61 protein-coding genes and 1 pseudogene (2 of these 62 only partly in view) are annotated in these 57,671 nt (G+C 42.8%); 23 read left to right on the forward strand and 39 right to left on the reverse strand.

Going from position 1 to position 57,671, the window contains the following annotated elements; translation table 11 throughout:
- The 16 genes from hslO to RUMAL_RS12575 form a co-directional block, all read right to left on the reverse strand.
- On the reverse strand, positions 1–266 hold the 5' end (the start) of the coding sequence (gene hslO, locus RUMAL_RS12500) for an Hsp33 family molecular chaperone HslO (RefSeq protein ID WP_013499079.1). The gene continues 613 nt to the left of window position 1, outside the view; 266 of the gene's 879 nt are visible here — the first part of the coding sequence; the start codon lies at positions 264–266; its stop codon lies beyond the left edge, outside the window.
- Between the two features lie 24 nt (positions 267–290).
- The gene (locus RUMAL_RS12505) at positions 291–665 is read right to left on the reverse strand and encodes a hypothetical protein (RefSeq protein ID WP_013499080.1); all 375 of its coding nucleotides are present in this window, start codon (positions 663–665) and stop codon (positions 291–293) included.
- Between the two features lie 29 nt (positions 666–694).
- On the reverse strand, positions 695–1,447 hold the full coding sequence (locus tag RUMAL_RS12510) for a class I SAM-dependent DNA methyltransferase (RefSeq protein WP_013499081.1): 753 nt from the start codon (positions 1,445–1,447) through the stop codon (positions 695–697).
- Positions 1,444–1,752: a YerC/YecD family TrpR-related protein gene (locus tag RUMAL_RS12515; RefSeq protein ID WP_013499082.1), complete on the reverse strand. Its 309-nt coding sequence runs from the start codon at positions 1,750–1,752 to the stop codon at positions 1,444–1,446. Before RUMAL_RS12515 ends, RUMAL_RS12510 begins: the two co-directional genes overlap by 4 nt.
- Before the next feature lie 268 nt (positions 1,753–2,020).
- Entirely contained in the window at positions 2,021–3,208 is a 1,188-nt protein-coding gene (locus tag RUMAL_RS12520; protein WP_013499083.1) for a site-specific integrase, read from the reverse strand.
- A gap of 109 nt (positions 3,209–3,317) precedes the next feature.
- Positions 3,318–3,632, reverse strand: coding sequence for a helix-turn-helix domain-containing protein (locus tag RUMAL_RS12525; protein WP_013499084.1), 315 nt, complete (start codon positions 3,630–3,632; stop codon positions 3,318–3,320).
- Positions 3,633–3,967: 335 nt separating this feature from the next.
- Positions 3,968–5,038 carry a hypothetical protein gene (locus tag RUMAL_RS12530; protein ID WP_013499085.1) on the reverse strand — a complete coding sequence of 357 codons (1,071 nt, stop codon included), beginning with the start codon at positions 5,036–5,038 and terminating at the stop codon, positions 3,968–3,970.
- A gap of 668 nt (positions 5,039–5,706) precedes the next feature.
- Positions 5,707–6,453 carry a recombinase family protein gene (locus tag RUMAL_RS12535; RefSeq protein ID WP_013499086.1) on the reverse strand — a complete coding sequence of 249 codons (747 nt, stop codon included), beginning with the start codon at positions 6,451–6,453 and terminating at the stop codon, positions 5,707–5,709.
- Positions 6,454–6,629: 176 nt separating this feature from the next.
- Positions 6,630–7,055, reverse strand: coding sequence for a hypothetical protein (locus RUMAL_RS12540; RefSeq protein ID WP_013499087.1), 426 nt, complete (start codon positions 7,053–7,055; stop codon positions 6,630–6,632).
- Between the two features lie 166 nt (positions 7,056–7,221).
- Positions 7,222–7,929: a ribosome biogenesis GTP-binding protein YihA/YsxC gene (gene yihA, locus RUMAL_RS12545; RefSeq protein ID WP_050793287.1), complete on the reverse strand. Its 708-nt coding sequence runs from the start codon at positions 7,927–7,929 to the stop codon at positions 7,222–7,224.
- Positions 7,930–8,014: 85 nt separating this feature from the next.
- The gene (locus tag RUMAL_RS12550; RefSeq protein WP_013499089.1) at positions 8,015–8,410 is read right to left on the reverse strand and encodes a cytidine deaminase family protein; all 396 of its coding nucleotides are present in this window, start codon (positions 8,408–8,410) and stop codon (positions 8,015–8,017) included.
- Between the two features lie 69 nt (positions 8,411–8,479).
- Positions 8,480–10,906, reverse strand: coding sequence for an endopeptidase La (gene lon, locus RUMAL_RS12555; RefSeq protein WP_013499090.1), 2,427 nt, complete (start codon positions 10,904–10,906; stop codon positions 8,480–8,482).
- Positions 10,907–11,127: 221 nt separating this feature from the next.
- Positions 11,128–11,373 carry a 30S ribosomal protein S18 gene (gene rpsR, locus RUMAL_RS12560; protein ID WP_013499091.1) on the reverse strand — a complete coding sequence of 82 codons (246 nt, stop codon included), beginning with the start codon at positions 11,371–11,373 and terminating at the stop codon, positions 11,128–11,130.
- A 54-nt stretch (positions 11,374–11,427) separates the two neighbouring features.
- A complete protein-coding gene (locus RUMAL_RS12565; RefSeq protein WP_013499092.1) occupies positions 11,428–12,030 on the reverse strand; it encodes a single-stranded DNA-binding protein in 603 nt (200 codons plus the stop codon).
- A 72-nt stretch (positions 12,031–12,102) separates the two neighbouring features.
- A complete protein-coding gene (rpsF, locus tag RUMAL_RS12570) occupies positions 12,103–12,393 on the reverse strand; it encodes a 30S ribosomal protein S6 (RefSeq protein ID WP_013499093.1) in 291 nt (96 codons plus the stop codon).
- 128 nt (positions 12,394–12,521) lie between these two features.
- Positions 12,522–13,487, reverse strand: coding sequence for an RING finger protein (locus RUMAL_RS12575; protein ID WP_013499094.1), 966 nt, complete (start codon positions 13,485–13,487; stop codon positions 12,522–12,524).
- Between the two features lie 396 nt (positions 13,488–13,883).
- On the opposite strand from RUMAL_RS12575, the gene RUMAL_RS12580 reads away from it, so the two are divergent.
- The 5 genes from RUMAL_RS12580 (at position 13,884) to prfB (ending at position 21,819) form a co-directional block, all read left to right on the forward strand.
- Entirely contained in the window at positions 13,884–15,380 is a 1,497-nt protein-coding gene (locus tag RUMAL_RS12580) for an LCP family protein (RefSeq protein WP_013499095.1), read from the forward strand.
- A 645-nt stretch (positions 15,381–16,025) separates the two neighbouring features.
- The gene (locus RUMAL_RS12585; protein WP_013499097.1) at positions 16,026–16,859 is read left to right on the forward strand and encodes a glycosyltransferase; all 834 of its coding nucleotides are present in this window, start codon (positions 16,026–16,028) and stop codon (positions 16,857–16,859) included.
- Between the two features lie 200 nt (positions 16,860–17,059).
- Complete coding sequence (locus tag RUMAL_RS12590; RefSeq protein ID WP_013499098.1) at positions 17,060–19,003, forward strand: protein kinase domain-containing protein; 1,944 nt, start codon at positions 17,060–17,062, stop codon at positions 19,001–19,003.
- A 184-nt stretch (positions 19,004–19,187) separates the two neighbouring features.
- Positions 19,188–20,150, forward strand: coding sequence for a 6-phosphofructokinase (gene pfkA, locus RUMAL_RS12595; RefSeq protein ID WP_013499099.1), 963 nt, complete (start codon positions 19,188–19,190; stop codon positions 20,148–20,150).
- Between the two features lie 532 nt (positions 20,151–20,682).
- A complete protein-coding gene (gene prfB, locus RUMAL_RS12600) occupies positions 20,683–21,819 on the forward strand; it encodes a peptide chain release factor 2 (protein ID WP_013499100.1) in 1,137 nt (378 codons plus the stop codon).
- Positions 21,820–22,176: 357 nt separating this feature from the next.
- On the opposite strand, the gene RUMAL_RS12605 is transcribed toward prfB, so the two are convergent.
- The 4 genes from RUMAL_RS12605 to RUMAL_RS12620 form a co-directional block, all read right to left on the reverse strand.
- The gene (locus tag RUMAL_RS12605) at positions 22,177–23,070 is read right to left on the reverse strand and encodes a YesL family protein (protein WP_013499101.1); all 894 of its coding nucleotides are present in this window, start codon (positions 23,068–23,070) and stop codon (positions 22,177–22,179) included.
- Positions 23,071–23,109: 39 nt separating this feature from the next.
- A complete protein-coding gene (locus RUMAL_RS12610; RefSeq protein ID WP_013499102.1) occupies positions 23,110–23,724 on the reverse strand; it encodes a hypothetical protein in 615 nt (204 codons plus the stop codon).
- Between the two features lie 60 nt (positions 23,725–23,784).
- On the reverse strand, positions 23,785–24,588 hold the full coding sequence (proC, locus tag RUMAL_RS12615) for a pyrroline-5-carboxylate reductase (RefSeq protein WP_013499103.1): 804 nt from the start codon (positions 24,586–24,588) through the stop codon (positions 23,785–23,787).
- A gap of 181 nt (positions 24,589–24,769) precedes the next feature.
- Entirely contained in the window at positions 24,770–25,978 is a 1,209-nt protein-coding gene (locus RUMAL_RS12620) for an ATP-binding response regulator (RefSeq protein WP_013499104.1), read from the reverse strand.
- Positions 25,979–26,200: 222 nt separating this feature from the next.
- Between RUMAL_RS12620 and RUMAL_RS20835 the strand changes: the two genes are divergently transcribed.
- The 3 genes from RUMAL_RS20835 (at position 26,201) to rpsI (ending at position 27,884) form a co-directional block, all read left to right on the forward strand.
- The gene (locus RUMAL_RS20835; RefSeq protein ID WP_013499105.1) at positions 26,201–26,713 is read left to right on the forward strand and encodes a dockerin type I repeat-containing protein; all 513 of its coding nucleotides are present in this window, start codon (positions 26,201–26,203) and stop codon (positions 26,711–26,713) included.
- A 324-nt stretch (positions 26,714–27,037) separates the two neighbouring features.
- On the forward strand, positions 27,038–27,466 hold the full coding sequence (gene rplM / locus RUMAL_RS12630; protein WP_013499106.1) for a 50S ribosomal protein L13: 429 nt from the start codon (positions 27,038–27,040) through the stop codon (positions 27,464–27,466).
- Between the two features lie 16 nt (positions 27,467–27,482).
- Positions 27,483–27,884, forward strand: coding sequence for a 30S ribosomal protein S9 (gene rpsI, locus RUMAL_RS12635; protein WP_013499107.1), 402 nt, complete (start codon positions 27,483–27,485; stop codon positions 27,882–27,884).
- A 211-nt stretch (positions 27,885–28,095) separates the two neighbouring features.
- Here the strand turns inward: rpsI and RUMAL_RS12640 are convergent, their stop codons facing one another.
- The 3 genes from RUMAL_RS12640 to RUMAL_RS12650 form a co-directional block, all read right to left on the reverse strand.
- Positions 28,096–29,139 (reverse strand): hypothetical protein, encoded by a 1,044-nt coding sequence (locus RUMAL_RS12640; protein ID WP_013499108.1) that lies wholly within the window; start codon positions 29,137–29,139, stop codon positions 28,096–28,098.
- Positions 29,140–29,202: 63 nt separating this feature from the next.
- Positions 29,203–30,252 carry a tyrosine-type recombinase/integrase gene (locus RUMAL_RS12645; RefSeq protein WP_013499109.1) on the reverse strand — a complete coding sequence of 350 codons (1,050 nt, stop codon included), beginning with the start codon at positions 30,250–30,252 and terminating at the stop codon, positions 29,203–29,205.
- The gene (locus RUMAL_RS12650) at positions 30,239–31,015 is read right to left on the reverse strand and encodes a helix-turn-helix domain-containing protein (RefSeq protein WP_013499110.1); all 777 of its coding nucleotides are present in this window, start codon (positions 31,013–31,015) and stop codon (positions 30,239–30,241) included. The genes RUMAL_RS12645 and RUMAL_RS12650 overlap by 14 nt, the downstream gene beginning before the upstream one ends.
- A gap of 171 nt (positions 31,016–31,186) precedes the next feature.
- Between RUMAL_RS12650 and RUMAL_RS12655 the strand changes: the two genes are divergently transcribed.
- The 5 genes from RUMAL_RS12655 to RUMAL_RS12675 all read left to right on the forward strand — a co-directional run bounded on the left by RUMAL_RS12655 (position 31,187) and on the right by RUMAL_RS12675 (position 36,173).
- The gene (locus RUMAL_RS12655; RefSeq protein ID WP_013499111.1) at positions 31,187–31,441 is read left to right on the forward strand and encodes a hypothetical protein; all 255 of its coding nucleotides are present in this window, start codon (positions 31,187–31,189) and stop codon (positions 31,439–31,441) included.
- A complete protein-coding gene (locus RUMAL_RS12660; protein WP_013499112.1) occupies positions 31,422–33,098 on the forward strand; it encodes a DNA primase family protein in 1,677 nt (558 codons plus the stop codon). The genes RUMAL_RS12655 and RUMAL_RS12660 overlap by 20 nt, the downstream gene beginning before the upstream one ends.
- A 411-nt stretch (positions 33,099–33,509) precedes the next feature.
- Entirely contained in the window at positions 33,510–33,872 is a 363-nt protein-coding gene (locus RUMAL_RS12665; protein WP_013499113.1) for a plasmid mobilization protein, read from the forward strand.
- 145 nt (positions 33,873–34,017) lie between these two features.
- Positions 34,018–34,230, forward strand: a complete 213-nt coding sequence (locus tag RUMAL_RS12670) for a hypothetical protein (protein ID WP_013499114.1) — start codon at positions 34,018–34,020, stop codon at positions 34,228–34,230.
- A 125-nt stretch (positions 34,231–34,355) separates the two neighbouring features.
- Positions 34,356–36,173: a DUF262 domain-containing protein gene (locus tag RUMAL_RS12675; RefSeq protein WP_013499115.1), complete on the forward strand. Its 1,818-nt coding sequence runs from the start codon at positions 34,356–34,358 to the stop codon at positions 36,171–36,173.
- Between the two features lie 252 nt (positions 36,174–36,425).
- On the opposite strand, the gene RUMAL_RS12680 is transcribed toward RUMAL_RS12675, so the two are convergent.
- The 6 genes from RUMAL_RS12680 to RUMAL_RS12700 all read right to left on the reverse strand — a co-directional run bounded on the left by RUMAL_RS12680 (position 36,426) and on the right by RUMAL_RS12700 (position 42,074).
- The gene (locus RUMAL_RS12680; protein ID WP_013499116.1) at positions 36,426–37,562 is read right to left on the reverse strand and encodes a tyrosine-type recombinase/integrase; all 1,137 of its coding nucleotides are present in this window, start codon (positions 37,560–37,562) and stop codon (positions 36,426–36,428) included.
- A 109-nt stretch (positions 37,563–37,671) separates the two neighbouring features.
- Entirely contained in the window at positions 37,672–38,868 is a 1,197-nt protein-coding gene (locus tag RUMAL_RS12685; protein WP_013499117.1) for a plasmid recombination protein, read from the reverse strand.
- A 369-nt stretch (positions 38,869–39,237) separates the two neighbouring features.
- Positions 39,238–39,825: a CHC2 zinc finger domain-containing protein gene (locus tag RUMAL_RS12690; protein ID WP_013499118.1), complete on the reverse strand. Its 588-nt coding sequence runs from the start codon at positions 39,823–39,825 to the stop codon at positions 39,238–39,240.
- 2 nt (positions 39,826–39,827) lie between these two features.
- A complete protein-coding gene (locus RUMAL_RS20840) occupies positions 39,828–40,046 on the reverse strand; it encodes a hypothetical protein (protein WP_013499119.1) in 219 nt (72 codons plus the stop codon).
- Positions 40,047–40,060: 14 nt separating this feature from the next.
- The gene (locus tag RUMAL_RS12695) at positions 40,061–40,351 is read right to left on the reverse strand and encodes a MerR family transcriptional regulator (protein ID WP_013499120.1); all 291 of its coding nucleotides are present in this window, start codon (positions 40,349–40,351) and stop codon (positions 40,061–40,063) included.
- A gap of 100 nt (positions 40,352–40,451) precedes the next feature.
- Positions 40,452–42,074: a YfjI family protein gene (locus RUMAL_RS12700; RefSeq protein WP_154662712.1), complete on the reverse strand. Its 1,623-nt coding sequence runs from the start codon at positions 42,072–42,074 to the stop codon at positions 40,452–40,454.
- 117 nt (positions 42,075–42,191) lie between these two features.
- Between RUMAL_RS12700 and RUMAL_RS12705 the strand changes: the two genes are divergently transcribed.
- Positions 42,192–43,211 (forward strand): hypothetical protein, encoded by a 1,020-nt coding sequence (locus RUMAL_RS12705; protein ID WP_013499122.1) that lies wholly within the window; start codon positions 42,192–42,194, stop codon positions 43,209–43,211.
- 74 nt (positions 43,212–43,285) lie between these two features.
- Here RUMAL_RS12705 and RUMAL_RS12710 read toward each other — a convergent pair whose 3' ends face one another.
- Positions 43,286–43,990 carry a TIGR02391 family protein gene (locus tag RUMAL_RS12710; RefSeq protein ID WP_013499123.1) on the reverse strand — a complete coding sequence of 235 codons (705 nt, stop codon included), beginning with the start codon at positions 43,988–43,990 and terminating at the stop codon, positions 43,286–43,288.
- 14 nt (positions 43,991–44,004) lie between these two features.
- On the reverse strand, positions 44,005–44,382 hold the full coding sequence (locus RUMAL_RS12715; protein ID WP_050793289.1) for a hypothetical protein: 378 nt from the start codon (positions 44,380–44,382) through the stop codon (positions 44,005–44,007).
- Positions 44,383–44,448: 66 nt separating this feature from the next.
- Between RUMAL_RS12715 and RUMAL_RS12720 the strand changes: the two genes are divergently transcribed.
- Complete coding sequence (locus RUMAL_RS12720) at positions 44,449–45,324, forward strand: IS1595 family transposase (protein WP_013483548.1); 876 nt, start codon at positions 44,449–44,451, stop codon at positions 45,322–45,324.
- A gap of 2 nt (positions 45,325–45,326) precedes the next feature.
- On the opposite strand, the gene RUMAL_RS12725 is transcribed toward RUMAL_RS12720, so the two are convergent.
- The 4 genes and pseudogenes from RUMAL_RS12725 to RUMAL_RS22955 all read right to left on the reverse strand — a co-directional run.
- Positions 45,327–45,962, reverse strand: a complete 636-nt coding sequence (locus RUMAL_RS12725; RefSeq protein WP_050793290.1) for a toll/interleukin-1 receptor domain-containing protein — start codon at positions 45,960–45,962, stop codon at positions 45,327–45,329.
- On the reverse strand, positions 45,959–46,783 hold the full coding sequence (locus RUMAL_RS12730; protein ID WP_013499124.1) for an Eco47II family restriction endonuclease: 825 nt from the start codon (positions 46,781–46,783) through the stop codon (positions 45,959–45,961). Before RUMAL_RS12730 ends, RUMAL_RS12725 begins: the two co-directional genes overlap by 4 nt.
- The gene (locus tag RUMAL_RS12735) at positions 46,783–47,820 is read right to left on the reverse strand and encodes a DNA cytosine methyltransferase (RefSeq protein ID WP_419247556.1); all 1,038 of its coding nucleotides are present in this window, start codon (positions 47,818–47,820) and stop codon (positions 46,783–46,785) included. Before RUMAL_RS12735 ends, RUMAL_RS12730 begins: the two co-directional genes overlap by 1 nt.
- A pseudogene (locus RUMAL_RS22955) lies at positions 47,815–48,006 on the reverse strand (helix-turn-helix domain-containing protein); the annotation flags it as partial. The pseudogene RUMAL_RS22955 and the gene RUMAL_RS12735, both read right to left, overlap by 6 nt.
- Positions 48,007–48,404: 398 nt before the next feature.
- Between RUMAL_RS22955 and RUMAL_RS12740 the strand changes: the two are divergent.
- On the forward strand, positions 48,405–49,961 hold the full coding sequence (locus RUMAL_RS12740; RefSeq protein ID WP_013499127.1) for a hypothetical protein: 1,557 nt from the start codon (positions 48,405–48,407) through the stop codon (positions 49,959–49,961).
- 31 nt (positions 49,962–49,992) lie between these two features.
- Here the strand turns inward: RUMAL_RS12740 and RUMAL_RS12745 are convergent, their stop codons facing one another.
- From RUMAL_RS12745 to tnpC, 4 genes are all read right to left on the reverse strand, one after another.
- Entirely contained in the window at positions 49,993–50,409 is a 417-nt protein-coding gene (locus RUMAL_RS12745) for a hypothetical protein (RefSeq protein ID WP_013499128.1), read from the reverse strand.
- Positions 50,410–50,412: 3 nt separating this feature from the next.
- A complete protein-coding gene (locus RUMAL_RS12750; protein ID WP_013499129.1) occupies positions 50,413–50,724 on the reverse strand; it encodes a MerR family transcriptional regulator in 312 nt (103 codons plus the stop codon).
- Positions 50,725–51,255: 531 nt separating this feature from the next.
- Positions 51,256–51,549, reverse strand: a complete 294-nt coding sequence (locus RUMAL_RS12755) for a hypothetical protein (RefSeq protein WP_013499130.1) — start codon at positions 51,547–51,549, stop codon at positions 51,256–51,258.
- Positions 51,546–52,898: an IS66 family transposase gene (tnpC, locus tag RUMAL_RS12760; RefSeq protein WP_013499131.1), complete on the reverse strand. Its 1,353-nt coding sequence runs from the start codon at positions 52,896–52,898 to the stop codon at positions 51,546–51,548. The genes RUMAL_RS12755 and tnpC overlap by 4 nt, the downstream gene beginning before the upstream one ends.
- A gap of 172 nt (positions 52,899–53,070) precedes the next feature.
- Here tnpC and RUMAL_RS12765 point away from each other — a divergent pair, with 172 nt between their 5' ends.
- The 7 genes from RUMAL_RS12765 to RUMAL_RS12790 form a co-directional block, all read left to right on the forward strand.
- Positions 53,071–53,706 (forward strand): hypothetical protein, encoded by a 636-nt coding sequence (locus RUMAL_RS12765; RefSeq protein WP_037303591.1) that lies wholly within the window; start codon positions 53,071–53,073, stop codon positions 53,704–53,706.
- A 148-nt stretch (positions 53,707–53,854) separates the two neighbouring features.
- On the forward strand, positions 53,855–54,304 hold the full coding sequence (locus tag RUMAL_RS22520) for a hypothetical protein (RefSeq protein ID WP_043550783.1): 450 nt from the start codon (positions 53,855–53,857) through the stop codon (positions 54,302–54,304).
- A 174-nt stretch (positions 54,305–54,478) separates the two neighbouring features.
- Positions 54,479–54,931 carry a tyrosine-type recombinase/integrase gene (locus RUMAL_RS22525; RefSeq protein WP_272868082.1) on the forward strand — a complete coding sequence of 151 codons (453 nt, stop codon included), beginning with the start codon at positions 54,479–54,481 and terminating at the stop codon, positions 54,929–54,931.
- Positions 54,932–54,954: 23 nt separating this feature from the next.
- Entirely contained in the window at positions 54,955–55,086 is a 132-nt protein-coding gene (locus RUMAL_RS22710; RefSeq protein ID WP_242843418.1) for a hypothetical protein, read from the forward strand.
- Complete coding sequence (locus RUMAL_RS12780; protein ID WP_013483768.1) at positions 55,083–56,063, forward strand: tyrosine-type recombinase/integrase; 981 nt, start codon at positions 55,083–55,085, stop codon at positions 56,061–56,063. The genes RUMAL_RS22710 and RUMAL_RS12780 overlap by 4 nt, the downstream gene beginning before the upstream one ends.
- Positions 56,056–57,060, forward strand: a complete 1,005-nt coding sequence (locus RUMAL_RS12785; RefSeq protein ID WP_013483433.1) for a tyrosine-type recombinase/integrase — start codon at positions 56,056–56,058, stop codon at positions 57,058–57,060. The genes RUMAL_RS12780 and RUMAL_RS12785 overlap by 8 nt, the downstream gene beginning before the upstream one ends.
- Positions 57,061–57,171: 111 nt before the next feature.
- Positions 57,172–57,671, forward strand: the 5' portion of a protein-coding gene (locus tag RUMAL_RS12790) for a Mu transposase domain-containing protein (RefSeq protein WP_242843388.1). It continues 415 nt past the right edge of the window; the window shows 500 of its 915 coding nt (coding positions 1–500); it begins with the start codon at positions 57,172–57,174; its stop codon lies off the right edge, out of view.

Consider the following 57,671-nt stretch of genomic DNA (forward strand, 5'->3'; position numbering starts at 1 on the left):
TCAGCCTTTACGTTGCCGTAGCTGTCAGCGACCGCTATCAGCTGACCTGCAGGTCCGCCGCCTTCTATCTTAACGGTTATCTTGTCGTCCTCGCCCTTCATGCCGAAGCCCATAAGCGAAGTACCCATAGCAAGTCTGCCCAGCGCGGCTGTTACCACCGCCGAGGACTCATGCACACGCTCTATCTCCTCAACTATATCCTTGCCGTCAATGGCAGAGCATACCACCGAAGCATCCTTTGATATTGCTCTTACAATTCTTCCCAATTTAACTATCTCCTAATCTAAAAATCATATGAAAGGCATGATACCGCCATATGCCAGAAATACTCTGAGTATGAGCGACACTATCGTTGCTGCGATCAGAGTTTTCATATACCTACGAAGTCTCGCTGAACACTTTATCCCGACACCAACACACGATACAATTCCGCACAAAGGACTTAACAGCGCACATATACAAAGCATTGTAAACATACGATCCACATCTTTTATTGACAGATCAGCGGTGGTATTTCGGTTTGAGATCTCTTCATGCTTTTTGCGTTCAAGCAATTCCTTTGCCCGCTCAATTTCTTCTTCAGAATACAAATCTCTTTGTTCATTAATTATTAGTTCCAGATCCGAAATATCATATTCTTCAAAATCAGTATATTTATCTTCCATCGACTTACCCTCTAAGTGCTTATATCTATTTATAATCCCCTAGGCTTACGCCTGAAAACATAAAGTTCACGCTGAGTAGTATCGCATGGCGGATCATTTGTCAGCCCGTCGTATACTCCTATCTGTTCAAAGTCATACTCCTCCGCCGTCTCCTCGATAAGGTCACGCGGTAGCAGTATCTCACTGATGTACTCGCTCTCACGGGTGTAGCTGCCGTCCTCTTTTTCAGCAAAGAAATCCAATGCGATATCCACCCTGCCGTCTGCGCGGCAGTTATTCCTCCATGCACAGAACAGCCCGTCAAGTTCATAGACGAAACAGTTATCGCCCAGTACCTCACGGTGCTTGTACTCGGTATTCACATCAAATATAAACAGCCCGCCGTCACAGGTGAACATTGAAGCACGCTCCACAGTCCTGCGGAAAGCTTCCTCATTCGGCAGATGATTCATGCCGTCAAGAACGCATACTATCATATCCGCAGCGCCCCAGAGGTCAAGTTCCGACATATCCTGGCATATATAGGTGATATCGCTGTCAGGTGTACGCTGTTCCTCAGCTTCCTCCAGCATATCCGCCGAGATATCCACACCGATAACGTCCAGCCCAAACTTTTCAAGTTCACGGCAAAGTCTGCCAGTGCCGCAGCCCAGTTCAACGACTACCTCGTTCTCACTGCTGTATTCAAGCCCCAGCTGACGTATCCTTGCAGCTATCGCCCCATAGGGCACATCCTTCTGCAAGGCATCGTAATATCCGGCAAAGCTGCTGTAGCCGTTCATTCCTCGGATCCCTTTTTCTTCTCCAGCCTGTCGAAGACTATGTTATATCCGCCGCTGCCGTCATAGGAAAGCGACCTGTTCACACGGCTGATTGTAGCCGTAGAAGCCCCTGTCTCCTTGACGATATCGCTGTATACGTGCTTGTCTGTCAGCATCCTGGCTACCTGAAAGCGCTGTGAAAAGCTCTTCAGCTCAGGAACGGTACACAGATCTTTAAAGAAAAGCCTGCACTCATCAAGAGTTTCCAGGCATAGTATCGCTTCGTAAAGCTCATCAAGATTTGCTATCTCTAATTTATCACGCATAAAAAACACTCCTTTACATCTACTGTTTTTCATATTGTAAAGTGCTAAATCACAATTATATTTTAGCACATTACAGCGTAAATGTCAAGAAGTGCTTATAAACATTTTTCATTAAAATCAAATGCATTTTATAAAAGTGCGTATTTACGCTATTTTCCGTTCTTCTCTGTTTCTTATCTGCTCTCAAAAGTCAAATAAGATTTATAAAAATCAACTCAAATGTCACCCGAATGTCAACCAAATGTCAACCAAATACAAGTACAAAAAATCACACTGCTTTATTAACTGTCCATGTTATGTTTCGTTCGCAGCTGTCTTTTTCTGTATCAAAATAGCAATCAAGCAGTTTGCCCGAATACTCTTTTGTCAACTTTTCTTTTTCTTCATGCCTAGCGTGTGTGTACACTGTTTTAGATACACCACCCTTTAAAGACCAACCACCAACAATTTCCGCAATTGTACAATCTTTGTTATCACTTATGAATATGTGTCTTAATATGTGTGCTGTTATCCAATCATATCCGTTCTTAATAGCAAGTTGTTTAATACAACTACCATACTGCCAATTACATATTGAAATCACAAAATCATCATCTGATTTATGTTCAATACTATGTATCATGTCATACAATCTGTTGTCAATCAGAAATCTTCTTGTACTGTATTCATTCTTAGTTTCTTCTCTAAAATGGTCTTTACCTCTAATACAAGTCTTTGTAGCATGAATATTCACATAACAATTACCGTTCTTCTCTTTGATAACGTCTTTAAATTTAAGCCCTCTGACTTCTTCAACCCTTAAACTGTGCAGACCGAGCAGCACACAAACAGCTGTCCTGTCTTTGTATTTCGTTGTATCAGCTTTAAGCCATTCAACAACATCAAGTGCAGTAGGCAAATTTTCAAAGTCTTTCTTTCTGCCTTTACCTATATATGTTGCATTGTTGACATAGCTTTTCAGTTCCTTTTGTACCTTTGGTGTTAAAGCTGGCACTTCAAAATAATTTAATACCACGCATAAAACAGTAAACTCACGTTTCATAGTGGTTTTTGCACATCCTTTTGCTATATCCGTGTTAATAGCTTGCATTAAATCACTTTTAGTTATCTGTCTAATAGGTTTATTTTGCAGTTCTTTGAAGTAGTATTTTATTGTATTGCGATAACTGTTAAGCGTGTTATATGCCAATGAAGCATGAGTATTGATATAGCTTTCAAACGCGTTGACAAGTGTAATATTATCACCGTGATTACTTTCTAACTCAATAATCAGTTCTTCAACTTTCTTTGATAGCTCATTAAGAGATTTTGCAGTTACCTTTTTTCTAATGCGTTTACCGCTTTCATCTTTACCGAAGTCAGCTTGTATATAATAATTACCGTTATCCGCTATATGTGCATTAAACTGTCTGTCACCAACATAAAAACAATTAGTATTGCTTTTTTTCTTAGCCATAAATACTCCTTTCACATGATAGCAACACTAACACATAATTGCATCAGTATTGTATCATGTTTTTAACGTGAAGTCAAGTTTATATGTAATATCAGAACATGGAATATTTTTAAAACTGTTCTAACTCACACAAGCTGTCAATATGATATACTTTACAGAAATTATAAATTGATGATAGTTTCAGATTATCTGCACTTTGACTATAGTTGCTAACTGTTGTCGGAGTTACTTGTAAAGCCCTTGCAAGTTCCGTCCTATCTATCTTGTTATACTTGCAATAACCTTTTATTTTACTCCAAAGATAATTAGATGTTAGTTTGTCTGGTGTTTTTGCTGTGTTTGTGAAATTGATATTGGTATTCATTTCTATTCCCTCTTTCTTTATATCAGCTTTAGAATTGCTCTCTGTTGTATTGTACGGCATTGTAAAGCCTGCTGTTGTATTTGTCGTATCTCTATACTACCTTACCATGTATCAACTTTAGAATTGCTCTCTGTTGTATTGTACGGCATTGTATAATTAAAACTGTGATTTTAATTTTTATGTTCTTAATTCTAGTCTTTATAGATAGTGCTATTATTATATTCTGATTTACTATTCTAGTTTTTATGTATCTGTGTAATTTATGATTATTAATGATAATTACTATATTAGTCATTTGCAAAATTACAAAAGTGCATTTCAGCCCTATATTATGCGGTTTAAAGCACATCTGACATTTTCAAAAAGTTAGTCAACGACTAATTATTTTAGCTGTATCAACTATCAAAAAATCTTTCACCACTTGAAATGATTTTATTAACATACTCCGTTAATAACTTCATGCTTATTGGCTCAAAACCTTTTTTTCGCTTATAATCAGATGCAGCCGTGTTAGGTGCTTTATATCCTAACCACTTAAAGAAATCAGATAATTGTTCTTGTGTATAGAAATGGTCTATATACTTTGATAGAAATTCATATACTGACATATTTTTGTATGTAGTTTTTTCCTTTTTCCATCGCTCATATAACCGATTATTCTTTTCTTCTTGTAGGGTTTTATATAAATCACTATCAAGAATTTTCAAAAGCTTTGTTTTCCATTTTTCAAACTCTTTTCTTTCATCAGTATTGTTTGCCATTTTACATGACCTTAATTCTAATCTAGTATCAACATTTCCATTTGGTTCTTGTTTGCGTTTATGATAATACTCAATTTGAAAATATTGTGTTTGCGCTCTAAGTGTCAAACGTTCACACGATATGATGTCGGTACTTGCGTATCTGTTTTTTATATTATACTTTTGGGATAATAATGCTATTAAAACGTTATTGAGTTTCCATAACTTATTAAATGTGTTATCATCGAAAAAGTCAAACCTAAAATCAACCCTTGACAATGATAATTCTCTAGCGGTCAATTCAAGGTTAAACATCATTTCATCAAACACTTTGGTATATTCACTTTTTTTATAGATACCAATATTATCATTAAATTTGTCGGGATTAACAACATATAACCACCGACCATCTTTCAAACATTTCCGCTTGTTATTATGTACATAATCTTTTTGTTTAATTACTTCTTCTTCAATTTCTTTGTCCGTCTTAATTTGAATAGTGTCAATTCCTGCATACATCTCGCTTTCAGAAAGTATCTTTAATGTATCAGGTGATTTAACTTTTTCACCTATATAATCAAGCACTAACTTAACAGCTTTATCTAATTCCTGTTCTCTGCTAATATGCCCCTGTGCAAATTGGTATTCAATCATTCTCAACCTAAAATTAGAGCGGTTATTTTTTCTTAATTTTCTTATTTCGTTTATTTCTTTTCCATATAACATTTTATATTCCTCCAATCTTTTATCTATTTATTTTCTGTGTTTATTTTCAATTCAATCATAAGCACCACCACCATTTTATTTTATAAAGAATGTTTGATTTTAAGTTATATCAAATTGTCTTTTGTATTTTCAAGCTTATTATACCCCAATCAAATAGAAAATGTAAACCCTTGCATTGTAAAATCTGTATAATTTACAAACAATCAAGGTGAATACTGTACGCGCTATTGTACATATTATTCATGATAAATAATGAATGTGATAAAAATTAATAACATCACATTCACTGTTATACACTTACAATCTTAACATTTTGAATTGTTCGGTGTACACTTCGGTGAAAGTCCGAAATCCTTGTGTTTAGATGAACTAGGTAATAGCTTTACTGTACAATTATTTACCCTGTAAAGTTTTAATTTCCCCTATATCATGGTAGTTTTTATTCAATAGCCGAATAGTAAATTATAGTATTTTATTAGCACTCTAAAAGTGCGTAAATACGCTGTTTTAAGCACTTTAAATTGTTCGGTAGCATTTTTTCAATACCTGGTATGTGAATGAAGTAGCCATAAACATATAAAAAGTTAGCAAGAATTGTTATCATGTTCTATTTTAAACATATAAAAAGCCTGCTATCATTTGTTATCTTTTTGATAGCAGGCTTTGTATTATTCTATTCCGTATTCGGCAAACAGTTCAGACTTGTATTTATAGTAACTGTTTCTTGCAACTCCAACACCTTGACCATTTATCATAGCTATTGTATCAATATCATTCAGTGTACCATTCCCAAAAGCCTTGTGATACTTTACAATCATTTCTTTAACAGCTATTGACTTCTTTGTTGTTACCGTCTGTCCGTTCTGTCTGCCTATCTTTTTCCCCTTTGCTTTAGCCTCTCTGATACCCTCGCTTGTTCTGCCGTGTAAATCCTGAACTTCTTTTTCGCTTTGTTCAAATGCAAGCCTAATTTGTTTTTCTGCTAACTTAGTGATGTAAATAGCTACTTCTGACATAATGCCATTTATCAATCTGTCTGTATCATCATCATTTGTATTCACTTTAATTGATAACTTGTTCTCACCTAAAACCGACTTAAAACTATCTGTGTTTATTGTCTGTTCTTTGAGAAATACAAGGTTAATACCTTTGTTGTATAGTTCCATGTATGTGTTAAATCCTTCTTCTGCATTTCTACTCATTCTGCTAACACTATCAAATACAATCGTATCTCCTGCATGAACTATTTTAAGCAGCTTAATCCACTCTGGTCTGTTGCTCTTTGTTCCTGTGTATACCTCTGCTTTAATATCTGCTGTCGGGTATGCTCTTTTGATGTTAGTAATCTGTCTGTCAATACTTTGTTTTGCTGTTGATATTCTGCAATAGCCATAAACCTTATTATTTTCTTTCATGTTTGAACACTCCTTTTGTATTATTTTAAACGTTCGCTTATTTTGATACTGTGATTATAACATCATTCAAACCAAATGTCAATAGGTTTTGATACTTTTTTCTTTAACGTTCAAAATAATACTATCTATTTACCGAAACAAAAAAGGCTCACTAATAAATAGCAAGCCTTTACGTATCATATATAGTTACAATACTTTTGCAGTTCCTTGTTCACTCTCAATGCAAGCTGATAATCTTTACTGTCAGCACCAAGCACAACAACATAATCAGTATAATCCAAGCAATCATCACTTATTGTCTTTATCTGCTTAACAATAACGCTATCCCAATCAAGCAATAATATTGTTTCCATTCTGGTCTTTATAGTCAAGTGTGTTTCTCTGACTTTAACAATCGGGTTGATAACACGACTTGTAAGCCACGAAATAAAACTGTCCTCTCCGTCTGACTTGCCTATATCTATTACAAGTTCTGCACCAACACCACGCTTTAGTCTGTCCATGTCCGTCAAATCCCAACTATCATCTTTACGAAAGTCAAAAGCTGGGTCTGCAAGTTTAAAAATCTCTTTTACTTCTTCGATAGAATTAACATTGTTCATTTGTGTATACCTCTTTTACATAATATTCGCAATCATGTGTCAATGTCAACTAAAATGTCAACCTTGTTTTATAAAAGTGCGTAAATACGTTGTTTTAAGCTAATTCACATTACAGCGTAAATGTAAAGGGGTATATTGAATATTTTATATTAATATTTTAAAATTTTTATCTGTTGCGGTTAGGTGTAAGAAATCCCGCAGGCGGCTCACTGTCATCTTCGTAATCGGGCGCTTCTTCGGAAATATCTTCCTCCTCAGCATCCTCGGTGCGTGTGTACCAGTCTTCGCGTATCTCCTCGATGATCGCTTTCAGCTCATCAACACCCTCGCCCGTTACCGCCGAGAATGGTATACAATGTATATCCTCAAAGTACGGTATCTCATCTTTGAAAGCTTCCATACGCTCCTTGCGTGCGGTAGGTTTCAGCTTGTCAGCCTTGGTCAGCACGATAACAAAGGGTATCTCATTGTCGATGAGGTAGTTTATCATCTGAATATCGTCCTTGCTGGGGGCATGGCGCATATCTATCAGCTGGAACACCAGTTCAAGGTCGCGGTCAAAGTCAGCCAGATAGCCGCCAATAAGGTCGCCCCAGCCTTTTTTCTCTCCCTTGGATACATTAGCGTAGCCATAACCGGGAAGATCAACAAAATAAACGTCCTCCACCGAGAAGAAATTAATTGTGACCGTCTTGCCGGGAACAGAGCTGACCCTTGCCATATTCTTTCGGTTGAATATCTTGTTTATCAGCGAGCTTTTGCCCACATTCGACCTGCCCGAGAAAGCGAATTCGGGTCTGTCGGACTCGGGTATCTGTGAAAGCTTGCCGTATGAGGTGATAAATTCTGCCTTATTGAAATTCAGCGGTTTCATCTCATTCACTCCTGTCATATCATCTCGCAAAAAGAGGGCAGCCACGGTCAACTCAGTCACCGTTCAGCCCTCCCATGCATATATCTTATCCTATCCACCACTCGGGTGTAAGGTCCCCGAGGGTCATTATCCGCCCTGCTTCGTAGTCCATCATTATCTCGATATCCTTGTAGCCTTCGGGCATCAGCTGTACCATAAGTTCCCTGCACGCACCGCATGGCGCACCCTTTGACGGGTTCGGGGATATGCACAGCACCTTGGCGATCTCCTGCTCGCCGTTGGTTATCATGTTGAATATGGCATTCCTCTCAGCACATATCCCAAGGGTCGAACAGGTGTCGATGCACACGCCTGTGTATATCTTTCCTGATTTCGACAACACAGCCGCAGACACTTCACCGCAGGTAACGTAATCGGATATCTTACGCGCACCAATGACAGCTTCTGCCGCATCGTGCATATCTTTCCATATCTGTTCCATAGTCATTCTCCGACATAGATATTACACTGTTCCGCGACACACCGTCTCAGGAACAACTATATCATCTTCTTATATTGTTTTTCTGCTTCTTGCCTTGACCCTCGGCTGAGGATTCCCCATCATATCGGGCAGAACAGCGTTCTCGGGAGGCTTCACCAATGCCGCATCAAGCACATCGGATATCCTTTCGGCAAACACGAACTCAAGGCCGTCCTTTACAACGTCGTCTATCTCGTCAAGATCTCCCCTGTTCTTTTCGGGGACTATAACAGTCTTGACACCGGCCTTGAAAGCAGCCATTGTCTTTTCACGCAGACCGCCAATGGGCAGCACCTTGCCTGTCAGAGTTATCTCACCTGTCATAGCAACGTCCGCACGTACCTTTCTGCCACTGAGTGCGGATACTATGGCAGTTATCATCGTAACGCCCGCCGAAGGACCGTCCTTGGGCACAGCGCCCTCGGGTGCGTGGATATGCATATCTTTCTTCTCGTAGAAATCCTTGTCGATACCGTATTCGTCAGCGATACTGCGGCAGTAGCTTACGGCTATCTTTGCAGATTCTTTCATTACATCGCCAAGTGAACCTGTCAGTTCCACCTTGCCCTTACCGTCAAGCACAAGAACTTCCAGCGGCATCAGCACACCGCCCACAGCGGTCCATGCAAGACCGTTTACACAGCCTATCTGATCTTCCTTAGCCGCATCATCGGGCAGGTACTTTATATGACCCAGATAATCGGGGATATTCTTGGCACTGAATGCGACCTTCTTAACATCGTTCTCGACGATCTCTCTTGCAGCCTTTCTGCACAGAGAACCTATGGTCCTTTCGAGGGTTCTCACACCTGCTTCACGGGTATAGCCGTCTATCAGCTGATAGATACCATCATTGGTCAGCTTCATCATAGACGAAGTCAGACCATGCTTTTCAAGCTGCTTCTTCACCAGATGCTTTTTTGCGATATTGAATTTTTCCTCACGGGTATAGCTTGAAAGCTCGATAACTTCCATTCTGTCCAGCAGTGGTGCAGCAACGGTATCCAGAGTATTTGCAGTGGTTATAAAAAGCACGTTGCTGAGATCGTAGGGTATCTCGGTATAGTGATCGCGGAAAGCATTGTTCTGCTCACTGTCAAGTACTTCCAGCATAGCCGATGAAGGGTCACCCCTGAAATCGTTGCTCATCTTGTCGATCTCATCAAGGAGCATAACAGGGTTGCATGATCCTGCCAGCTTCATGGCATTGATGATACGTCCGGGCATAGCACCGACGTATGTCTTTCTGTGACCTCTGATATCGCTCTCATCCTTGACGCCGCCAAGGGATACACGCACAAACTTACGGTTCAGCGCCCTTGCAACTGATTTCGCAACTGAGGTCTTACCAACACCGGGAGGTCCCACAAGGCAGAGTATCTGACCCTTGATATCAGGAGTAAGCTCCCTTACAGCCAGATTTTCCAGTATTCTCTCCTTGACTCTTTTCAGACCATAGTGATCCTTGTCAAGGACAGCCTGAGCCTTCTTGACGTCAGCAGTATCCTTTGTGAATACTCCCCAAGGCAGACCGATGACCGTATCAAGATAACCTCTGATGACAACAGCCTCCTGAGAAGAACCTGCCATACGTGAAAGTCTTCTGACTTCATCGTTCAGCTTCTCCTTGACCTCATCGGGAGCTTTCATTTCCTCTATCTTGTCATAGTACTTCTGTATCTCGCCCTCGTCCGAACCGTCGAAGCCGCCTTCGCCCAGTTCATTCTGCAGAGCCTTTATCTGCTCGCGGATATAGTACTCCCGCTGATTATCCTCTATCTGGCTCTGTACCTGCTCGTGTATCTCCTTTTCAAGAGAGAGCACATCTATCTCTCTTGCAAGGATAGTCATCATCAGCACAAGCTTCTCCCCTGCAGACTGTGCTTCAAGCAAAGCCTGCCTGTCCATAAATGACAGGGGAATATTGAAAGCGACAGCTTCAAACAGGTCAGCCGCATTTTTAGCACCCATTACAGCAGTATATATCTCCTGAGGCATCTTGGGCATGAGCCTTGCATATTCCTCAAAAGCCTTGCGCACCTCACGCTCCACAGCTTCAAGCTCATGGTTATACAGCTTGTCCTTGGAATAATTCGGCAAAGGCTTGATCACAGCCTCATAGCAGTCATCATGGACGATCATCTCTGAAAGTCTTGCCTTGCGGACACCTCTCACCATGCATCTGCAAACACCGCCGGGGCTCTTTATCACCTGACGGATATTGGCGATAGTTCCTATCCTGAACATATCCTTTTTCTCGGGGGATTCAACATTTATATCCTTCTGCGCACACAGGAAAACATCACCGCTGAAATCATTCCTTGCGTTATGCAGACTTTGTATAGACATTTCCCTGCCCACGTCGAAATTGACGCTCATTCCGGGAAAAACGACCAGATCTCTGGTAGGTATCATCGGCATCAGAGTGCCGTTCTTTATATCAGTACGCTTTTCCATAAAAGCTCCTTTCTTCCGATCATGGAGTAAAAACTTCGATGATAATATTATAACATAAGATGCACTAAAAGTAAAGACACCAGGAATCAAAAGTGTTAATTTTCTTACATCGGCTCCCCATCCGGATCTTTCCGCACATAAAGAAAATACAGGAGCTGAAGCGTATGCTCTCACCCCTGTAAAAAACAGAGGTACCCCGAAGGATACCTCATATTATCATATTAGTCTGCAACGTAAGGCAGCAGAGCAACGTGTCTTGCTCTCTTGATAGCCTTAGTCAGCTCTCTCTGATGATAAGCGCAAGTGCCTGTTACACGGCGGGGCAGGATCTTAGCCCTTTCTGTCATGCACTTTCTGAGCTTTGCGATATCCTTGTAATCGATCTTTTCAGCTCTGTCAACACAGAACATACAAACCTTCTTGCGGCCTCTCTTAACAGGTCTGCCGCCAGTTCTTTCCTTCTCCATGGTATGATCTTCCCTCCTCGTTAGGAATTATCAAAATTCGTATTAATGATCTTATCAGAATGGTACGCCGTCGTCTGAAAGTACATCTTCAAACTCCGACAGATCACCGATGTTCAGCGCGTCATTAGACGGTGCCTGATTATTGTTATTGTTGAAACTGTTCTGATTGCCGCCGTTATTTCCGCCGAAACCACCGCCGAAGTTTCCTCCGTTATTGAAGTTATTTCCTCCAAATCCGCCGTTTCCGCCATTTGAGTAGCCGCCGTTGTTACCGTAACCGCCGTTATTGAAACCGCCGTTGCCGTAATTCTGTGAATAATTGCCGCCGCCCTGCTGAGCCTTTTCGCCAGTGAACGATGCATTCTCCACATAGACCTCGGTCACATAATGCTTAGTGCCGTTCTTGTCCTCATAGGTCCTGCTCCTGAGTGTTCCCTCAAGTGCTATCAGTCTGCCCTTACCGAAATACTTTCCGATAAATTCCGCAGTCTGTCTCCATGCGACGCAGGTAATGAAATCAGATTGGTACTGACCGCTCTGATCCTTGAAATTCCTGTCCACAGCAACGTTGAAAGTCAGTGCAGATACACCGTTCGGTGTCTGTCTTACTTCAAGATCCTGTGTGATCCTACCCATTAAAATAACTCTGTTCAGCATAACCCTAGTTCCTTTCAATAAAAATACTCATTCCATCAAACTGCTGATACTTCTGAATTTTAGTCCCGTCACTTACTTAGTTGTGACAAGGAAACGTATAACGCCGTCAGTGATGCCCAGTACTCTCTCCAGCTCTGCGGGGAATTCGGTCTTGCTGTTGAAAGACCACAGTACATAAGTACCCTCTGTTTCGTAGTTGATAGCATAAGCCAGCTTGCGCTTGCCCCATACGTTCAGCTCTACGTTTTCAGCGTTAGCCTTGATCATATCGTCGAACTTTGTTGTCAGCGCGTTAACGCCTTCCTCATCGAGCTTCTGGCTGAAGATAACCATTGCCTCGTAGTTCTCATTGATCTTTGCCATTTTAGTACACCTCCTTTTGGATTTCGCCTGCATATATAATGCAAGCAAGGATTAACTCATATATTATAACACCGTCCGCACGATATGTCAAGCATCGTACGAACGGTATTTGTAAACTTTTTATTAATTCAAAGAATCTTGCCCAGCAGCACCAACGCGCCTGTCAGACACATCATATATATCATCATACCAAGCAGCATATCAGCATAGGAGATCCCTCCCTTGTTCATTATACGGTAGTTGATGACAGTCCGATCCTCGTCCTCGGACTCATGATAGATCTTCGTTATATCCTTTTTAGCCTGTCTGTAATAGATATAGTTAGCGAAAAGGCCTGCCAGTATCCCCAGCGTAACTCTTATATAGTACGCTGCCTGCTGCAGCATCCTGAAATACTCAGACTTTACATTTATGCCGAAATTGATCTTTATACCGTATTCACCTGAGCAGAGATATTCTATCATAGCAGGCAGGTTGAGCGCTGCCATAAGCACTGCCACGATTATACCCACCTTTCTCATTTTACGGTACATAAAATAAAGTTCAGGCCAGAGGAAGGCAAAAAAATTCACCGAGAGCTTTCTGTCGGTCTTGCCGAACTTTATAAAGCTGGGCAGGAATCCAAGAGGGTTGGGTCCCACATATCTTGCAAGATCCCCAAGCTTTACACCGCCTATATCCGAATCCTGATTCAGCCTTACCGGAGTTATATTGATACCCGGTATAGTTGTATTCATCGGATCGGTATCCGACTTCTGAGTGCCGTCTGCCTCATCATTGAAAGGTCTTGGCGCACCCATATTCACAAGTGGTGTACCGCACTGCTCGCAGTAACGCAGGCTCGGATCATTCTCCGCACCGCACCTTATACACCGCTTCACCTCAGATGCCTGCGTTACTGTCACTTCTTCAGCAGGGGCATCAGGCATCCAGCCTATATTTTTATCATGGAGCTCACTGTTTATACATTTGCCGTTTTCGACATAGCAGCTCCTGTGATATGGTGTGCCGCAATCAGGGCATACCACGATGTCATCTTCATCGGTGAACCGCTTTCCGCAGCATATGCATTTTGAACCTGTATAATTTGCCATCTTTCCTATCCTTTCGGTGTTCCGTCACAGATACATACAAAACTCATAGTATCACTGACAACTACTTTTCAATATATTATACCACACTCCCTCAAAAATTGCAATACACGGTTTAAATAAACTTCCTGAATCTTCCAAAGCGGCGTTCTTTGTATATCAAAGTGAACAAGTGTACTAAAAATCGTGCTGATAATGTCGAAGTATATACTAAAATTCTAAAAAATCTGCTTTGTTCAGGGTTTAATTCGTTAGATTTGTGTGTTGTAATTTCATCTGAAGTGAGATATAATATATTTTGTATGACATATTCATACAAATAAGGTGATATAATTATAAAAAAAATATTACATATATCAGACGGAGATATACTCCTCCGCTGAAAAGAGGAATATTGATATGAAAAAGAAAAAAGACAGATCAGGGGCTTCTGAGGAACTAAAGGATATGATCTCTCATGCCATGGTGAACAAGAAAAACGGCGAAGCTGATGACGAATTGCTGTCAAGCATCGCCAAAGCCAAGAAAAACAAAGAAGCACACGCATCAGACAGCGGTACAAATAACACCAAGGGCAAAAAAGACCGTGAGATACATAATGATGATACAGAATACAAGGAAAGACGATTTCCATTGAGATTTCCCCGCAGATGGAGCCTGCGAAAGAAAACAGGCGTCACGCTGGGTATAATCTTTCTGGTGCTCGTGCTGGTCATGGCACTCATCGTATTTCTTTTCTTCCACTACACAGGGATGCTGAAGGAACGCGATAATTCAAAAAGGACTGCCAAGCCGCCTGTAGACAGCCGTGACTTAGTTGATGAGGAGGATACCTTCGACCCTGCAGCCAAGGAAAAAGAGCTGCGTGATATGCTTTCAAAGAAATCAAAGAAGATATCCAATGAAAAGGTAATGAATGTTCTGCTTATAGGCGAGGATATACGTGATACTGCCGAACAGGACAGAGGCAACACCGATGTTATGATGCTCATTTCCCTGAATAAGGAGCACAAGACCATCACACTCACATCGCTGATGAGAGATACCTGGGTATTTATGGATCAGCCCAATATCGCCAACAAACTGAACCAGGCTTACTGGTACGGCGGTGCAGAGTATCTTTCCAAAGTCGTAGAGGATTATTTCAGCGTAAAGATCGACCGTACAGTAAAGGTGAACTTCCAGCAGTTCATAGATATCGCTGACGCTGTGGGCGGACTTGATTTTGAAGTCAGCTACACTGAGGCAGTTGCAATGCGTGACCCCATGGACGAGCAGAACCACTATCTGCATAATCCCCAGGGAACCGACTATGTCGACCTCAAACAGTACGGCAAGGACGAATCGGTGAACTATTACGATGTTGACGGAAAGTTCAGTACACATATAGAATACCAGTCCGAGAAGGACAATACCATAAATATGCACCTTAACGGTAATCAGGCACTTGCTTATGCCCGTGTGAGGTACGGATGCGGCGATGACTACGGCAGGACAATGCGTCAGCGTGAAGCTATCAAGGAAATGGTCACCAAGGCGAAAAAACTGAATCTTATAGAGCTGGACGCCCTGATGAACAAGGTGCTCCCCGAAGTTGAGACCGACCTCACCGAAGGCGAGATCGCTGAGTTATTGCTAAACGCATTTGATTATATGAGTTATGATCTTCAGCAGCTTCGTCTGCCTGTTGATGATTACTTCAACATGGGATTTGTAGACAACCAGAGCTGCCTTTTACTGAACACATGGCAGTTCCAGGCAAATGCAGCTATGCTGAGATATATGGTATACGGCGACTGCACCACCGTGGAGGAAGCAAGGGAACAGTATCAGAAAGAGATAGATGACGGCACGTTCTATGAAAAGAACGACTTCCAGCCGCCGCAGATATGGTAAATAAACAGTAACTCACGGCGCTCTTGCTTTTATGGCAGGAGCGCCGCTGTTGTATTGCTGTTATCTTATAGCGGTAAATAAAAGAATAATTGAGCGCTGAGTCATATATATCAGCAACAGCTATATATCTGAAGTTTCCAAAAGCATCGTATCGAAGATGTTGTTATTCAATTGTCAAGAAGCAGATGACCTCTGTACAGTATAACACGTCGCTTCGTATCCTCGTAGTCATAGTCAGCGTCAGCCTGCCATCGTGCGTACAGTAGTCGATATATGTAAACGGCACTTATGGGGTGCCGGGAATTTTTTTGCATAAAAAAGGGCATTTTGAAGATCTTTATTTCTTATCGAATGGCGATAGGCGGGTCTGCCTGATGAACATACCCTTCTATATACAGCGAAAAACTGCAAAAAGTTGTACGTTTTTGTACAACTTTTGCAGAAATATGTCCGGGTTAAATATAAAATCATTTGTTTGTACAACGTGTGGATGCAGGGTATGTATGAACTGCACAGTAAATATGGAATGGTTTATGAATTGCTTAACGTGTTCTCTGCCCTATGTTGAAGCTTCTGTCCCCGAGTTGACAAAACATAAGAAAAATGTTAAAATAGACTATATATGACACCTCGGAGGTGTGGAGAATGGAGAGAAATGGTGTCAGGCTGCCTGATTACAGTGTGCTCATGTCGGTATACAAGGGCGAAAAGCCCGAGTATCTGAAAGAGTGTATAGACAGTATGCTGGGACAGACTTTTTTGACCAACGATTTTGTGCTGGTATGCGACGGTCCCCTGACAGATGAACTGGACAGAGTCATCGGTGAGTATGAGGAGAAATATGAGTTTTTCCGCGTACTGCGCCTGAAGGAAAACATGGGTGTTGGCTACTGCGCCAATGAAGGTCTGAAAAAGTGCAGGAACGAATACATCGTGAAAATGGATTCGGACGATATTGCTTTGCCTGAACGCTGTGAATACTCGATGTACCTGATGGCAAAACACCCCGGTATCGACATACTGGGTGCCTATATAAGCGAATTCGACAGTGATACGAACGAAGAGATAGCTGTAAGGAAAACACCCTCGGGAAATGCTGCTATCAGGAAGTATGCAAGACGGAGGAACCCCTTCAACAATCCCACACTGGTATATAAAAAATCGTGGGTGGATAAGATAGGCGGCTATTCAACAGTAAGGCGCTGCGAGGACTACGATTTTGTAGTGCGTATGCTGGCTGCAGGTGCCGTGGGAAGAAACATACCCAAGGTACTCGTGAGATACCGCGTCAGCGGCAGCAACTATGACAGACGGCGCAACTGGGCGAATACAAAGAGCTTCATCGCGGTGAGATGGAAGATACACCGTTCGGGTTTTTCAGGACTCTGGGACTTTATAGTGACCACTGCCGCACAGCTTGTCATGTTTGTGCTGCCATCGTCACTTACCGGAAGATTTTACAAAAAACTTCTCCGATAAGGGATATATTGAATTTTTACAGTTCTTACAGAAATAATACAAATTGTTTCACAACTAGTACAGTTCTGTAAAATCCCTTGACTTTGAGAAGAAAAGTTGGTAATATAATTGTTGTGTCCCCAAAGCATATTCAGGGGATGCAAGGTAAGGAAAGCAAACGGCAGGGATACTGCCGATACAAAATAGTAAGGAGGTTCGGTATGGAACCGAGTGTAAAGCTGTGCATGGGCTGCATGAACGAGCTGGCTGAGGACGGCAGATGTCATTATTGCAGCTATACGGATGATATCCCGCATCTGCAGGCTTATTTAGCACCGAAAACTGTGCTGGACAACAGATACGTTATAGGCAAGATGCTCTCATACAACGGAGAGGGTGCTTCATATATCTGCTACGATATGGTAGGCAAATGCAAATGTGTCTGTCGTGAATATATGCCCGATACGCTGTGCGAAAGAGCCTCGGACGGGCTGAGCATAAATGTCAACAAGGACTGTCTGGCGAAGTACAAGACCTTCATGTCGGAATTTGCCGATATGAACAAGGTGCTTTCAAGGATGCGCAACCTGACACATATCGTTACCGCGAAGGATATGTTCGCGGAGAACAATACGACTTATGTGATACTGGAATACGTCGAAGGCGTTTCACTGAAAAAGTTCTTACAGTCAAACACGGGATTCCTGACCTGGGATCAGGTGAAGAAACTGTTCGTGCCCCTGTTCACAACACTTAATATAATACACAATGCAGGGATAATCCACAGAGGTATCTCCCCTGAGAATATAATAGTTACTACCGACGGTGAACTGAAGCTGACGGGCTTCTGTATCAGCTCAATAAGGACTTCAAACACCGGAATGATGCCGGAGTTCTATTCGGGATATACTGCTCCCGAGCAGTACTCCTCATTACAGTGGCAGGGTACCTGGACTGATGTATACGCTGTGGCTGCGGTTATATACCGTATACTCACGGGCAATATGCCCCTCGATGCCAACACCAGGATACACAACGATACCCTTATGGAAGCTAACAGGCTCAATCCGCGCATACCGCTGCATATATCCGATGCCCTGGCACAGGCTATGGCTGTAAGGGGCGAGGAAAGGACCAAGACTGTCACCGAGCTTGTTTCGGGACTGTTTGAGCAGCCATCAAGGATAGAGCATCCCAAGGGTTCTACACAGACTATCCCGATCCAGCACATCCCGCGTGAAGAAAGACGTTACCGCGACGAAGAAGATGAGGACACAAAGTACGAGAGCAGCAAGCCTGCAAAAAAGAGCAGCAAACTTGCTACGGTAGTCGGACTGTGCGTGCTGGGTGTACTGCTGGTCATAGGTATATACCTTATGACTCAGCTTTTCGCTCCGCCCGAAGATAACACAAATGCCGCATCACTTCCGGCATCGGAAGATATATCGGGAAACAACAGCGAAGAAGAGGACAACTACGAATACGGCACTGCCACCAGCGCTTCTCCCGTAAAGCCCGATGACGACGATACAGAGTACGGCAAGGGCTCGATAATGCCTAACCTTGTAGGTCTTTACTATACCGAGGTCGAGAAGAAAATGGGCGATGAATTCACCCTGAAGCCCAAGTATTATTACTCTGACGATGACGATCGCGGATACGTAAAGACACAGAGCATCCCCGAGGGTACCGACTATGACCCCAAGAGGAAGAACGAACTGGTGCTTGATGTATGCGCAGGACCTTCCGTTATACCTGTGCCCGACTGCACAAACTATTCAAAGAGCGATTATCTCAGCCTGCTCGACAGCCTGAACATAAAGTACAGCGTCGGTGAGGACTACAGCAGGACGGTTCCTTACGGTCTGGTAATAAAGACCAGTATACCTGCAGGCGGCTGGATAAATATTGAAAAGGGCGATATACTCACAGTAGTAGTCAGCCTGGGCAAGCCGCCCGAGACTACCACCAAGGCAAAATCACCTGATGACAGCGGTAATGACTCTTCCAAGTCAGATCAGATAGGCGTTGATACACAGGATCCATGGGCTCCCCACACAGATCCGCCTGTAAACTCTGATGACACATCAAACGCCGATCAGCCCGTAAATACGGATGATCAGAACGGCGGTGACAATGGCAACGGAGGAGTAGTATTCTACTGATATCAAACGTTTTCGGAATAATGCATCAAATAATGAACTTCAACTTAAACGTTTTTGAAAAAATGTGAAAACGTGCGCAAAGCCCTTGACAATCCGAGGGCTTTGTGTTATTCTTAGATTTGGAAAATGAGAAGTAAAAGGGCGGATACAAGTCGATTCGCCTATGTTTTTTGGAGGTATAAATATGGCAAAGAAAATCGGTGTTCTCACAAGCGGCGGCGATGCGCCCGGAATGAACGCTGCTGTTAGAGCAGTATGCAGAACAGCTCTTCAGAGAGGCATGGAAGTTGTAGGTATAGAGCGCGGATACAACGGTCTGCTGAACGGCGAGATCGTTGAGATGAATGCAAGGACTGTATCCGGTATCATCCAGAGAGGCGGTACTTGCCTATATACAGCCAGATGCCCTGAGTTCAAGACTAAAGAGGGCGTTGCAAAGGGTGCTGAGAAGTGCCGTGAGATCGGTCTGGACGGCATCGTTGTTATCGGCGGTGACGGATCCTTCAGAGGCGCAGCTGACCTTTCTTCAATGGGTATCCCCTGCATAGGTCTTCCCGGAACTATCGACAACGATATATCCTGCACTGAGTATACCATCGGTTATGATACCGCTATGAACACCGCTATGGAAATGATCGACAAGATCAAGGATACTGCACAGTCCCACGACAGATGCTCTGTTGTTGAGGTAATGGGCAGAAATGCAGGTTACATAGCTGTAAACGTTGGTGTTGCTGTAGGTGCTGAGGCTGTTATCACTCCTGAGAAGGACTATGACCTTGACGCTATCTGCACCAAGATCCAGAATACAATGAAGAGCGGCAAGAACCACTTCGTTGTAGTTGTAGCTGAGGGCGTTGGCAAGACCGATGAGATCACTAAGATCATCAGCGAGAAGACAGGCGTTGAAACAAGAGCTACTATCCTCGGTCACGTTCAGAGAGGCGGCTCCCCTACCGTTCGTGACAGAGTTGTTGCAACACAGATGGGTCACCACGCTGTTGAACTGCTCGAGAAGGGTATCGGCAACAGAGTTGTCGGCATGAAGGATAACCACGTATATGACGTTGATATCCAGGAAGCACTGTCCATGAAGAAGCCTTTCGAGGAAGAACTTTACGGTATACTGAACGAAACTGCATTCTGATATGCGGCTGTACCAAATATATATGCGATAAATCTGAGAGCGTTCTTTTTAAAAGAACGCTCTTGTTTTGTAAATTTACTGTGAACTATATTTACGAAATGCGAAATCGTTTACGAAAAACTATCGTCCCGGTATTGGACATTTTGCATTATTCTGTCTTACAAAACAAAGCAGTATCACCATATTCATATAAGCCATTTATGCCTGAAGTACTTTTTTCACTGCAAATAAATATAAATTAAAACTATTACGCAAACAATGCAGTCATTGACAAAACTTCGCGAAAACGTTATAATTAATTTGTACTTGGGGAAGTATATTTTATAAAGGCGGGGATAAGTCATAGTGCAGGGAATAGCACGGACGCATTCCAGAAAACAGGCGGCTGCAGCGCATTTACGCTGCGGTCGTTTTTCGGCTGTAAAAAAGATATCTGAAATATCGGTAAAAATATTGCGTGAGGACTTTACAAACACGAGAAAATGTTATATAATATATGTGTATGTATTTTTGAATGTAAGGAGTTAATATAATGGCAGTTGTTTTTTTAGAGAACCTTAGATCCGAGCTTGAAGCCTGCCGCCCTATGATCAGGGAGCTGCATGATGTATATGACATCGAGAATGCAGCTGAGAAGATCGAGGAGCTTCATGAAAAGGCAGCAGAACCCGGATTCTGGGATGACCCCGAGAAATCACAGGTGGTATTGCAGCAGACAAGAAATCTTGAAGGCAAGGTAGAGCGCTACAACAAGTTCAACGGTGCTGCCGATGATATCGAAGTAATGATAGAAATGGCTGCCGAGGAGGACGAGGACACTCAGGCTGAGCTGGTAGAAGAGATAAAGGCTGAGCTGGATAAGCTGAAAGCCGATCTTGATGCGGCTTCACTTGAGACCCTGCTGACCGGTGAGTACGATCACAGCAACGCGATACTGAACTTCCATGCCGGTGCAGGCGGAACTGAGGCTCAGGACTGGACAGAGATGCTCATAAGAATGTACACCAAATGGGCTGACTCACATGGTTTCAGTGCGAAGATAATGGATATACTCGAAGGCGGCGATGCAGGTATCAAGAGCTGCTCGATGTTCATTGAGGGCGAGAACGCTTACGGCTACCTCAAGAGCGAATCCGGCATACACAGACTTGTACGTATATCGCCTTTTGACAGCTCAGGAAGCAGACACACCTCATTCTCTGCAGTTGAAGTAATGCCTGAGCTCGATGACACTATCGAAGTTGAGATAAGACCCGAAGATATCGAGATGGAAGTTTACCGTGCCAGCGGTGCAGGCGGACAGCACATCAACAAGACATCCTCTGCGGTAAGACTGATACACAAGCCTACAGGTATCGTTACTGCCTGCCAGACTCAGCGTTCCCAGTTCCAGAACAAGGACTACGCTATGAAGATGCTAAAGGCAAAGCTGATCGAGATCAAGGAGAGAGAACATCTGGAAAAGATCGAAGATATCAAGGGTGTGCAGAAGGAGATCGCATGGGGCTCACAGATCCGTTCCTATGTATTCATGCCCTATACCCTGGTAAAAGATCTGCGTACAGGCTTTGAGTACAACAACGTCAAGGCTGTCATGGACGGTGATCTCGACGGTTTCATCAACGCCTACCTGAAAGCACTCTCACTGGGCAAGATAGAAAAGAACTGATTTAGCTGCACGTAAGGGCAGTGTGCATATAGAAGTATATATTATTTATCGGGGGATAACTTTTCTGAAGAAAAGTTATCCCCCGAACCCGTCTGCAAAGGCTTTGCCTTTGTAGAATCAAACAGACTTTTAACTCTTTGGGGCATAGGGTATTTTTTTATAAGGAAAGACAAAAGAAATAGAAGTTTTTGGAATGGGGTTTGGCATCAGTGAAGCTGACGCTTAGGAATAACCCTTTTTCAAAATGGTTTTCCAAAACTGGCAGCATAAAACTTCTGTATTAGCACACTCCCCTTACGTGCAACCCTTATTTTTATAAACAAAAAAGCCATGACATTGTCTGCCATGGCTGATGTATCACTTTATAGTTTTTTTCCTCTGTTTCTTCTGAACGGGTACTGCCTCTTCCTCGGCTGCCTTGTCTTCAAACAGAGCCTCTTCTTCGTTGTCGGTAGCATCTTCGGGATTCTGCTCGCCCAGTTTATCGTAGTAAGGCTGTATAACGTGCTTACGTATAACAGGATAGCAGTTGAAACAAGCTATGAAGGTCACGAATGTGAAGGGGAAGAACATTGCAAGTGTCAGACCTGCAGGCATAGTCGAAGGAAGTACCAGCAGCAGATAGCTGAACAGTATTATAATAAGCGAAGACACCAGTGTGTAGAGTGTCTTTTTCAGCCCTATAGGCACCAGAAACAGTGCGTTGCGGAGTATCTGCTTCATGGTAAGGTTCGTCGAGCACATCATAGGATAGATATAGAAGTGCATCATGAAGAACACAAGCATACACGATAGACAAAGCACATAGGGTACATACATGATACTGTTCTTCTGAGCCATAGTGCTGTACAAGGGCACGCCAACAATAAAGCTTACTATGGCGATCGTATCAATATAGCCCATTATAAGTCCCTGCTTCAGGTTGAGTTTGAATGCCTTGCGGAAATCGTGAAGCATGAATGTCGGACGTTCCTGAGAATAGTTCCTTACCACCCTTGTCATCGCCGCAGATGCAGGACCCATTATGCCTGATATCAACATCAGAAGCAGCCACTTCATATTACCGGTCTCTGTTATCATAACCAGCATGACGAAGATAGGTACTATGAACAGGAAGTATATAAAGTTCAGACCCATGAGTTGCCACATATGCCTGAAGTATACCTCCCAGAATTTGAAAAACGGGCGTTTCTCATGGGGCGTTTTAAGTACACCGCGCCCGGGCGTATCGTAATTTCCGAATAATCCCATTTTACACTCCTTGATATTAGTCCGATGGGGTATTCCCCGTCAGACCAGCTTTTCTATGAATATATGACAGCAGACTGTATCCGCACCTGCTGCCAGTGTCAGCACAGCCTCCGCTGCAAGCAGCCTTGCGCCGAACAGTCTTACTGCTTCGGGAAGACTCTGCTCTCCCCTGCCCGATATTATGAGCCGCAGACAGATATTTGAAAGGTTGAAAGCTTCCCTTGCCGCAGCAGCAAGCGCGAGAGTAGATATCACCGCCCCGGGTATCAGTATACCCGCTGCGTACAGCATATCTCCCCTGCCTGCCATACTGTACAGCTGTGCTGCCTTATGACCTATGCCCATACCTCTCAGCATGAGCAGCAGCACTTCAAAGGGCTGACCCACCGCACACATACCGGCGGCAGCAAGTCCAAGTAAAAATACTGTGCTGCCAAGCAGTGAGCCTGCCATCACCCGCCCGAGATCGGTCTGAAAAAGACTTTGTATCTCAGCGGAGCGGAATATAAGTCTGTCTGCCTGAGTATCACGCGAAAGCATGAAGCACATCGTCCCGATGAGCACGCCTGTAAGTGACGCGGCACACATGAACGCGAACACACCTCCGCCGTATGACGTTTTGCCGTAATCTGTCCTGCAGGGGCTTGTCTGCATATACATCACCTCTAAGATAATGTATGCACCCCACAGTAGAAAAATTCGGCTTTCGGTATATTATTCTGCCAGTTCGTAAGCCCTCTTTGTACAAGCCTCACAGCACTCTCTTACAGCCTTGCCGATATCGTTTGCCCTGAGCTTTTCAAGACCTGCTATGGTAGTGCCGCCCTTTGAGGACACCATAGTTATCAGCTCATCAAGAGTTCTGCCGCTGTCAGTGATCATCTTAGCGGAGCCGATGAGTGACTTTGCAAAAAGATCGGTAGCAGCCTTTTCATCAATGCCTACGCTCTTAGCGTAATCAATGAAGCACTGGGCATAGAGATATATGAAAGCAGGTGAAGAACCGTTTATGGCGATCACCTCTTTCATCTTATCCTTTGGCAGTACGGAATATATTCCGCATGAACCGAATATCCTGCATACCAGTGCGAACTCTTCTTCGGTAACACTGTCGGACTTAGCCAGTGCAGTTGCACCCTCACCAAGAAGCAGAGGTGTATTGGGCATTACCATTACTACCTTAGCGCCTTCAATGGTCTTGGCTGCTATCTTGTCATCTGTAACGCCTGCACATATAGATACTATAACTTTATCCTTCGTTACTTCGTTCTTTATCTTAGCAAGTACTTCATCAAGCTGCTGGGGCTTTATAGCAAGGAACACACAATCGCACTGTGCTGTGAGCTCAGCTTCGCTGTTAACGCCCTTAACGCCCATAGCTGCTGCTCTTTCAAGGGCTGCCTCGCTGCAGTCGTAGGCATAAAGCTCTATCTCACTGCTCATGCTGCTGCCGAGGATACCTTTCATTATAGCGCTGCCCATATTGCCTGCGCCGATGAATCCTACTTTATAACTCATTTAATGACACTCCCATTCAAAAAATAGATAAATATATTATATCACGCTTCACGCTATATTTCAAGTACATTTTATGAAAAATACTATATCCCCCGATACACCGCATCTATCGAACTTACGGTCTTCGGTAACAGTATACATACAAAAAGACACCTCTGCACACAGCAGAAGTGTCCTGTTATCATTTGAGGAGTTTTGCAAGCTCGGAATACAGCATAGCGGGTATAACGGGCTTAGCGATATGGCTGTTCATGCCCGATGCCTTTGACTGCTCGATATCCTCGGGATAAGAATTCGCGCTCATGGCTATTATTTTCACCGAGGTGCTGTCAGGACGTCCCAGTGCGCGTATCTTCCCTGCAGCTTCAAGACCATCCATTACAGGCATTTTGACATCCATAAGCACAACATCGTAATATCCGGTATCAGATGCCATGAACTTTTTTAGTCCCTCATATCCGTTGCCTGCCGCATCAGTTTCAAAGCCCACACGCTTCAAAAGCTTTATCTCGAGTATGCGGTTGATGGAATGATCGTCCACCACAAGCGCACGCTTTCCGCTGAAATCATAGCTGTCGGGAGCGCTGTTCTCACCAGTCCCTGCGGCTGATGCAAGATCGCAGTCGATCTCGACCATAAACTCTGTACCCACGCCTACCTTTGATTTTACGCGGATATCACCGTCCATGAGATCAACAAGGTTCCTGACGATAGAAAGTCCCAGACCTGTGCCCTGTATCTCGGCAGTAGCAGAAGTCCTCTCCTGTGTGAAGGGTTTGAACATATTCGCCGCAAATTCATCGGACATACCTATACCGTTATCCTTTACGGTGAATACCGTCCTTACTTTTCCGTTACCTGCTGCCAGCTGTGAAACGGTCAGCACTACCCTGCCCTTTTCAGGTGTGTACTTTACAGCATTTGAAAGCAGGTTCATAAGTATCTGCCTCAGCCTCAGCTTATCGACCATGAGGGTATCGGCAAATATATCATGGAATTCAGCCACGAACTCGATGCCCTTCTGTTCGGCAAGGGGGGATATGACAGATGTGATATTTTCAGCCAGTGCTTCAAGAGAATAGGCAGCGGGATAAAGCGTGAGCTTTCCGCTTTCTATCTTTGCCATATCAAGTACATCCCCAAGTATCTCCAGCTGGAACTCAGCCGATTCCCTTATCCTGGTGAAATACTCTTTGACAGTCCTGCCGCTGCATTCCTCCTCGCCCAGCCTTGCCAGACCTATTATGGAATTCATTGGTGTACGTATATCATGGCTTGTGCGGGACATAAAGTCCGTCACCGCCTCATAGTTCCTGCGTGCCTTTGAAAGCTCGCCTTTAAGCTCAGCGATCTCTTTCACTGCAGCCAGATACTCTTCCTCGGTATGCAAGCAAGCACCTCCCATCATAATATTTATACTATTATAACACATTATTAAGTAAATGTAAAGAGGAATATTCGTATATATTTCTCAGGATCAGCATTTCCAAAGATTACGCACTTGTTAAAACTTTGTTTTTTTATAAAATGTTTGCTTAATTATTAAGTGTTTGTATGTTATAATATATTTTAAAATATAGTAATCATATTTTAAAATTTAGGAGGAGTTAATATGAAAAAAGCATTATCATTAGTTCTTGCACTGGCATTGACAGCAGGCTGTACCATCAGCGCCACCGCGGAAATCAAAAAGCGGGTATACGGTGATATAAACGGTGACGGTAAAACCGATGTGACCGATATCTCACTGGCTGCGGCTTACATCAAAGGCAAAAAGCCCCTGACCGAGGAACAGCTGTTCCTGGGTGACCTGAACTACGACGAAAAGCTGAACGTCACCGACCTTGCAAAGCTGGCAAGCTACGTCAAGTGCGTTTCAGCGAATGACGATATCATCAGCAAGATAGAGGGATTCATAAAAGACAACGATCTGCCCGCTGTAGTATACATAGGCGAGGATGAAGTCACGGGCAAGTTCGCGGTAACCGTTCTTATCAACAGTATTTTCCTTGATCCCGAGATCGACCGAAGCAAGTATGACGCGGAAGTGATCGAAAGAATAAAAGCATTCGCCAATGAAAATAGCTATGATCCCGAAAAGATTCAGTTCATCACAGCTGAATAATATCATATCCTCTGCATACCCTGCAGGGGATTTTTGCTGTATAAAAGCCCGAAGAACCGCTTTATACTGTGCATTTTCACCTATGAACGAAAAATGAAACAGCAAACGAGAAATCGAGATAAACAAAGAGATTTAAAGAGAATCCAAGAGAATGAGGGATATAAATTAAAAATTCGGCGTATTGACTATTGACATTGAGGGGAAGATGTTGTATAATAGCTAATGTTGCGAGTCCTGAGGGCGTGTCTTGCGTGCGTCCTGAGGCATTAACCCGGACACGGCTCAGCCGTTTGTCCCACGATATTTATTCAAGGAGGATACGATATGTCTACTTATATGCCCAAGGCTGCGGACATCACCCGCAAGTGGTATATCATCGACGCTGAGGGTCAGTCCCTCGGTAGAGTTGCCGCTAAGGCAGCTACTATTCTTCGTGGTAAGCATAAGCCTACTTATGCACCTCACGCTGACTGCGGCGACCACGTAATCATCATCAACAGCGACAAGGCTGTTCTCACCGGTAAGAAGCTCACTCAGAAGAAGTTCTACCACCACACCGGTTGGATAGGCGGTCTGAAGGAGATCGGCTATGACAAGCTGATGGCTGAGCAGTCTGACAGAGCTATGACAATTGCTGTTGAGGGTATGCTCCCCAACAATACACTTGGCAGAGCTGCTGCAAAGAGACTCAGAGTTTACAAGGGTGCTGAGCATAACAATGCTGCACAGAAGCCCGAAAAGTACGAGCTGTAAGAAAGGAGCAATCAGAATGTACGAATCCAAGCAGCCATATTTCTATGGCACAGGCAGAAGAAAGCACTCTGTTGCCCGCGTTCGTGTTTACGAGGGTACAGGTAAGGTTACTATCAACGGCAGAGATATCGACGATTATTTCGGTCTTGAGACTCTCAAGCTGATCGTTCGTCAGCCTTTTGCTGTTACTGATACTGTTGACAAGTACGACATCGTTTGCACTGTTACAGGCGGCGGTGTTACAGGTCAGGCAGGCGCAATCAGACATGGTCTTTCCAGAGCTCTGCTCCAGGCTAGCGATGAGTTCAGACCTCTCCTCAAGAAGGAAGGCTTCCTCACTCGTGACCCCAGAATGAAGGAAAGAAAGAAGTACGGTCTGAAGGCTGCAAGACGTGCGCCTCAGTTCTCAAAGAGATAATTTTATCCCTGTTGGGAGTGTTCAAAAACACGTATTTACGCTGTTTTATTCGGTTTGGGTTTATCTGAAATACGGTAAAATTCGGACGGTAACTAACACGTAACTAACGGGTAACTAACAAAAAAATCAAGGCATTCATCGGTTGATGGATGCCTTATTTTTATATGAATAGCCGTCAAGAAATGTTTATCTTGACGGCTATCTTCGTTTACTAAATAATAAGTGAAGAAATAAATCTATCCATATATGGTCTATACAGTTTTATGAAGTTCCTCATTTTATTATCAAATGTTATGCAATTTGTTATTTTGGGAATTGCTGAAACATGATCAAGACATCCCATCCAAAAGAAGTCAAATATATCATTTTTTTGAAATTTTTGTCCGTTAAGTAACCATTGAGATAGTAAAACTTGACTTGTGTATTCTTTTTGTGCCTTTGTGAATTTTGGATCAAAGACCTCAGATAATTCTTCAAATATTTTTTGTATGTTTAATGGAGCATCTGATATTACTTTTACAATCTTGGACATTTCTGGACTGTTTCCTTTATACCTTGTCGCTTGTTCAAATGCTTGATCAAATATTGTACTAATATCAACTGGTTTTCCTTGACGATAGTATTCACATACCCACTCAATCAGTATATCTATCTTCAAACAAGCATCACGAATACAATCAATGAAAAAATTCTTAACAATTCTCTGCGGGTCATTTTTTTCATAACCTTCTTCATATGCTTGTTGTAGCAGTTTGCGGTAATTGTTGTTATTCTTTATTAGTCGTTCATACACAAACCTAAGTGCATATAACTGTTCATTTTGAGGTATATCTTTTTTTGAGGTTATACTCGTATAAGTGTAGATCGTTAGGATTTCATATAGAAAGAAATGAGAAAATGCTAACTCACATTGCATTTTGGCATTAGTAATCTTATTAATATAAAGTAATGTACTTTTAGTGTTATCAAATATAGTTTGTAAATCTAATAAGTCCTTTGAAACATCATAAGTAGGAGTATTGTTCCAAATCTTGACTTTTTTATCTGCAAGAAAAGAAATTATAGATTTTATCGTTTTAGGTGAATCCTTAAAATGTACTACCATTTCCATGTATGCACTTGATGGTAACGCTATATCGCTTATTTTTTCGCATACACTTCGCAATTTGCTTATATCGATATTTGGTGGAATAGGTTGTCCTAATTTTTCATTGCCATAAAAGTAATATAAAGCGTTTGCATCCAGAAATAACATATTATACTCCCTTTCTTCCTCTATACCGCTGAGAGAATAAATCCCTCAGCGGTATCTTTATGCCTATATCCTATTGATAGCCTCCAACAGCTCCTGCACATTAACGTGCGTATAGACCTTCTCGGTCAGTGACATTGCACCCGAATGACCGACGATCTTCTTTATCAGCGTAGGCGATACCTCTTTCTCGGTCATCATCGAGATGCAGGTGTGACGAGTATCGTGCGGCTTGTGGGAGCAGCCGATCAGCTCCATAACAGGTGTCCAGTAGGAATCGTAGTAGTTGCGGTAGATGAACTGCTTGCCGTCGGGAGTATGGAGCAGATATTCGTTGCCGTCCTCGTACCACTTCTTGAAGAACGGATAAGTCCTGTCGTGTATCGGTACAACACGGATACCGCTTTCGGTTTTACTTTCCACAACCTTGAAGCAATGCTCCTCGATGTTGACGTTCTCACGTTTCAGGTCGAGCAGCTCGGACACACGAACTCCGCTGTATATCAGCATGAGGACGATCTGAGCGTAGATGTTGCTTTCCTGCACCCACAGAGCATCAATTTCTTCCTTACTGAAAGGAGAGCGGTCTGTCTTGTTCGGGTTCTTGTCCTTGAACTTGATAATATCCACATACTCAGAGTAGTCTTTCATGCAGATCTCATACTTCATGGCATACTCATACATCTGGCTGAAAAGCACTTTCAGCTTGCGGAGCGTCGGATAGTTCTTACCGCAGTTGTCTACAACACCCTGCAAGTCAGTCAGCTTCAAATCCTTGAACACTCTGTCGTGCAGGGGTTCACAGGTATTATATGACGCTTTGTAGGCTTTGGCGTTGCTGTCCGAGATCGTGGGGAACTTCTCCGCCGACCACTTCTCAAAGACTTCGGCAAAAGTGATTTTGGAGGCTTCAATGTCATAAGGATTCTTATTGTAGTCCATGAGCATTTCAAGCCCTTTAGCCCTGGTCGGCGCATAGCCGATAGTGATGTACTGCTGTTTACGCTTGCCTGTCTTTGTGTCAATATCCCAGCCCACCGTCTTGCGGACAATGTAGGGATTACGCCTGTTGCCCGACAGCTTGTATACAGTGCCAACACCGTTAGCTAACTTCATTCTGCTTCTCCTCCTTCAGCCGTACTACCTCACGGCAGGTGTCAACGATCTCGGAAATGCGGTCGATCTGAGTTTTCAGCTCGTCAAGGGGCATTGGTGCTTCTTCCTGTTCGTCCTTGTTGACGGTGAACTTCTTAAAATCGCTGATTATGGACGATGTAAAGCCCTTGACTGTCATTATCAGATAGTTTTCAAATTGCAGATATTCGCTTATGGACATATAGCACATTGTCTTTCCTGCCTTTTTGAGAGCAATTACATATCCCTCGGAGAATAACTGCAACAACTCAGGCGGCATATCATACACAGGCTGTCCCTCGTCCGTCTGAGAAAGAATGAAGTAATCGCTCCACACATCACGAGAAGCCTTGATCTCCAGTGTGTAACCGAGGTTAGCAAGCACCGTTGACAGCACGTTCTGATTACGCTTGCCAACAAATGTGGCGGTATCGAGCAGCACCGCCTGCGATTTCAGGCTATCAAAGCTGTCCCCCATAAGGTGATTGAACTTCTGTAATGCTTCATAATAATCATCGTCATAACTGTCCGCATAGACAACTATATCCTCGACAGGCACATCATAGAACTCAGCAAGCATATTGATATAGCTGTTTGTGATAGTAGCCTTGCCGTGTTCGATACCGTTGTAATGTGTACGTGAAGCACCGAGAGCTTCTGCAAGCTGATTCTGCGACAAACCACGCTCGGTACGCAGAGCAACTATCTTTTCTCTTGTTTTCTCCTGATCTATTGCTGTCTTCATTTTGCCCTCCACTATTTATGAATAAATTGTTAATGTACTATTTTTATCAAGACAATTGAAATGTCTGGAAGTGTATGGTACAATTATATCAGAATCGCAGAGAGATGTCAAGAGGCACCCTGAGATTTTTTCACACGATTAGAGATAGATATATAATCGGAAGGAGACCAAATGAATAATACTTCTAATTCTCTGCCGGCTTTTACAGGCAGAAACGTACCGATCAAGGAGATCGCACAGGCAACAGGCAAAGACCCGCAGTACATCAGAATCGGCTTACAGAAAGGCATATTCCGTTTCGGATATGCTTTCAAAAAAGAAGGTTCAAGTGAATACAACTATCTTTGCCCTGACAAGAAAGTATGGGAGGACTTAGGCTATTTCAGAGCAGAAACGGAGGTCAGCGATGCAGGAAATGATGAATGATGCTGCGGAGCTGATTACGGTGGCGAACAACGGGGATGATCTCCCCGTTGTACCTGATGAGGAGGTACAGTCCGAAGAACAGGAGAAGTCTGAGCTTGATAAGCTGAAAGAAGAACTGTCAGCGGTAACGTATGACGATATACTTAACAGCACTGCGCCCTATGAAAAGATACTTACCTTGCCTAATGAGTTTGCAATATCGCAGTATATCACGGCATTCAGACAAGTAGCCAAGAAATTCAAGCTGACGGCGGACTTTGACAGCCTTGTTGCTCCGTATAAGGACAAGGCTCTGCGTCAGCTCAAAGAGGCAGAGCATCAGGAAAAGAAAGAGGATAAAAGCAAATATCCAAAGTGGTGGGACGGAACACAGGTCAATGAGGATGTATTCTGCACCGAACTTCTCACACAGCACACACTGTACTGCATCAATGGGCTGTTCTATGATATTGACGGCGAGTTCCTTATCTCGGAGCTGAGCAAGGTCATATACGAGCGTATCAAGCCTTATGTAGTGAAGAATGTCGCAGACCGTACCAAACGTCTGGTGGAAGCCATGAAGATAAAGTGCTACCGTCCTGCACCTGAGCCTAACGAACACACTATACATCTGAAAAACGGCACACTTCATCTGGCACAGGGACACTTTGTATTCTCTCAGGGAAAGCAGTTTACAATGAACCGCCTGGGCATTGAATACCGTTCCGATGCACCGAAGCCTGAACGCTGGCTCAAGTTTGTGCAGGAGCTATTGAACGAACAGGACGTTATGACCTTGCAGGAGTATATGGGGTATCTGCTGATACCGTCCACAAGAGCACAGAAAATGCTGATGATCTCAGGCAACGGCGGCGAAGGAAAGTCCCGTGTCGGCAAGGTGCTTTTCGAGATCATGGGATATAAGAATTCCGTAAGCGGAAGTGTATCAGGTCTGGACAACGGAGCTGCTGCCCGATTCAATAAGGTCAAGCTCCTCGGAAAGCTCTGCATGATAGATGATGATATGGATATGTCTGCACTTGAAAAGACAGAGTTCCTCAAACAGCTTATCACAGCGGAGATACCTATGGAGATCGAGCCGAAAGGCAGTCCTTCTTTTCAGGCGTTATTGTACACAAGAGTAATCGCATTCGGCAACAATCCGATCTCTGCACTTTATGATCGCAGTGAAGGCTTCTTCCGCAGGCAGATGATACTTGTTGCAAAGCCCGTTCCGAAAGACCGTACAGCAGACAAACATCTGACCGAAAAACTGCTTGCAGAAAAAGAAGGAATATTCCGTTGGTGCCTTGAAGGATTGGAACGACTTATCGCCAATGATTTTGAGTTTACGATCAGCGATCAGGCGAAAGAAAACCTCAAACGCAGCGAGCGTGAATGCAACAATATCATTCCATTTATGGAGAGCGAGCATGACTTCAAGTTTGACGCTTCGGGGCAGATACATTCTCAGGAATTATACTGGGCATATCAGAGTTGGTGCAGGCTCAACAGCCTTGATGAATTATCAAGAAGAACCTTCTCCGGCTATCTGAAATCTCATGCAGATGATTACGGTATTACCTATTCCGAAAATGCTGTCAACGAACAAGGCAGGAGAGCCAGAGGATTCCTTGGAATGAGATACACTTATCGTCCCCCGACGATCATGTACTGAGCAACAATTTTACACGGTTCGATACACACTTTTATACACACCTGAAAAGAAAGAATATCGAGGCTTACACACATACACAGATATTCTGTTTCTTTGATACGGGAAAGCCACAGAAATATTTTTTCTTTTTTGATGATAAAACTTCGGTCAGTTCTGCCGTTGCGTGTGAAGTGTGTAATCGTGTAAATTGAATAGCTGTCAGAAAAGAAAAATGACAAGTTTGACAGGCACAGAAATGCCCGGAATTCTCTTTTGAAAAAGAGAAAAATGAAGCCACGTCCACAGGTGCGTATGGAAGAGTAGCAAGCACGGTATTGTGTGGGTACAAAAACTGAAAACCACACAATACAAAGCTTGTGAGAGGGACACCCCTCAGACCCCGATTTTTAGTATACGAAAGAGAGGATTTCTATGAGAAAAAGTGAGAAGAAAAAGCAGGTAATAAAGCGTGACCGCTACCTGAAAATACGAGTAACCGAAGAGGAGCTTGAAGCATTCAAACGTAAGTTTAAAAACAGTGGAATGCGAACATTTTCCGGCTTCGTCAGAGCAATGATATTTGAAGGCTATATCGTTCATTTCAATGAAGAGGAACTACGTGAAATATACCACCTGGTAGCTAACATTTCCAACAACATCAGTCAGATCATTCTTCACGTCAGCCGAGACGATGATTCTTTCGACAGCGACATTGCTGAAATCAAAGAGAAGATGGCGCAGATATGGCAGCCGCTGAACTTTTTTACGTGTAAAGTTTTGCAGCTGAGACACTGACAGAATACAATGCGCATTGCACTGGATTTTATCTTCTTTTTGCTGCGCTCTTCACAAAAATAATTACAATCATTCCGCATAGCTGGACTCTTGAATATCTGTCCGCTATAATAGATTCACAACAATAATTTATGGAGGCGATTTTATGTTTAGAATACCCGAACTCGCAATGCCGAGAACTCGCACAGTCACTACCATCTGCAACGGCAAGAAAGAGATATGGGACGATCGTGAGGAAGCACAGAATTTCTTTCTCAGACAGATGATGACTACCGAGGGTGAGGAACGTGACCGAGCAGAGTGCGTTTACATTCAGCTCATTCATGGGCTGGAGGAGTGTTCGGACGAGGATGAATAAGAGAATATAATTATGAACTCTCAACTGCTAATAGGTTGAGAGTTTTTCTATAATCAACTTTATCTAATTGACTAAATAGACAAAATGTGATATAATTATAGAAAAAATACTGGAGAGGTGTTACTATGAAAGAAAACAAAGAATTAAGAATTGTCGATAGTAAAGTTCATTCTCTTTCTGAAATATTTTCAGCAAGCTACACTGTTGACTTCTATCAGCGTGAATACGTATGGCAGAAAAAGCAGATAGAAGACCTTATTTCAGATCTGACAATCGAATTTCTCAAGAACTGGAAACCTGAGCACGATACAACTGTTACCGGAGAATACGATCCTTACTACATGGGCGAAGTTGTCCTTTCTGTAAAACCCGGTAATGTTAATTCGGTAATTGATGGTCAGCAGAGAATAACGACTTTTACCCTGCTATTGATGTACATTATTAAAAGATTTGAGAATACTCCTGATTTTCCTAAAAGTGATATGGAGAGACTGGTTTATAAAAATGAGCGTGGAGCTTGGAAGTTTACTCTTGGAATAGACGAACGAAATAAATGTATGAAAGCTCTCTACGAAAAAGGCAGTTATTCACCTCCAGATGGTGAGAATATGTCTGTATCCATAAAAAACTTAGTCGATAGATATAATGATATCGGAGAATGCTGGGATGATAGAATAAACGAATCCAACATTAATTGCTTTGTATATTGGCTTATGGGAAATGTAATGTTTTCAAAAGTCTGGACTAATAGCGATGAGTTTGCCTATGTGATATTTGAAACTATGAATGACCGTGGCTTATCGCTTACTCAGATAGAAATGCTCCGCAGTTATCTGCTTGCCAATATAAATGATGAAAATCGCCAGGACTCTATGGAATTGTACGATCAGGTCATATCAGAACTGGCAACTGTAAAGCTAAGTTCAAAATCAAAAGCTGAGTTTGAGTTTTTCAAGATTTTTTTCAGAGGACATTATGCAGATAACCTTTCTCAAAGCGCTGATTCAAATTCCGATTTCATCGTGATCGGTCAACAATTTCATCGTTGGGTTAGAGATAAAAGCAAAGACCTCGGTTTAAATACATCAGGGGATTATGTGGACTTTATTAACAAGATAGCATTTTTCGCCCGAAAGTATATCTACATTATGAAGAAAATAGAGAACAGAAAAGACAGCGTTACAGACTATCTTTATCTGATAGTAAATAGCGATTATGGCTTTACTCTTCAGTCTGCTCTTCTGTTGTCAGCTATTTCATATAATGATACTGATGCTATTGTAGATGAGAAAATCAAGATTGTATCAAAATATCTGACGAAAGTGCTCTCGTGGCGTGTATGGAGACACACAAGTATAGCTCAGAGTTCTATGGAGGATAAGATTTACAAACTTTGCAAACAGCTCCGAGGAAAGAATATCGATGAAATTAAAGAAATTCTTGCAACTGAACCTATCGAAATCCCCGAACTTAGTACTCCGCCAACTCTTAACATGATGAATAAACCTAAGATCAGAGTGCTGTTATCGCTTATTACAGAAATAGTAGCAAGAGAATCAAATGAGTCTGATTATATGCTGAACAAGGAGAATATCGAGGTTGAGCATATATGGGCAGACCATTATGAATGGTTCAGTGAAATATTCCCTAATGAGGCTGACTTTAATACATATAGAAATAATATCGGTGGTCTGCTTGTACTACCAAAAAGCTTCAACGCTTCGTATGGCGATATGAAATACAAAGATAAGGTAGAGTTGTATTTCAGCCAAAACATTCTTGCTCAGTCATTGTGTGAAAAGAAATATACTAACAGCCCTGGTTTCAAGAACTTCATAGAGAAAAGTAACCTTGATATACACTCGTATGACGATTACACTCGTGATTCTATTACAGAACGAGCAGAATTATATAGGCAGATATTACTGTGGAATTGGAAATAAGCTATAAGTTGTCTGCTTATTCAGCAACAATAAAATAGCCCTGCATTGTCACAAAACAAGCAGGGTAACTAACACACAACTAACAAAACAGCCTCAAAACAACGCAATAGCGTAATTGCACTTTATCTAAGAGATAATCAGACACCTCAAAACTTGCGTATTTACGCACTTTGCGAGTGGTCAAATGCTCTTTGGTCAACTATTGGTCAAATGGTCACCTCCCTGTTCGCGCAGGGAGGTTTTTATTTGCCTTTACGCAAGGCACAGCTCGATCTGCTCGGCAGTTCGGGCTTTTGTTTTTCGCAGAACATCGGCATAGATGTCAGCGGTGACGTTCACATCACAGTGACCGAGATGCTCGGACACAACTTTCAGGTCGATACCGCTGTTCAGGAGCATTGTTGCGTTGCAGTGACGGAGCTGATGCAGTGTCATATCCTCGAATTCCGTTCCTTTGGTGAAGCGTTTGAGGGACTGATATACCGAATTGCGGTCACGGTAGTTCCCTCTTGCAGACACGAATACCATTTCAGGGTGAGCGAAATCATCACCGAGGGCGAGTTTCAGCTTCTCGATGTAGTCCTTCTGAGCGAGAAGGACTTTTTTCAGCTCCTGTCCCATACCGATGATGCGGATACTGCTCTCGGTCTTAGGATCGGTCAGTTCGTGCTTTCCGCCTATATCGGTCAGCGTATGGTTTATGGAGATAGTGTTGTTCTCGAAGTCAATGTCCTCCCACGCAAGTCCGAGACACTCACCCGAACGCATACCCGTGTACAGCAGCACCTTTATGATACGCTTGAAATCCTCGTCCCACGGCTTGCTTTCAAGGTAAGCCATGAACCTTTTGAGCTTGTCCTCCTCCAAAGCCTTATTCTTGCGGCTTTTCTTCCGCTTTGGCAGTACCACGTTACGGCAGGGAGTATCACGGATAAAGCCCTGCTCTGCTCCTCTGCGGAAGATGCTCTGTACAATGACGTACAGCTTCTTGACAGTCGCAGGGTTCAGGTCATAGGACTGCATTATCTGCGTCAGCCTGGGAGCGTTGATGTCCTTGACTTTTATGTTACCGAGAACAGGCTCGATGTGGTTTTTGTACTGCCCCCAATAGGTGTAGACGGTACTCTCTTTCAGCTCCTGGGGAGCGTAGTTTGTGAAATACCAGTCGGCAAGCTCGGAAAAACGCATATTCTCGTTGAGCAGAGAATAACCCTTGCAGTGTCTCTCGAACTCAAAAGCGTACTCCTGAGCCAGCTTCTCGGCTTTCTTTTCAGTCACCCCGACAGGCGGAGTGAAAGTGGTCGATTTTACAAGCTGTTTGCCGTTCATATCGCAGCCGACAAACACCCTGATACGGAATGTGTTTCCACGTTTTGTTATATTAGCCAATGTAAATCCCTCCAAATTTACACTATGGCATATCTCTGTATTTAGCATTGTAGCGCACTATTCTCTCTTTGTCAAGCGCTTTCGGAGATATGCCATAGCTTTTCGTCTTTTATTCTAACTCTGTGCTTCTTGTTTTGTTATACCTGTACCGGGCAAAATCCTCCGACAGTCCGCAGGCGGTTATGAAAGCCCTTGCCTTTTGCAGGTCACGGGTGAGCTGTTCCTCACGCTTGATACGCTGAGCTTCGGCATTCTGCTTTTCACGGGAGAAATAACGCTTGTTTTCTTCCTTTTTCTTGTACTCAGAAAGCTCCGATGAGACTGCTGCCAGCTGCGTTTTCAGCTTGTCACGCTCCTGAACAGCTTCATCACGTTCCTTGCGGAGCTTCTTGGTCTGCTTCTGAGATGCTACTTCTTTCTTTGCAAGGTCGGACACGTTCTCCCAGTCCTCCTGAGAAACCGTCACCTTACCGCCGAACACGGTCTTGCCGGTCTCCACGCTGTCTATCTCTGCCAGCTTCACCTTTTTCCTGGACACCTTTTCAAACTCGGCAACAGCTTCGTCACGCTCGGCGGTGAGCCTTTCAATCTCGGCATTGAGAGCATTAATCCTGTCCTGATGCTCGCCGTACTCCTCGACCGTGTAGCTGTAACCCCTGGACTTTTTCGGTTCGCTGATCTCAATATCGTGAGCGTTGCAGATATTCTTTAAAACATCCCACTCGGCAAGTCTCCAACGGTTGTTCGCCTTAGCATCTTTTCCGAAGTTCATTTCTTCAAGGGCTTTGTTCTTTGCGTTGCGGACTTCAAGACCGTTTTTGAAATGCCCTACGGGGATATAGTCGATGTGCAGATGCGGAGTTGATTCATCGAGGTGCATAACGGCATTGAAAACATAGAAATTAGGGTTTCTCTCCTGAAAGCCCTCCATGTATTCACGCAGACACTCTTTCGTTATCTCAGCATCGGGAGTGCCGATGCCCGAATCCTTTTTTGTTCCGATGTAAACAAGATGTTCGTAGAAACACTTCTGCTTGTTTGCGTTGACAATAAAACTCTTGCCGGGCGGACGATTGAACAGATGCTCGAAGTAGTCACCGATCTTGCGATCCTTTCTTTTCTGACGGGCGTTATACTTCTCGACTGCTTCATCAAAAAGCTGGTGATAGGCTTCTCCCAATTCCTGCTGAACGAACACTATGTTGTTCGGCGTTCTGGAGCTGTCGATATTCTTGGCAGTAAACTCTCTGTTGTTATGTGAAAGGCTGCCTTTTCCCTCACACATAGAGATAGATTTTTCACTCATAAAAATGTCTCCTCTTTATATTTTTATTGAACCCTCTGACGAGGGAAAACAGGTACGCAAAAGGCTTGATGCCTTTGCTATACGAGCGCCCTTGATGGGCTTTGATTGGCTTGCAACGATACAGTGGTGATCGGCAAACCAAACAGCGCGGAGCGCTGAGATTTACTTGCGGTGCGCCGCCAGTAACCCCAAATCACTTTTGACAGCCTATACAGTCCATCAAAAATGATATTGGGGCTCTGCGAGGCTTTTATCGGCTGACGGAGCAGCCGAAATTGTGGGTACGGTTATTCAAAATCGCACCCATGAGAGTTGCGAAAAAACGCATTACAATTTTGAAGAAATACCATATCGGAAACGATGTTTTTTTCAAAAATCAGCACTCATATTTTTCTGAAAATCTGCTATCTGATTTACGATATTTTTCATGGAAAGCCGACCTGCTTTATTGAAGTTTATGAACTCCCAGCAGAGGTACTCCGCATAGTCCAAATGATGCAGGGAATACACAAATCTTTCGTCAGGAATTTCATCGGGTGACGCAGGAGCAAATTCTCTCCATTCACGCATCAGCCACAGGTAATCGTTAAGTGTCCGCCAAGCGGACTTTTCCCATTCTTCATAGGCTCGTTTTTCCTGAACACGCTTCTGATATTCGGACACTTCTTTCGCAGCCGGAGCTTTACCGATCTCGATATTCAGACCGAAGTCCTCATTCAGCTTTTTTACTGCATCAATGGGCTTATCGAGCCCGAACATTTTCTGTGTGAATCCGATAACATCAACGTGTGTTCCGCAGCCGAAGCAATGCAGAGCATCGGGATAGATTTTTGCAGAGGGAGTACGCTCATTGTGAAAGGGACAAAGTGCCATACCGCCACGGGATATTTCAAGACCATATCCCTCCGCCACTGTTCTCATATCAATAGCAGATTTTACTTGCTCGAATACGGTCACGCTCAGAACGGGATAGAGTTGAAGAAGTCGAGAGCCGACTTGTAAATGTTCTGCTCCTGCTCGGTCAGGAAATGACACGGATCGCAGTCCTTGTTATCGGCAGCATAGAAGCCACGATAAAACAGAGTGTGGAGCATCTTGTAGTAAAGCTCCTCCTGCTCGGCATCATCGAAAGTATGGATACCATTGTTGCGGATATCGTTCTCGTTGTATTCGCACATATTATCCCCCCCTCTCAGTTCTGAAAATAGTTCAGCAGGTCAGCCTTATTGACAAGAATCTTGCCACGGACACCCTCGCCTGTGCGGATATACTTGATCTTATTCTGAGCAACGAGCATACGCACGGTGTGTTCGGAAAGCCCCTCGATAAGCTCTGTACACTCCTTCACGGTGAGCATCTTCACCTTTTCAGTCTTTTTCTCGGTGGGCGCAGGAGCGTTCTCAACAGGTTCATCGTAGGCGATAGCAGTCATAAGCTCCAGTATCTGGTTCAGCATTGTCTCTTTCTGTTCTCTTGTAAGCATAATAAATACCTCATCTTTCTCTTTTCTCTGAGTTGTATTTTTGTGTACTATCAGCATTTTCAGCACGATCAAGTCCGAAAATGCTGATAATGTCGATCGTTCATATGTTGGGGTTGATAAAAACCATGACCCCGCTTTTGTTGTTCCCATTCGCTCCCTGCACTTTCTCACGGCGGAGGTAGTTGTATTCCTCCAGCATATCCATTGTCTCAGCGAAGTCGGCTGCGTTCTTGAAAAGCGTACATCGGCAGAGCTTGTAAAGGTCATTCTGTCTGATGTTGGTTATGTGCTTGGAGCGTATCTTGTTGAGTACCCTCTCAGCTTTAATAGTGCCGAGATCAACGTCACCGAGACTGTAAGCGTAGATAGCCTGTTCACGGAAATACTCGCCTATCTCAACAGCGTTGCAGAACGTATCCAACGTAACACGGTTCTCTACGGGGTTTACGCCGTTCAATGCACACTTGATACAGTGAATGATACCGCATAGGCGGAGCAGTTCGCCGTGGTACTTACCGCCCCAGTCCTTGCAGAAAGCCATATCCGTGACAAGGTGCGGCTCGATAAAGTTGTTGTAATAGTCAACGAACTCTCCGTATGCCTTTGCATCGAAATGCAGATAAAGCTCTTTCTCGTCATGGTAGGTGAACTTAGCTCCGAGGAGCTTGTACACAAGGTTCTTGTAATTCTCAGCGACTTGCTCAGGCACAGCCTGCGTATCATACTTTCGTGAACCGATGTTGCTGACAGGAAAACAATACATGAACCTTGCTATCAGACCGCTGCCACGAAACACAGGATTGTTTATCATACCGTCGAACACATAAGGCTGACAGGCAAGGCAGATGCTCATGTAGGGCTTTTTCAGCACAATGCTCGCTCTGGTAGCTCGGTCGCTGATGTAGGTCTCGCCGTTCCATGATTTCAGCAGGAGATCAAGGTTAGGTACGTTGTTGCTGTAACGTCCGCTGAAATTACCGAGCATTCCGGCTTCGTCGGATATCATAAGCAGTGTGCCGTTCTCTTCGAGCAGGTTCACAAGGGATTCGGGTGTCACATCGTCCACCGCTATCCTGCGGAAGTTGCTCGCAGGGATATTGCTTATCTCCGTCTGGAGCTTGGCTATCTCCTCAGCTGTCACATCTTTCTTCTTTTCAAGGGCTTCCAGCTTGCTCAACAGGAGCTTGCGTTCTGCCTGAGATTGAAAGATATCCTGCTTGTTGTTCTCATTCCAGTCGTGTGCAAACTGAATGTACGGACGCTTTATAAGCGACATTACAGGTGACTTCTTGAAGCTCGGCTCTGCTATGGTCAGCGTGTCAAGCACCAGAGGTTCGGTGTGGTCACGCTTGGCGGACATACGGTAAACTCCTGAAAAGCAGTAGCTCACCGCAGAGAGTATCGAAGTCCCTGCCATTGCAACGTCCGTTGATGTGGTAGTCGCTATTGCCTGCGCCATGTCTCCTATAATAGGTGGCAAAGCGTTCACAGGGAACGGCAGGAGGTTTGTCCCGTCGGGACGGAGTGGTGTGGGTTTTGCCCATTGTGTTACATTGTCCAATGAATTATCATCGTCCTTTCTGATATGATCTATAAAAGCACTTTTATGTGTATAGCGGTCAACATCGTCATGTTGTTCCGCTGTCAGATGTCTTTCGCATCTGACATGAACATTGTAACATTTCTTTCGGAGTGCTTGTGCGTGCATTGCGTATTTACGCAAAAGAATACGCATAAAATTTTAGAATACGAATACAATCACGCTATAATACGCATTATAATTGACAGTTTGCGTGTGATGTGCTATAATGGAAGAAGATACTGAAAGCGAGGAGAGCGTATGGGAACTACGACAATTTACCGTATAAACGAAACAGACCGCACGATAAATATCGCACAGTCTGTTAATGATACCGATGAAAGTGTTCATGGAGCTGTTCTGAATACAAGAACGTTCACCTTTGACGAGCTGATGAATCAGCATAAGGTTTTCTGCGAGCATACCGAGCCGTATGATGCGTTCAGGGACAGGCTCAACAGTGCCTTGCGTATTGACAGGAGCATTGATGTCAGCACCGATGATATGATTGCAAGGTTCATAGCCGAGTATGGGGAAAACATATTCTTCCGAGGATATGTGACCTCGGTCATTGAGTTTTATGATAAGGAACGGTATGTCCTGCTGAAACCGAATGACGTAGTTATCGCCAAGCTCAACAGAAGAAAGATACAGGATGAAGTTGCCCGAAAGCTCATGGACTACATGGATACGCATTTTACGCTTATGAGCAGTAATGCGTATTTCAACTGTAAGGCTAATATGGAGCATTTTATGATACAGCCTGGGCGGACGATTATTGCCGCCGACGAATACACTTATAATGTATTCCGTGAAAGCGATAACTGCCTGCTGACTATCCTTGCGGAGATCGGGCAGCTCGTTCATCATAATAAATGGACGGTCAGCGAGTGTGGCTTCTGTCACAAGCTGTTTCTCGGAACGGAAGGCGAGGTCTGCTGTCACTCTGCTGAATGCATCGAAGCACAGAAACAGCAGAAAGAGGCTATTTACAAGGAGAATACCAAGGAATACTCTGCCGTCAAACGTGATTATGATGCCTTTGTTCGCAGATATAAGAAAACACTTGTAGAAGCAGGCATTCAAAAGTATCACCCTGCTGAGTTTGACGAGTTTATGCAGGCGAAGCAGGAGCGTATGGACGATATGGACAAACTCAAAAAACGTCTGATACGGAACGGTCTGCCGACTAAGGAACTTATTGATCTTGGGGCAAAGTATAAGGCGGAGATAAAGGCGTTGGCTGATGAGTTAGTTGAAAGGTTTGGGAGTAAGGGGTGAACTTTGAATTTGGTGGGGTCAGAGTTATACAAAAACAGGAACCGCCTTAATGAGACAGTTCCTGTTATTATGTATCATTCTATAATTCCAGAATAATTTACAGCTTCGTCGATTTTATACATAAGCATACTTGCAAACATTAATCGGCGCATACATTCTTCCTTGGTTACTACAATAGTGTTTGTATGGGCTTTCGGATTTCTTAGAGCTGACATTGCTCCTGCCAGCATAAAGCGTGTTCCATTATGGATATTTTTGCCTGTTTCTGTGCTTCTATCACATATTTCTATGAGAGGATTATCAGAAAACACTTTGTTCATGGCGTCGTAGCCATCAGGAACATTTGAATCCCCAGGTTTAACGATAGTATATAAATTCTTAACTCTATCATTTATCTCAATAAAAGCATCTTCAGCTGCATTTGCATAATGACCATCAAGATATAGCTGTTTGGACGATTTAATAATACGACTATGTATCATACTCCAAATATCTTTTTTCTGGTTGTCAATATCATAATTCAAAGATTTTAATATAGCAATAATCTGTCCAAATACAGACGAATTTAAACAACCATTATAAATAAACAGCATATCTTTCAACCGAAATAATTCGCTGCTGAAATGAGGATATTCTATTGCAATATCATATGATATTTTAGATAAATCATTCTTTATTGATGTTATTTGTCCAACAGGAATCGGTATCAAATTCCAATTGTTCTGTGATCCTATTCTCTTGAGCAGGGATAAGAGATTAGTTATTCTTTGTGTATCCATAGCACGTCCTTTTGTTAAAACTTTATGTCATCGGCAATTGAAGCAACATTGGAGAAATGCTGATTTATTCGATTTTCTTCAAGTTCTCTTTTTCGTTTTTCTTCTAAAATAATTGCTTGCTCTTTTTTATTTGCAGTGTTTACACATAACACTAAAGTTTCTCTATGGTAATCCCTAACCTCTTCGATAGTTGTCCCGTCTAATATTATCTTATCACCATATACAGAAGCAATTCCTGGTCTGTGCATTGTTGTAAATCTTGGAGGACTATTCCAAGTTGAAATGAAGATATTTATCCATAAGCTACTTGGTCTTTTAGAAAGGCGAAATGGAATTTTATACAACATGGTTATCCCTTTAACACACCACAGATAATTTACAATGCTGTCCAAATAAACAGACCTCAAAACTCAGAAAATATAGTATAATAGTGACAGAAACCGAAGGGAGCTGTCGCTATGTCAAAAAGATTTCCGAAACCTGAGATCACACTTGATGGGATATACTCAAAGTTCGCAGATGAAAGCTTTTGCAAGGATTTTCTGCTTGATATCCGCTTTGAAAAGGGTTTTGCCTGCCCGTTTTGCGGTGGCTCTGAGTACCGCAGGATAAGGTCACGCCATCTGCTGCGATGCAAGTTCTGTAAAGCAGATATATCCGCCACAAACGGAACTTTTATGCACAGAACACATATTCCGCTCAGACTGTGGATAGTCACCGCATTCCTCATTATGAGCAACAAATGCAGCGTTTCTGCTGTTACGCTGATGAGGTCTTTGGGGGTGACCTACAAGACTGCATGGTACATCCTTCATCGCATCAGAAAAGCTATGAAATGCCGTGAAGAACGCTATTTGCTTGACGGGATCGTTGAACTTGATGACACGTATCTCGGTGCTCCGACTCACGGTAAAAAGCGTGGCAGAGGAACTGAAAAAGTCAAGATGATAGTAGCTTTGTCAAAGAACGCAGCAGGAAATCCCGAGTACGTTAAAATGAGCGATGTGCCGAATTTAAAGGGTATAACTGTTGGTAGATTTGCCAGGGATAATATCCGCGCAGGCTCGAAGATCGAGAGTGATAATGCTCGAAGTTACAAGAAACCGTTGGCACAGAAATACTTCCATGTTTTTGAAACATATGATCCGACAAGCGGTCAGCTGAACTGGATGCATAAAGTTATATCAAACTTCAAAGCAATGATCATGGGAACTTACCACGGAAACGAAAAGATCCACACAGCGTTATATGCTGCCGAATACTGCTACAAATTCAACCGTCGTAAGCTGGGAAACAGTGCGTATTTAAGGCTTTTGGCTGCTTTGGTGCAGTGATCTTACTTGTGGTGTGTTAAAGGGATAACCATATTATACAATGCACATCCACGAGTACCATCCATTCGTGGCACGGTTACCTCATCGGTTATAATACCAAGAATATGAATCGGTTCATCTGGAGAAGAAGGACTAAGCTGTGGTGCAGCCTGGGCAACATAAGAAGGAACACGACCTATTTTAGGCTTCATTTTCACTCCATAAATGGTTGTGATCAAATCTTTGTAGTTATTCTCAAAATGAATAGAATCTGTCAAATCAATACCAAGCTTTCCAGCCAAAAACGTAGGCATAGCTGCATTAAATGATCCTTTACGCACCACAGGGATAAACTTACGTTCATTTCCTTTTGAGTATAGTTCCTCTGTTATAATATGACCTTCATATCCAACCCCACCTTTTCGATTATCGGCTTTTTCCTTATACAGTGGTGTACAGATAATGAGGACGTAATCGGCAGTTGTAATCGACTGTTCCATAAAATGTGGAAGTCTATCGCCTAAAGATGCGTCATACTGATCAACGGTTGCATCAATTCCATCGGCTAATAGTTTGTCAGCAAATTCTCGCACCCATTGTTGATGTGCATCTTCTTCCCATGAATATGATATAAATGCTTTAGGATGCTGTTTACTCATATACAATCCTCCGCCTTAAAACCTTTATAGCTTCCAAATCCTAACATATAAACCGCCATAGCCACAGCAAGATTCTCATTGTTGAGATTCTGTTTCTTAGCAAGCTCCTTCAGCTCATCAATAACAGTATCGTGTGGAACGATAGAGCCTTCAAGCTCGTCCACAGCCTTCTGAATGATAGACGGCAGCACCATACACATCTGATAGAAAGCATCTTCCTGTCCGGTTACAAGAGCATAGAACTGGTCGAGGCTCACACGGCGTATCAGCTTGTGACCGACCTTTTTCTTGTCAACGGTAGTCTCCCATTTTATATTCTGCGATCTCTGAGCAATAGCTTCAACAAGAAAACAAGCACAATCATCATCGGTGAGAAGCTGGTTCTGCATCTTAATAAAAGTCTTACCTGCCGATGCAGAATTCATGGTGTTGTGCTTGTTTTTCATCTCGACATACACAGTATGTACGCTGATTCCATCTGTAACAACAATGCCATCAGGATTTTCAAAGATAACGTCCCAGCCGCCCTCTTTTCCGTTATCGGGAACACGACAGTTAGCAATGTACTGGAATATGCGCTGGTGGAAATAGCCTATATCGTTGTTATTGGACTTATCACGCTGACGGAAAATCTCGTTGCATACGATCTCCTCCCATGATGCCTGGTAGACAGTTTTATCAAAAATCAACTTGATAGGATCAATAATATTCTTGTTGAAACGCTTCAAATCGAAAGATTCAAGCTTTTCGCCATACTTCTCTATGGTTTTCTTAACGTGCTTTGTAAAGTCTTCTTCGCTGATGAAACTAAGTGTCCACATTATGATAATCCCTCCAGTGCGATTCTTATCTGCTTTGCTATATCCATTGCAAGATTGACAGGAACGGCATTGCCGACCTGCTTATACTGAGAACCTATACTTCCGCAGAACTGCCATTCATCAGGGAAACTCTGACAACGGGCATTTTCACGGATAGTAAACGGACGGGGTTCAAGCGGATGACAGCGATCTGTCTGCTTCTGGCTAGGTGAAGTCAAAACGGTAAGCGACGGTTCGTCAAGGCTGAGCCTGCGGAGAATGCCTGTCCTTCCGCCTTCCATGTACCAACAGCTTTTCATATACTCTTTCGCTATATCCTCGGGAATATCTCTCCAGTATCCACCCGGAGGAACAAGCTCAAATATCTTACGCTTGTATTCCGAATATGGTGTACCCTCGCTTTTCGGACAGTCAAGCAGCACATCACGCAGAACTGGCTTGTACTCATGTGGTGTGGGGAAACTGAAACTGATCTTGTCAGTCAGATTGTTTCTGATGCCTATGGTTATCAGACGTTCACGCTTCTGAGCAACACCATAGTCCCAAGCATTCAGAACCTTCTTCTGAATGGTGTAGCCTGTACTTTCAAATATATCAAGAATTGTTTTGTAAGTTCTTCCCTTATCATGAGTCAGCAGACCACGAACGTTCTCAAAAAGAAACATTTTAGGCTGGAGCTGTTCAAGGAACTTTGCGTAATGATAGAAAAGTGTTCCACGAGCATCTTCAAGACCGAGCCGTTTTCCTGCATAAGAGAAGCTCTGACAAGGTGCGCCACCCGAAAGCAGATCAAGCTCACCCTTCTTCAAACCGAAGTAATCTTGCAGGTCAAGACAAGAGATATTGGCAATATCATCATTGATAACTCTCCATTCAGGTCTGTTTCTGCGGAGTGTATCAGATGCGTCCTTGTCCACCTCTACAAGACCGAGCGTTATAAACCCAGCTTTCTCAACACCGAGAGCAAGCCCGCCTGCACCAGCGAATAATTCTATCGTAGAGAAGGTTCGCTGTTCTTTCTTAGTTGTAATATCCATAATATCACCGATATTGCAGTTCAGCACCATACATATCTTTTCAAGGCTTTCAAGGGAAACAGTTTCATTCTTTCCCATTCGAGCCATGACATTAAAGCTGACACCTGATGCTTCTTTCAGTTCGGTTTTATTCATGCCCTTATCAATCAGTAATTTCCATAGATTATTGTAGCTTACTGCCACCATATTTCATTCCTTCCTGTATCCTGTGATACAATAATGGGTTATGATTATTATACCACTAAGTAACGAAAAAGTCAATCTATCTCACGAAAACGTTAGATAATCTTTTTATCAAAAGAAATAGATTGACATAATGGATTGTTTGTGCTATAATATACATGGTGTTGGGCAGATAAAGTACTACTCTTATTTTATTCTCGGGCTTACCCAGAAAGGAGGTAGTACAATGAAGAAATTCAATGCTGTCCTTGCTGTGGCTGAAAAGACTGCTATGGTGATTGATGTAATCGTTCCCGCAGTTCGTAAGGTGATTTCCATTATCGAGAAATAATCTTACCCACGCAACACTAGCAGCGCATTTCTTATGATTTGCGCTGTTTTCTTTTTTGAGGAGGAAGTGTATGAAGAAGGAACAACTTACTGAAATTCTTGATGATAACATTAAAACCTATATCAATAATATAGCTTATGAACTCGAACAATCGCATGACTATTGTTTTGATGGTTTTGGCTTTCCTATATTCGGAGAAACATCCAAAGAATATCATGAGCAAGTGTACTTTGAATCATATTTTGAATCGTACACAAGAAAACTAATAAATGGCGTTTTAGAAGAATTATGCTACTATGAGTGTGCTGATAAAATTGTATGGCCCGAATTTGAATATGTTGGAAATTACAATGGCTATACGAACATCGAGAGTGAAGAAAAGTTTGGATTTGAATTCATTAATGTTGATAGAAAAATTGGATATCGCTACACAAGAGTAAAAATCAATGAAATCGAATCTTTACTGAAAAAAGAAAAAGTTGAGAAAATAGTGTGTGTTGAGTGGCAGAATAAAGATGATATTATTGGTTTATCTTATGGTGATAAACCTGTAGAAATAATACTTTTGTGGGATTTGTTTAACGAGCTATTCGATGATATAGCTATAGACGAACTTAAGGAAATGTATAATATTTTTGTAAAAAGAATATCAGATGCAGTAGCTAAAGCAAACTCAATGATATCACTCATAACTTTACCTGGATTTACTCCTAACTATATATCTCATACTAGGAATATAACTATATCTGTAATCAGAAAAGAAATATCTTCCTTATCTCATTACAATGTAATGAATGCCGATTTTAAGAGGCTTGAAAAGGTTTCTGCAAATCTAATAACCAAGTATAAGCTTTCAGAATACTTCTTAAATAGTCAGTATGATTTACTGCTTACTGGTAATTCTGATTATGCGAAAAGTTTTTCAACTTCAGAGTATCTATATAAATACTTCAAGAATAATCCAATGTTTGATTATACACCAATTGTAAGTAGCTATCTTAAATCAATTGAGCAGTTGCTTAATTATATATGTAGCAATTATGCATCATTGAGTAATAATACAACCGATATCAGTGCTTTTACGCTAGGAAAATATATCACATACATGAATCAAGCTGTAAATGATACCATTTTTAGATTGGATATTCGTCCAGTCAAAGGCATCATCTATAGATGCTTAAATAGTTATAGAATCGAATGCAGAAATAATCTATTTCACAAAGACTTTTTCAATAACTGGAATAGAGTAGAAATTATAAGAACAAATACACTTTTCTTATATGTTGCTATTCTAGGAAGTATTAATCCAGTTCTTATCAAATACGATGAGGGTATATTGAATTTACAATATGATGAACTTTTCAGCATCCTTGATAAACAAAGAAATAATCGATTTTTACTTATAATTAATGGTGTAGAATACTCAGGAATGAATATAGAACCTCGTAACGAAGGGATTGCATATATTGAAAGTGGACTTATAAATAATTCTATAGTATTTAAAAGATTCAATCATGATCATTACGATAGAATTGAATTGACCAGAGATAATATGCCATCGGAAATTTGGATTATAGATTCATTCGGTACTAAGGAGAAAAGAATATGGCCTTTACTAAAAAAATAACGGCTGCACCCGAAGGCACAGCCTTTGTACATCAAATATAAACCATACACTCAAATATAATCTCTCTCGCCATACTTATAAAGCAGTTTTCAAGACCGAGCAACTTCTCAGCATCACCGCTGAGGACAGCTTTCTGATAGCAGCTGTCATTCTGTTTCCAAAGCTCCACCTGACGAGTGATTGCTTCACTGACTTTCAGTTCCATATCATCGAGATACTTCATAATCTTGCCCTCATTGACGAGCCTGCGAAGTCTGTCAGAGCAATGGCTGTCAGAAAAATGAAGATGATACCTGATGAAGTCAGTGCTGTATGTCTTGCTCTCAACAGCGAGCGTATCACTATTGAAGTGAGTGACGGTCACAGTGTTGGTGTCCAAGCTCCACAGCGGAACGTATTTCTTTTTCAGGGAGTTATATGCGGTCTGTTCGCTCTTGTATCTGCTCATAGCTCACACCTCCTCATTTCCGCTGAAATAAGACAGCAGGCTTTCCTTGTTGACGAGATATTTACCACGGACACCCTCACCTGTGCGGAACGCTTTGATTTTGCCTTGTGCTATCAGCATACGGATAGAGTGTTCTGAGATACCTTCGATCAGCTCGGTACACTCCTTGATAGTCATCATTCTGACCGACTGTGCAGGAGCTTTAGTTGCTGTTGATACTGATGCAGGCTGTTCCTGCACATCTTCCTCGGCGGTCAGTTGAAGTAAAAGATTGATGATGGTGTTTACGATCTCACGTTTTTCTGCTATTGTCATAATGATCTTCCTTTCGTGGGCGGAGCTCTCAAAGGCTCTCTCCACAGTTCTCAAATTTAGTACAGAGATATGCAATAGCGTGGTCAATTAAGGTCAAGTAGTGGTCAACTTGGTTACAAGAGGACGGCAAAGACTTTGAAATTTAGCAGAACCGTAGTTCTTGTAACTCAATCAAAACGCCGTATTTACGGCATTTTCTAAAGATAATAGTAATTTAATGCAAGATGCCTGAATACCCTTTCCGGGTTAGCCGAACATTCGGGGTTAACTCGAAGAGATAATCAGTCGCGAACTTACTTTTTTATCAAAAACAACGAAAAACCTCGTAAACATTGCGTTTGCGAGGTTTTCTTTTTGCCTGAAAAACGTGCTGAGAACTGCTCAAAAATGACGGCAGCACCCATACAGCACCCACTAATATATTAAGCGTAAAGCCTGAAAGGCACTATCCCTCATAGGTAACCGTCAAATACCCTGCACCCCATAAAATATCAGACCCTGCAAGGAATCAACATCCCTGCAGGGTCATATTTATTCATCGCCATTGAATTTGAGATTTTTATCTACATACCTGATCATGTCCTTGTATTCGATCTCAGCTTTCTTCAGTTTGATCGACATCAGAAAATGCAGGAATGCATTAGTCTTTTCAGACTGATACGACTCAGCCTGAAATATGTTATTGCATTTTGTGCAGGCAAGACTGGGTTCATGCTTTATCGTGAATTCATTCCTGTGACCTTGAAATGTATGGATCGAGGTCTCACTTATCTCGAGTTTCAGCGGTGCATTGCAGTAACAGCATTTGTCAAATACTTCTTTCATTTTTCTTCCCTCCATGGTAATAATATCGTTCCTGCCGGCTGTGAAAACAGCTCTGTCAGATATTTTTCCGCATCAAGACCATTTGCCTGTGCGGTTGAAATGATCGAGTACAGCACTGCACTTGCTTTTGCACCGTTTGCTGTGTTGCTGAAAAGCCAGTTTTTTCTCCCGACTGCAAATGGGCGGATAGCATTCTCGGCTCTGTTATTGTCGATCGGAATATCACCATTTTCGAGAAATGTGTAAAGATATTTCCGCTCGTTCAGAGCATACCTCACTGCATCTGTCAGCTTGCCCTTACCGCTGACCTGAACATTTTCAAGCCACGCAAAAAACTCGTCAAGCAAAGGCTTTACCTTCACAAGGCGCTGTTCATATCTGTATTCTGCGGAGCTGTCGGCAAGCAGACTTTCTTCGTGATATATCCTGTTGCAAAAAGCAACCGCCTTTGCTGCGACAGAAGTACTGTAAGCTGACTTGTCTTTCGGCAGACACTCTACAAAATGTCGTCTGTTATGAGTCCAGCAGCCACATCTTTTTGCACCTTCGACTGCATTGTAAGCATCGTATCCGTCGCAGATAAGATATCCGATAAAGCCTTTCAGGAAATTCGAGGCGTGCTCACCTTTTCTTGTCGGTCGGTAATCGAAAATGATGATGCTCCTGTCATTCATTTTGCCGTTGCAGTAGACCCACATTCTTGATGTCGTGGTAGGCTTTCTGCCTTCCTCGTGCAGTACCTGAACTGTTGTCTCGTCGGCGTGGATGATCTGCCCCGAGATAAGCATCTCGTGCATCTTCTCTACAATAGGCATACACCATTTTTCAGCAGCCATAATCACCCAATTTGACATGGTCGCTTTGAGCAGAGGTATCTTCTTTGAATTAAAGTCCTTTTCCTGACGGTGCAGAGGTACTGATTTTGCATATTTTTCGTAGATGATATGTGCCAGAAGTTCGGGAGAGCAATAGCTTCCCGGGATCATAGCATGAGGATAGGTTGCACGAACGATATGACAGTTTTCGTCTCTTTCTTCGGGCTTTTCTCCGCACTCGGGACACTTGTATTTATGTACGATATGCCTGCGGATATGAAACTTGGCAGGAGTATATACAAGTTCATCGTAAGCCTTTTCTGTACCGATATCTTTCATTTCGGCACTGCATATTTCACATACGGGAGCTTCTATCTCATGATGTTCCTCTTTGATCTTAAGACTACTCATCCAATCATCGTGAGTGCGCTTTTTCTTGCGCTTGTATTCGGGAATGGTGACAGTTTCTTTTGGTATTGATTTTTCTTCGTTATTTCCGAACATCGAAAGCTGAACACCAAATTCCTTCTCCATCACTGATTATTCCGAACTCCGGAAAACATCAATCCGCCTGAAGGAAAACATCGATACGCGGCGAGGAAAACACTAATCCGCACAAGGAGCGCATTAATTCGCCAAAGGAATGCACTTCGTGTATAATATAGGAGAGGCTAAGCCTCGAATATACACGAAGGAGGCCATAAATATGGCGGACAAGATCAATGTGAAGCTCATTCTTGAGCTTCGTCAGGCAAATATGTCGCAGAGGGCTATTGCAGCATCACGGCATATCTCAACCAAATCTGTAGCAGCAGTGTGGAAGAGGGCAGATGCTCTCGGTGTCAGCTATGCTGATGTCGCAGACAAGAGCGACGATGAGGTGTATCTGCTCTTCTTCCCGGACAAGTTCAGGAAGGAGACTATGTACGCACCTGTCAACTATGAGTATGTCCACGGTGAGCTGAAAAAGACCGGTGTTACACTTAAGCTGCTGTGGCACGAGTACAAAGATAGTGCGAAGGACGGCGTTCCTGTCGGTTACACGAAATTCTGTGATGATTACGCCAAGTATGTTGAGCAGAACGATCTCACGAATCACATCACGCACAAGCCCGGAGTTGTATGCGAAGTGGACTGGAGCGGAAAAACGATGAAACTTAACGATCCAGATGATGGTAAGATGCATCACGTTTATCTTTTTGTAGCGACACTTCCGTACAGTCAACTTGCTTATGTAGAACCTTGCCTGAACATGAACGAGCAGACCTGGATAGGTTGCAATATCCATATGTTCGAGTATTTCGGTGGTGTTACGCTCCGTATCGTCTGCGACAATCTCTAATGTGAAGCTTTACATTAGAGATTTAATGTAAAGAGGATGTTAATGTAAAGCTGAATAAAAATAGATCTAAAATCTAATGATTATAGGTATTCGACTTTACATTAATATGATATAATTGGATCAATCATAGAAAGGAGGAATTATCATCATGATTGATTCCAGTTACTCAATGACACTGTATGATGCAATCCAACTGTTTCAAAGACACATCATACAAAACTACGGATCTGAATCCAAAACAGCACAGGCTTACATTCGGATCTCTAATGATTTACAGCGGTATGCTAAAGGAACGGATTTGGAGGTTTCTCCGGAAGATGTGATCCAAGAATACTATCGTATTATCGTCGGGGTCCCTGCATTTGAAGCTGTTCCGTCAAAATCAAAAGAACGTCGAGGAAGAGCTGTTCAGATGATTCTGGATATCCTTAATGGAAAAGAACCTAAGAGAAAGTATACCACCCATAAGCGTGATTGTCCCATTACGTACCTGAATGTCATCAGAAAATATGAAACTTTCATGAGAAATGACCAAAAGAGCGATGGCACAGTACGCACGAGATCCGGACGAATCACTGTGTTTTTTTGCTTTTCTTGAGGAGTGTAAATGTACATCATTAGAGGGCATCACGCCGGAGCTGTTTGCAAGATTTGTATCGTCCCTCAATGATAGGTATTCATCACAGGGAAAAGCGTCCATTTTGTATACGTTAAGGAATTTCTTTTCCTATGATGAGTTCTCAGGAGCGCTATCTTTCGATCCGATTCCCTTTTGACAGGGATTCATTCCGGAAAGCATGAAAGACTCCCATCCTTTTACACGGCAGAAGAAGTAAGGCGTATCCTGAATGCTGTCGACAGGAATACCCCATGGGGAAAAACAGTCTATCTTATGATGCTTTTGGCAAGTGTGTACGGTTTTCGCTCAAGCGATATCAAAGCAATGGTTCTTGACAATATAAACTGGAAAAATCGCACAATAAATATCACGCAGTACAAGACGCACAAAGAGATTTCCCTTCCCATGACAGATGAGATCCTTTTTGCACTCCTTGACTATATTAAGAATGTGCGTCCTGAGTCAGACTGTTCGAATGTGTTCATCCGACTTAGAAAACCGTACATTGCATACTCAATGAATGATCACTTTGGCGACAAGATATTACCGTTTTTGAAATTGCCGGTGTTGATACAAAAGGTAAACATCATGGTCTGCATTCTTTAAGGCATAGTTTGGCAACAAACCTTTTGGTTTCAGGAACCCCGATAAATGAGATTGCTGTGATACTTGGACACACATCTGCGGCATCCACAAAAACTTATGTATGGTCAGATATAGAGCATCTCCGAGCAGCAGCATTGGAGGTGCCTAAAAAATGATCAATGACAAGGAATTTCTTAAATTTGAAGAAGGTTTTTTCAAACCATATTTTGAAAAATTCATAGAGTTCAAGCGTGGAAAAGGTGAAAAAGTTGCTCATTCAACCATGGTTCGCTTAAGGAAACTGAACAATTCGCTTAATACTTACTATGAACACCATATATCTGACCAGATGGTGGAGGAGTTACTGGCTCCTCGTGATGGATTAAGCGAATTAGAACGCCAATATCTTACAGCGAATCTCCGCCAGTTTTGTTCTTTCTTGGCGCTTCTCGGAATTGATGCGGTCATCGTCCCACGAAAATATATGCGAACGGTAAAGAGTGAATTTCGTCCGTACATTTTCAGCGACGATGAACTGCGCCGTCTGACTATTGCAGCCGACACGCTTCCTGCATCAAGAAAGTCGAGCTCGCATCAGCAGATATACCCAGTGCTCGTCAGATTACTTATAGGTACCGGAATGCGCATAGGCGAAGTCCTTGCACTGAAGCGGGCGAATGTTGACACTTCAAACGGTGTGATCAATGTTATCAACGGTAAAAATGGCGTTTCAAGATTTATTCCTGTATCCGACAGCTTGAAAGAAGTCCTATTTGACTATGCCAAGACTATAGATATGTCTGATGAGAATAGACCGTTTTTCACTTCCTCCTACACCGGTGGTCATCTTACATATGATGCTATGAAATATATGTTTCCAAAGATGTTTAAGACGGCAGGCATACACAAGTCAGATGGTAAGACGCCAAATATCCATTCTATCCGGCATACATTCTGCACCAAAAGTCTGGAAAAAATGTTGGAAAACGGAATGAATGTCTATACTGCTATTCCAATACTGGCGGCATACGTCGGACATGTGAATTACATAGATACAGAAAAATACATTCATTTCACAGAACAGGGACATACGGATTTCTTGCAGAAAGAATCATCCTTGGGGAGTCTATTCCCGGAGGTGGACAATGAGTGATAATTTATTCTTCTATATACAACGATATTTTATGTCTTACCTAATGAAACAGCATAATTACGGCCCTAATACTGTTTCATCATACCGAGACACCTTTAAGCTTTTGCTTAAATTTATGTCAGAATCCGGTAAAAGCATATCAAAGAAAACTGTTGATGAGATTGACTGCGATGTAGTACTCAAGTTTCTCTCTTGGCTTTCGAATGTCAGGAAAAATGGGGTGCCTACCCAAAATGTAAGATTGGCACATATAAAATCATTTTTTCGATATGTAATGATGATCTCACCTGAATACTCCGGGCAATGCAGCGAAATACTCAGTATACCATTTGCAAAGGAAGATAAAAGGCTTCCTGATTGTATGTCTACGGATGCTATAAAGCAAATGCTTTCATCGATCGACTCATCATCTAACGAGGGACTAAGGCATTTGGCAATCTTATCCCTTATGTACGATTCAGCTTGTAGGGTTCAGGAAATCATTTCACTAGATGTCAAAGACTTTCAGCCGGGTCAATGCTGCAGGATATATGTGCATGGTAAGGGAAATAAATATCGCACCATTCCGTTACTGGGAAAAACAGAAAAAATCATCTCAAAATATATCAGGCAATTCGGTCTTATGCAAGAGTCCCCAATGTTTTGCAACAGGAATGGTGACCGGCTAACAAGGCAAGGCATCCGCTACATAATAAGGAAATACTCTAAGTTGGCAAACGATACGGTTCCCGGTATTATAACCGGCTCTGTATACCCACATCGATTACGCCACAGTAAAGCCACACACCTTGTGGACAATGGCGTAAACATTTATAATGTCAGGGATTTCTTGGGACATGAGTCTGTTGCAACAACTCAGATTTACCTGTCAACGAATCCGGAAGTTATCAGAAAGGCTATCGAGACAGTAGCTGAGAAAACAGTATCAGAAAGCCTTGATTTCTTTTCAGACAAAGAAAAGGACGATTTGATTTCCTTCTTGGATTCACTAGGATAACACGCATTTGTTAATGTAAAGTAGGTCATGATGGAATGCCGATCAGACTTTCATTGAAACGGCCGACTTTACATTAACATCCTCTTTACATTAAATCTCAAGACCGGCGTTGTGACACATCCCCGTGAGGGTGACATCATTCTGAACCAGTGCTATGAAGATTTTTCAAATCACTACTGCACGGCGATCATGCCCGCCGGCGTGAAAAAGCCGAAGCAGAAAGCATCCGTTGAAGGCACTGTCGGGAAGATAGCTACTGCCATCATTGCCCGTCTGCGCAACAACGAATACACTACACTTCATGAGTTGAAAACAGATGTTGCAGCAGCACTGGAGGATTTCAACAACAGGCCATTCCAGAAACGTGAAGGCAGCCGCCGTGAGGTGTTTGAAGCAAATGAGCGATTCACACTGCGACCGTTGCCTGCATTTCCGTATGAGTATGCTGTGTGGGAATACGGGCGCGTGATCGGCTCGGATTTTCATGTGACCTACCGGACCTGCAAGTATTCAGTGCCATATCGTTTTGTTGGAAAGAAGGTCGACTTGAAGATCACAGACAGTTTGATCGAGGTCTATTGCGGTCATGAGCGTATCTCTTCCCACAAGCT

Origin of the sequence: Ruminococcus albus 7 = DSM 20455 (assembly GCF_000179635.2) — a bacterium.
GTDB classification, from domain to species: Bacteria; Bacillota; Clostridia; order Oscillospirales; family Ruminococcaceae; genus Hominimerdicola; species Hominimerdicola alba.

What these genes read in the sequence shown, in the direction of transcription:
- RUMAL_RS12505 (WP_013499080.1), bottom strand. Translation starts at nt 665, where the DNA reads ATGGAAGATAAATATACTGATTTTGAAGAATATGATATTTCGGATCTG.
- RUMAL_RS12510 (WP_013499081.1), bottom strand. Translation starts at nt 1,447, where the DNA reads ATGAACGGCTACAGCAGCTTTGCCGGATATTACGATGCCTTGCAGAAG.
- RUMAL_RS12515 (WP_013499082.1), bottom strand. Translation starts at nt 1,752, where the DNA reads ATGCGTGATAAATTAGAGATAGCAAATCTTGATGAGCTTTACGAAGCG.
- RUMAL_RS12520 (WP_013499083.1), bottom strand. Translation starts at nt 3,208, where the DNA reads ATGGCTAAGAAAAAAAGCAATACTAATTGTTTTTATGTTGGTGACAGA.
- RUMAL_RS12525 (WP_013499084.1), bottom strand. Translation starts at nt 3,632, where the DNA reads ATGCCGTACAATACAACAGAGAGCAATTCTAAAGCTGATATAAAGAAA.
- RUMAL_RS12530 (WP_013499085.1), bottom strand. Translation starts at nt 5,038, where the DNA reads ATGTTATATGGAAAAGAAATAAACGAAATAAGAAAATTAAGAAAAAAT.
- RUMAL_RS12535 (WP_013499086.1), bottom strand. Translation starts at nt 6,453, where the DNA reads ATGAAAGAAAATAATAAGGTTTATGGCTATTGCAGAATATCAACAGCA.
- RUMAL_RS12540 (WP_013499087.1), bottom strand. Translation starts at nt 7,055, where the DNA reads ATGAACAATGTTAATTCTATCGAAGAAGTAAAAGAGATTTTTAAACTT.
- yihA (WP_050793287.1), bottom strand. Translation starts at nt 7,929, where the DNA reads ATGAAACCGCTGAATTTCAATAAGGCAGAATTTATCACCTCATACGGC.
- RUMAL_RS12550 (WP_013499089.1), bottom strand. Translation starts at nt 8,410, where the DNA reads ATGGAACAGATATGGAAAGATATGCACGATGCGGCAGAAGCTGTCATT.
- lon (WP_013499090.1), bottom strand. Translation starts at nt 10,906, where the DNA reads ATGGAAAAGCGTACTGATATAAAGAACGGCACTCTGATGCCGATGATA.
- rpsR (WP_013499091.1), bottom strand. Translation starts at nt 11,373, where the DNA reads ATGGAGAAGGAAAGAACTGGCGGCAGACCTGTTAAGAGAGGCCGCAAG.
- RUMAL_RS12565 (WP_013499092.1), bottom strand. Translation starts at nt 12,030, where the DNA reads ATGCTGAACAGAGTTATTTTAATGGGTAGGATCACACAGGATCTTGAA.
- rpsF (WP_013499093.1), bottom strand. Translation starts at nt 12,393, where the DNA reads ATGGCAAAGATCAATGAGAACTACGAGGCAATGGTTATCTTCAGCCAG.
- RUMAL_RS12575 (WP_013499094.1), bottom strand. Translation starts at nt 13,487, where the DNA reads ATGGCAAATTATACAGGTTCAAAATGCATATGCTGCGGAAAGCGGTTC.
- RUMAL_RS12580 (WP_013499095.1), top strand. Translation starts at nt 13,884, where the DNA reads ATGAAAAAGAAAAAAGACAGATCAGGGGCTTCTGAGGAACTAAAGGAT.
- RUMAL_RS12585 (WP_013499097.1), top strand. Translation starts at nt 16,026, where the DNA reads ATGGAGAGAAATGGTGTCAGGCTGCCTGATTACAGTGTGCTCATGTCG.
- RUMAL_RS12590 (WP_013499098.1), top strand. Translation starts at nt 17,060, where the DNA reads ATGGAACCGAGTGTAAAGCTGTGCATGGGCTGCATGAACGAGCTGGCT.
- pfkA (WP_013499099.1), top strand. Translation starts at nt 19,188, where the DNA reads ATGGCAAAGAAAATCGGTGTTCTCACAAGCGGCGGCGATGCGCCCGGA.
- prfB (WP_013499100.1), top strand. Translation starts at nt 20,683, where the DNA reads ATGGCAGTTGTTTTTTTAGAGAACCTTAGATCCGAGCTTGAAGCCTGC.
- RUMAL_RS12605 (WP_013499101.1), bottom strand. Translation starts at nt 23,070, where the DNA reads ATGGGATTATTCGGAAATTACGATACGCCCGGGCGCGGTGTACTTAAA.
- RUMAL_RS12610 (WP_013499102.1), bottom strand. Translation starts at nt 23,724, where the DNA reads ATGCAGACAAGCCCCTGCAGGACAGATTACGGCAAAACGTCATACGGC.
- proC (WP_013499103.1), bottom strand. Translation starts at nt 24,588, where the DNA reads ATGAGTTATAAAGTAGGATTCATCGGCGCAGGCAATATGGGCAGCGCT.
- RUMAL_RS20835 (WP_013499105.1), top strand. Translation starts at nt 26,201, where the DNA reads ATGAAAAAAGCATTATCATTAGTTCTTGCACTGGCATTGACAGCAGGC.
- rplM (WP_013499106.1), top strand. Translation starts at nt 27,038, where the DNA reads ATGTCTACTTATATGCCCAAGGCTGCGGACATCACCCGCAAGTGGTAT.
- rpsI (WP_013499107.1), top strand. Translation starts at nt 27,483, where the DNA reads ATGTACGAATCCAAGCAGCCATATTTCTATGGCACAGGCAGAAGAAAG.
- RUMAL_RS12640 (WP_013499108.1), bottom strand. Translation starts at nt 29,139, where the DNA reads ATGTTATTTCTGGATGCAAACGCTTTATATTACTTTTATGGCAATGAA.
- RUMAL_RS12645 (WP_013499109.1), bottom strand. Translation starts at nt 30,252, where the DNA reads ATGAAGTTAGCTAACGGTGTTGGCACTGTATACAAGCTGTCGGGCAAC.
- RUMAL_RS12650 (WP_013499110.1), bottom strand. Translation starts at nt 31,015, where the DNA reads ATGAAGACAGCAATAGATCAGGAGAAAACAAGAGAAAAGATAGTTGCT.
- RUMAL_RS12655 (WP_013499111.1), top strand. Translation starts at nt 31,187, where the DNA reads ATGAATAATACTTCTAATTCTCTGCCGGCTTTTACAGGCAGAAACGTA.
- RUMAL_RS12660 (WP_013499112.1), top strand. Translation starts at nt 31,422, where the DNA reads ATGCAGGAAATGATGAATGATGCTGCGGAGCTGATTACGGTGGCGAAC.
- RUMAL_RS12665 (WP_013499113.1), top strand. Translation starts at nt 33,510, where the DNA reads ATGAGAAAAAGTGAGAAGAAAAAGCAGGTAATAAAGCGTGACCGCTAC.
- RUMAL_RS12670 (WP_013499114.1), top strand. Translation starts at nt 34,018, where the DNA reads ATGTTTAGAATACCCGAACTCGCAATGCCGAGAACTCGCACAGTCACT.
- RUMAL_RS12675 (WP_013499115.1), top strand. Translation starts at nt 34,356, where the DNA reads ATGAAAGAAAACAAAGAATTAAGAATTGTCGATAGTAAAGTTCATTCT.
- RUMAL_RS12685 (WP_013499117.1), bottom strand. Translation starts at nt 38,868, where the DNA reads ATGAGTGAAAAATCTATCTCTATGTGTGAGGGAAAAGGCAGCCTTTCA.
- RUMAL_RS20840 (WP_013499119.1), bottom strand. Translation starts at nt 40,046, where the DNA reads ATGTGCGAATACAACGAGAACGATATCCGCAACAATGGTATCCATACT.
- RUMAL_RS12695 (WP_013499120.1), bottom strand. Translation starts at nt 40,351, where the DNA reads ATGCTTACAAGAGAACAGAAAGAGACAATGCTGAACCAGATACTGGAG.
- RUMAL_RS12705 (WP_013499122.1), top strand. Translation starts at nt 42,192, where the DNA reads ATGGGAACTACGACAATTTACCGTATAAACGAAACAGACCGCACGATA.
- RUMAL_RS12710 (WP_013499123.1), bottom strand. Translation starts at nt 43,990, where the DNA reads ATGGATACACAAAGAATAACTAATCTCTTATCCCTGCTCAAGAGAATA.
- RUMAL_RS12720 (WP_013483548.1), top strand. Translation starts at nt 44,449, where the DNA reads ATGTCAAAAAGATTTCCGAAACCTGAGATCACACTTGATGGGATATAC.
- RUMAL_RS12725 (WP_050793290.1), bottom strand. Translation starts at nt 45,962, where the DNA reads ATGAGTAAACAGCATCCTAAAGCATTTATATCATATTCATGGGAAGAA.
- RUMAL_RS12730 (WP_013499124.1), bottom strand. Translation starts at nt 46,783, where the DNA reads ATGTGGACACTTAGTTTCATCAGCGAAGAAGACTTTACAAAGCACGTT.
- RUMAL_RS12735 (WP_419247556.1), bottom strand. Translation starts at nt 47,820, where the DNA reads ATGGATATTACAACTAAGAAAGAACAGCGAACCTTCTCTACGATAGAA.
- RUMAL_RS12740 (WP_013499127.1), top strand. Translation starts at nt 48,405, where the DNA reads ATGAAGAAGGAACAACTTACTGAAATTCTTGATGATAACATTAAAACC.
- RUMAL_RS12745 (WP_013499128.1), bottom strand. Translation starts at nt 50,409, where the DNA reads ATGAGCAGATACAAGAGCGAACAGACCGCATATAACTCCCTGAAAAAG.
- RUMAL_RS12750 (WP_013499129.1), bottom strand. Translation starts at nt 50,724, where the DNA reads ATGACAATAGCAGAAAAACGTGAGATCGTAAACACCATCATCAATCTT.
- RUMAL_RS12755 (WP_013499130.1), bottom strand. Translation starts at nt 51,549, where the DNA reads ATGAAAGAAGTATTTGACAAATGCTGTTACTGCAATGCACCGCTGAAA.
- tnpC (WP_013499131.1), bottom strand. Translation starts at nt 52,898, where the DNA reads ATGGAGAAGGAATTTGGTGTTCAGCTTTCGATGTTCGGAAATAACGAA.
- RUMAL_RS12765 (WP_037303591.1), top strand. Translation starts at nt 53,071, where the DNA reads ATGGCGGACAAGATCAATGTGAAGCTCATTCTTGAGCTTCGTCAGGCA.
- RUMAL_RS22520 (WP_043550783.1), top strand. Translation starts at nt 53,855, where the DNA reads ATGATTGATTCCAGTTACTCAATGACACTGTATGATGCAATCCAACTG.
- RUMAL_RS12780 (WP_013483768.1), top strand. Translation starts at nt 55,083, where the DNA reads ATGATCAATGACAAGGAATTTCTTAAATTTGAAGAAGGTTTTTTCAAA.
- RUMAL_RS12785 (WP_013483433.1), top strand. Translation starts at nt 56,056, where the DNA reads ATGAGTGATAATTTATTCTTCTATATACAACGATATTTTATGTCTTAC.